The sequence below is a fragment of the Geofilum rubicundum JCM 15548 genome (assembly GCF_000974365.1).
In the GTDB taxonomy this organism is placed as follows: domain Bacteria; phylum Bacteroidota; class Bacteroidia; order Bacteroidales; family Marinilabiliaceae; genus Geofilum; species Geofilum rubicundum.
On sequence record NZ_BAZW01000022.1, the window covers coordinates 1 to 57,671 of the forward strand.

General features: G+C 44.6%; 60 protein-coding genes, 1 tRNA gene and 1 pseudogene (1 of these 62 running past the window's edge). 18 read left to right on the forward strand and 44 right to left on the reverse strand.

What is annotated here, in order from left to right; translation table 11 throughout:
- Both JCM15548_RS21125 and JCM15548_RS10920 read right to left on the reverse strand, forming a co-directional pair.
- Nucleotides 1–204, reverse strand: a 204-nt coding sequence (locus JCM15548_RS21125) for a transposase zinc-binding domain-containing protein (RefSeq protein WP_173427658.1), incomplete at its 3' end; no start/stop codon positions are given.
- Nucleotides 176–1,090: a tyrosine-type recombinase/integrase gene (locus tag JCM15548_RS10920; protein WP_062125245.1), complete on the reverse strand. Its 915-nt coding sequence runs from the start codon at nt 1,088–1,090 to the stop codon at nt 176–178. The genes JCM15548_RS10920 and JCM15548_RS21125, both read right to left, overlap by 29 nt.
- Nucleotides 1,091–1,418: 328 nt before the next feature.
- Here JCM15548_RS10920 and JCM15548_RS10925 point away from each other — a divergent pair, with 328 nt between their 5' ends.
- The 4 genes from JCM15548_RS10925 (at nt 1,419) to rfbB (ending at nt 6,139) form a co-directional block, all read left to right on the forward strand.
- Nucleotides 1,419–1,973 (forward strand): T9SS type A sorting domain-containing protein, encoded by a 555-nt coding sequence (locus JCM15548_RS10925; RefSeq protein WP_062125248.1) that lies wholly within the window; start codon nt 1,419–1,421, stop codon nt 1,971–1,973.
- Between the two features lie 144 nt (nt 1,974–2,117).
- Nucleotides 2,118–3,629, forward strand: a complete 1,512-nt coding sequence (locus JCM15548_RS10930; protein WP_162198222.1) for an FISUMP domain-containing protein — start codon at nt 2,118–2,120, stop codon at nt 3,627–3,629.
- Nucleotides 3,630–3,941: 312 nt separating this feature from the next.
- Complete coding sequence (gene galE / locus JCM15548_RS10935; protein ID WP_062125252.1) at nt 3,942–4,967, forward strand: UDP-glucose 4-epimerase GalE; 1,026 nt, start codon at nt 3,942–3,944, stop codon at nt 4,965–4,967.
- A 119-nt stretch (nt 4,968–5,086) separates the two neighbouring features.
- Nucleotides 5,087–6,139 carry a dTDP-glucose 4,6-dehydratase gene (gene rfbB, locus JCM15548_RS10940; protein ID WP_062125254.1) on the forward strand — a complete coding sequence of 351 codons (1,053 nt, stop codon included), beginning with the start codon at nt 5,087–5,089 and terminating at the stop codon, nt 6,137–6,139.
- An 85-nt stretch (nt 6,140–6,224) separates the two neighbouring features.
- Here the strand turns inward: rfbB and glmS are convergent, their stop codons facing one another.
- The 3 genes from glmS to JCM15548_RS10955 all read right to left on the reverse strand — a co-directional run bounded on the left by glmS (nt 6,225) and on the right by JCM15548_RS10955 (nt 10,634).
- Nucleotides 6,225–8,060, reverse strand: coding sequence for a glutamine--fructose-6-phosphate transaminase (isomerizing) (glmS, locus tag JCM15548_RS10945; protein ID WP_062125256.1), 1,836 nt, complete (start codon nt 8,058–8,060; stop codon nt 6,225–6,227).
- Nucleotides 8,061–8,149: 89 nt separating this feature from the next.
- Nucleotides 8,150–10,141: a DUF4954 family protein gene (locus JCM15548_RS10950; RefSeq protein ID WP_062125257.1), complete on the reverse strand. Its 1,992-nt coding sequence runs from the start codon at nt 10,139–10,141 to the stop codon at nt 8,150–8,152.
- A 211-nt stretch (nt 10,142–10,352) separates the two neighbouring features.
- Nucleotides 10,353–10,634, reverse strand: coding sequence for a GNAT family N-acetyltransferase (locus JCM15548_RS10955; RefSeq protein WP_062125259.1), 282 nt, complete (start codon nt 10,632–10,634; stop codon nt 10,353–10,355).
- A gap of 221 nt (nt 10,635–10,855) precedes the next feature.
- Between JCM15548_RS10955 and JCM15548_RS10960 the strand changes: the two genes are divergently transcribed.
- Nucleotides 10,856–11,203 (forward strand): DUF5684 domain-containing protein, encoded by a 348-nt coding sequence (locus JCM15548_RS10960; protein WP_062125261.1) that lies wholly within the window; start codon nt 10,856–10,858, stop codon nt 11,201–11,203.
- A 10-nt stretch (nt 11,204–11,213) separates the two neighbouring features.
- Here the strand turns inward: JCM15548_RS10960 and JCM15548_RS10965 are convergent, their stop codons facing one another.
- Nucleotides 11,214–13,190 (reverse strand): monovalent cation:proton antiporter family protein, encoded by a 1,977-nt coding sequence (locus tag JCM15548_RS10965; RefSeq protein WP_062125263.1) that lies wholly within the window; start codon nt 13,188–13,190, stop codon nt 11,214–11,216.
- A gap of 396 nt (nt 13,191–13,586) precedes the next feature.
- Between JCM15548_RS10965 and JCM15548_RS10970 the strand changes: the two genes are divergently transcribed.
- On the forward strand, nt 13,587–14,981 hold the full coding sequence (locus JCM15548_RS10970) for a glycoside hydrolase family 28 protein (protein WP_062125266.1): 1,395 nt from the start codon (nt 13,587–13,589) through the stop codon (nt 14,979–14,981).
- A gap of 179 nt (nt 14,982–15,160) precedes the next feature.
- A tRNA-Met gene (locus JCM15548_RS10975) sits at nt 15,161–15,237 on the forward strand.
- A 107-nt stretch (nt 15,238–15,344) separates the two neighbouring features.
- On the opposite strand, the gene JCM15548_RS10980 is transcribed toward JCM15548_RS10975, so the two are convergent.
- Nucleotides 15,345–16,289 (reverse strand): ISAon1 family transposase, encoded by a 945-nt coding sequence (locus JCM15548_RS10980; RefSeq protein ID WP_062125268.1) that lies wholly within the window; start codon nt 16,287–16,289, stop codon nt 15,345–15,347.
- A gap of 31 nt (nt 16,290–16,320) precedes the next feature.
- A complete protein-coding gene (locus JCM15548_RS10985) occupies nt 16,321–16,707 on the reverse strand; it encodes an ISAon1 family transposase N-terminal region protein (protein WP_227625716.1) in 387 nt (128 codons plus the stop codon).
- A gap of 270 nt (nt 16,708–16,977) precedes the next feature.
- Between JCM15548_RS10985 and JCM15548_RS25965 the strand changes: the two genes are divergently transcribed.
- The 5 genes from JCM15548_RS25965 (at nt 16,978) to cdd (ending at nt 20,536) form a co-directional block, all read left to right on the forward strand.
- Nucleotides 16,978–17,121 (forward strand): ferritin family protein, encoded by a 144-nt coding sequence (locus tag JCM15548_RS25965; RefSeq protein ID WP_305047385.1) that lies wholly within the window; start codon nt 16,978–16,980, stop codon nt 17,119–17,121.
- A complete protein-coding gene (gene rbr, locus JCM15548_RS10990) occupies nt 17,112–17,555 on the forward strand; it encodes a rubrerythrin (protein ID WP_305047388.1) in 444 nt (147 codons plus the stop codon). The genes JCM15548_RS25965 and rbr overlap by 10 nt, the downstream gene beginning before the upstream one ends.
- A 378-nt stretch (nt 17,556–17,933) precedes the next feature.
- Nucleotides 17,934–18,893, forward strand: coding sequence for a methionyl-tRNA formyltransferase (fmt, locus tag JCM15548_RS10995; protein WP_062125272.1), 960 nt, complete (start codon nt 17,934–17,936; stop codon nt 18,891–18,893).
- Between the two features lie 195 nt (nt 18,894–19,088).
- Nucleotides 19,089–20,045, forward strand: a complete 957-nt coding sequence (locus JCM15548_RS11000) for a glucosaminidase domain-containing protein (protein WP_062125368.1) — start codon at nt 19,089–19,091, stop codon at nt 20,043–20,045.
- An 11-nt stretch (nt 20,046–20,056) separates the two neighbouring features.
- A complete protein-coding gene (gene cdd, locus JCM15548_RS11005; RefSeq protein WP_062125275.1) occupies nt 20,057–20,536 on the forward strand; it encodes a cytidine deaminase in 480 nt (159 codons plus the stop codon).
- Here cdd and xseB read toward each other — a convergent pair.
- The 15 genes and pseudogenes from xseB to bcp all read right to left on the reverse strand — a co-directional run bounded on the left by xseB (nt 20,533) and on the right by bcp (nt 36,722).
- On the reverse strand, nt 20,533–20,733 hold the full coding sequence (xseB, locus tag JCM15548_RS11010) for an exodeoxyribonuclease VII small subunit (RefSeq protein WP_062125277.1): 201 nt from the start codon (nt 20,731–20,733) through the stop codon (nt 20,533–20,535). The genes cdd and xseB overlap by 4 nt on opposite strands.
- 8 nt (nt 20,734–20,741) lie before the next feature.
- Complete coding sequence (locus JCM15548_RS11015; RefSeq protein ID WP_062125280.1) at nt 20,742–21,665, reverse strand: sensor histidine kinase; 924 nt, start codon at nt 21,663–21,665, stop codon at nt 20,742–20,744.
- A 97-nt stretch (nt 21,666–21,762) separates the two neighbouring features.
- Nucleotides 21,763–23,112 carry an exodeoxyribonuclease VII large subunit gene (xseA, locus tag JCM15548_RS11020; RefSeq protein ID WP_062125281.1) on the reverse strand — a complete coding sequence of 450 codons (1,350 nt, stop codon included), beginning with the start codon at nt 23,110–23,112 and terminating at the stop codon, nt 21,763–21,765.
- Between the two features lie 24 nt (nt 23,113–23,136).
- Nucleotides 23,137–23,961 (reverse strand): toxin-antitoxin system YwqK family antitoxin, encoded by an 825-nt coding sequence (locus JCM15548_RS11025; protein WP_062125283.1) that lies wholly within the window; start codon nt 23,959–23,961, stop codon nt 23,137–23,139.
- Between the two features lie 193 nt (nt 23,962–24,154).
- On the reverse strand, nt 24,155–25,975 hold the full coding sequence (locus JCM15548_RS11030) for a YncE family protein (protein ID WP_062125286.1): 1,821 nt from the start codon (nt 25,973–25,975) through the stop codon (nt 24,155–24,157).
- Nucleotides 25,976–26,161: 186 nt separating this feature from the next.
- Complete coding sequence (locus tag JCM15548_RS11035; protein ID WP_062125288.1) at nt 26,162–27,145, reverse strand: hypothetical protein; 984 nt, start codon at nt 27,143–27,145, stop codon at nt 26,162–26,164.
- Between the two features lie 196 nt (nt 27,146–27,341).
- Complete coding sequence (gene dnaK / locus JCM15548_RS11040) at nt 27,342–29,261, reverse strand: molecular chaperone DnaK (protein WP_062125290.1); 1,920 nt, start codon at nt 29,259–29,261, stop codon at nt 27,342–27,344.
- Nucleotides 29,262–29,618: 357 nt separating this feature from the next.
- A complete protein-coding gene (locus tag JCM15548_RS11045; RefSeq protein WP_157482673.1) occupies nt 29,619–29,927 on the reverse strand; it encodes a beta/alpha barrel domain-containing protein in 309 nt (102 codons plus the stop codon).
- A gap of 2 nt (nt 29,928–29,929) precedes the next feature.
- Nucleotides 29,930–30,604, reverse strand: coding sequence for a beta/alpha barrel domain-containing protein (locus tag JCM15548_RS11050; protein WP_157482675.1), 675 nt, complete (start codon nt 30,602–30,604; stop codon nt 29,930–29,932).
- Nucleotides 30,605–30,750: 146 nt separating this feature from the next.
- On the reverse strand, nt 30,751–31,989 hold the full coding sequence (locus tag JCM15548_RS11055; RefSeq protein ID WP_062125297.1) for a bifunctional 3,4-dihydroxy-2-butanone-4-phosphate synthase/GTP cyclohydrolase II: 1,239 nt from the start codon (nt 31,987–31,989) through the stop codon (nt 30,751–30,753).
- A gap of 14 nt (nt 31,990–32,003) precedes the next feature.
- Nucleotides 32,004–33,479 carry an LptF/LptG family permease gene (locus JCM15548_RS11060; RefSeq protein WP_062125299.1) on the reverse strand — a complete coding sequence of 492 codons (1,476 nt, stop codon included), beginning with the start codon at nt 33,477–33,479 and terminating at the stop codon, nt 32,004–32,006.
- A gap of 142 nt (nt 33,480–33,621) precedes the next feature.
- Complete coding sequence (locus tag JCM15548_RS11065; protein ID WP_062125302.1) at nt 33,622–34,011, reverse strand: START-like domain-containing protein; 390 nt, start codon at nt 34,009–34,011, stop codon at nt 33,622–33,624.
- Nucleotides 34,012–34,150: 139 nt separating this feature from the next.
- Nucleotides 34,151–35,002 (reverse strand): CvfB family protein, encoded by an 852-nt coding sequence (locus JCM15548_RS11070; protein ID WP_062125378.1) that lies wholly within the window; start codon nt 35,000–35,002, stop codon nt 34,151–34,153.
- A 154-nt stretch (nt 35,003–35,156) separates the two neighbouring features.
- A pseudogene (gene recA, locus JCM15548_RS26325) lies at nt 35,157–36,190 on the reverse strand (recombinase RecA).
- Nucleotides 36,191–36,266: 76 nt separating this feature from the next.
- Nucleotides 36,267–36,722 carry a thioredoxin-dependent thiol peroxidase gene (bcp, locus tag JCM15548_RS11080; RefSeq protein ID WP_062125305.1) on the reverse strand — a complete coding sequence of 152 codons (456 nt, stop codon included), beginning with the start codon at nt 36,720–36,722 and terminating at the stop codon, nt 36,267–36,269.
- Between the two features lie 341 nt (nt 36,723–37,063).
- Between bcp and JCM15548_RS11085 the strand changes: the two genes are divergently transcribed.
- The 4 genes from JCM15548_RS11085 to floA all read left to right on the forward strand — a co-directional run bounded on the left by JCM15548_RS11085 (nt 37,064) and on the right by floA (nt 41,415).
- On the forward strand, nt 37,064–39,499 hold the full coding sequence (locus tag JCM15548_RS11085; protein ID WP_062125308.1) for a PD40 domain-containing protein: 2,436 nt from the start codon (nt 37,064–37,066) through the stop codon (nt 39,497–39,499).
- 155 nt (nt 39,500–39,654) lie between these two features.
- Nucleotides 39,655–39,930: an ATP-dependent Clp protease adaptor ClpS gene (locus JCM15548_RS11090; RefSeq protein WP_062125380.1), complete on the forward strand. Its 276-nt coding sequence runs from the start codon at nt 39,655–39,657 to the stop codon at nt 39,928–39,930.
- A gap of 4 nt (nt 39,931–39,934) precedes the next feature.
- A complete protein-coding gene (locus tag JCM15548_RS11095) occupies nt 39,935–40,396 on the forward strand; it encodes an NfeD family protein (RefSeq protein WP_062125311.1) in 462 nt (153 codons plus the stop codon).
- Between the two features lie 5 nt (nt 40,397–40,401).
- Complete coding sequence (floA, locus tag JCM15548_RS11100) at nt 40,402–41,415, forward strand: flotillin-like protein FloA (protein ID WP_062125314.1); 1,014 nt, start codon at nt 40,402–40,404, stop codon at nt 41,413–41,415.
- A gap of 94 nt (nt 41,416–41,509) precedes the next feature.
- Here the strand turns inward: floA and JCM15548_RS11105 are convergent, their stop codons facing one another.
- From JCM15548_RS11105 to JCM15548_RS11175, 19 genes are all read right to left on the reverse strand, one after another.
- Nucleotides 41,510–41,884 (reverse strand): heavy-metal-associated domain-containing protein, encoded by a 375-nt coding sequence (locus tag JCM15548_RS11105; RefSeq protein ID WP_062125316.1) that lies wholly within the window; start codon nt 41,882–41,884, stop codon nt 41,510–41,512.
- Nucleotides 41,885–41,938: 54 nt separating this feature from the next.
- Nucleotides 41,939–43,717, reverse strand: a complete 1,779-nt coding sequence (locus tag JCM15548_RS11110; protein ID WP_083985096.1) for an efflux RND transporter periplasmic adaptor subunit — start codon at nt 43,715–43,717, stop codon at nt 41,939–41,941.
- Between the two features lies 1 nt (nt 43,718).
- The gene (locus JCM15548_RS23860) at nt 43,719–44,168 is read right to left on the reverse strand and encodes a TolC family protein (RefSeq protein ID WP_227625717.1); all 450 of its coding nucleotides are present in this window, start codon (nt 44,166–44,168) and stop codon (nt 43,719–43,721) included.
- Entirely contained in the window at nt 44,120–44,953 is an 834-nt protein-coding gene (locus tag JCM15548_RS11115) for a TolC family protein (protein ID WP_227625718.1), read from the reverse strand. The genes JCM15548_RS23860 and JCM15548_RS11115 overlap by 49 nt, the downstream gene beginning before the upstream one ends.
- Nucleotides 44,940–45,725 (reverse strand): efflux RND transporter permease subunit, encoded by a 786-nt coding sequence (locus tag JCM15548_RS25470; RefSeq protein WP_262487006.1) that lies wholly within the window; start codon nt 45,723–45,725, stop codon nt 44,940–44,942. Before JCM15548_RS25470 ends, JCM15548_RS11115 begins: the two co-directional genes overlap by 14 nt.
- On the reverse strand, nt 45,722–47,263 hold the full coding sequence (locus JCM15548_RS25475) for an efflux RND transporter permease subunit (RefSeq protein ID WP_262487007.1): 1,542 nt from the start codon (nt 47,261–47,263) through the stop codon (nt 45,722–45,724). Before JCM15548_RS25475 ends, JCM15548_RS25470 begins: the two co-directional genes overlap by 4 nt.
- Nucleotides 47,194–48,771: an efflux RND transporter permease subunit gene (locus tag JCM15548_RS23870; protein ID WP_227625719.1), complete on the reverse strand. Its 1,578-nt coding sequence runs from the start codon at nt 48,769–48,771 to the stop codon at nt 47,194–47,196. Before JCM15548_RS23870 ends, JCM15548_RS25475 begins: the two co-directional genes overlap by 70 nt.
- A 79-nt stretch (nt 48,772–48,850) precedes the next feature.
- Complete coding sequence (locus JCM15548_RS11125) at nt 48,851–49,351, reverse strand: HYC_CC_PP family protein (RefSeq protein ID WP_062125318.1); 501 nt, start codon at nt 49,349–49,351, stop codon at nt 48,851–48,853.
- Nucleotides 49,352–49,365: 14 nt separating this feature from the next.
- On the reverse strand, nt 49,366–49,563 hold the full coding sequence (locus tag JCM15548_RS25980) for a GDCCVxC domain-containing (seleno)protein (RefSeq protein WP_083985097.1): 198 nt from the start codon (nt 49,561–49,563) through the stop codon (nt 49,366–49,368).
- 35 nt (nt 49,564–49,598) lie between these two features.
- Nucleotides 49,599–49,820: an SHOCT domain-containing protein gene (locus JCM15548_RS11130; RefSeq protein ID WP_062125382.1), complete on the reverse strand. Its 222-nt coding sequence runs from the start codon at nt 49,818–49,820 to the stop codon at nt 49,599–49,601.
- Between the two features lie 145 nt (nt 49,821–49,965).
- Nucleotides 49,966–50,196, reverse strand: coding sequence for a class I SAM-dependent methyltransferase (locus JCM15548_RS23875; protein WP_227625720.1), 231 nt, complete (start codon nt 50,194–50,196; stop codon nt 49,966–49,968).
- 80 nt (nt 50,197–50,276) lie between these two features.
- Nucleotides 50,277–52,265, reverse strand: coding sequence for a copper-translocating P-type ATPase (locus tag JCM15548_RS11140; RefSeq protein WP_062125323.1), 1,989 nt, complete (start codon nt 52,263–52,265; stop codon nt 50,277–50,279).
- Nucleotides 52,265–52,711 carry a heavy metal-binding domain-containing protein gene (locus JCM15548_RS23880; RefSeq protein ID WP_227625721.1) on the reverse strand — a complete coding sequence of 149 codons (447 nt, stop codon included), beginning with the start codon at nt 52,709–52,711 and terminating at the stop codon, nt 52,265–52,267. Before JCM15548_RS23880 ends, JCM15548_RS11140 begins: the two co-directional genes overlap by 1 nt.
- Nucleotides 52,712–52,780: 69 nt before the next feature.
- Nucleotides 52,781–53,167: a DUF302 domain-containing protein gene (locus tag JCM15548_RS11150; RefSeq protein WP_062125329.1), complete on the reverse strand. Its 387-nt coding sequence runs from the start codon at nt 53,165–53,167 to the stop codon at nt 52,781–52,783.
- Between the two features lie 221 nt (nt 53,168–53,388).
- Nucleotides 53,389–53,730 carry a P-II family nitrogen regulator gene (locus tag JCM15548_RS11155; RefSeq protein ID WP_062125333.1) on the reverse strand — a complete coding sequence of 114 codons (342 nt, stop codon included), beginning with the start codon at nt 53,728–53,730 and terminating at the stop codon, nt 53,389–53,391.
- A 45-nt stretch (nt 53,731–53,775) separates the two neighbouring features.
- A complete protein-coding gene (locus JCM15548_RS11160; RefSeq protein ID WP_062125335.1) occupies nt 53,776–54,018 on the reverse strand; it encodes a hypothetical protein in 243 nt (80 codons plus the stop codon).
- 105 nt (nt 54,019–54,123) lie between these two features.
- Nucleotides 54,124–54,513 carry a helix-turn-helix domain-containing protein gene (locus JCM15548_RS11165; RefSeq protein WP_162198223.1) on the reverse strand — a complete coding sequence of 130 codons (390 nt, stop codon included), beginning with the start codon at nt 54,511–54,513 and terminating at the stop codon, nt 54,124–54,126.
- 148 nt (nt 54,514–54,661) lie between these two features.
- Nucleotides 54,662–54,997, reverse strand: a complete 336-nt coding sequence (locus JCM15548_RS11170; protein WP_062125341.1) for a heavy-metal-associated domain-containing protein — start codon at nt 54,995–54,997, stop codon at nt 54,662–54,664.
- Nucleotides 54,998–55,194: 197 nt separating this feature from the next.
- Complete coding sequence (locus tag JCM15548_RS11175) at nt 55,195–55,623, reverse strand: HYC_CC_PP family protein (protein WP_062125344.1); 429 nt, start codon at nt 55,621–55,623, stop codon at nt 55,195–55,197.
- 131 nt (nt 55,624–55,754) lie between these two features.
- On the opposite strand from JCM15548_RS11175, the gene JCM15548_RS11180 reads away from it, so the two are divergent.
- Entirely contained in the window at nt 55,755–56,237 is a 483-nt protein-coding gene (locus tag JCM15548_RS11180) for a glutathione peroxidase (RefSeq protein ID WP_062125347.1), read from the forward strand.
- Nucleotides 56,238–56,364: 127 nt separating this feature from the next.
- Nucleotides 56,365–56,814 (forward strand): MarR family winged helix-turn-helix transcriptional regulator, encoded by a 450-nt coding sequence (locus JCM15548_RS11185; RefSeq protein WP_062125350.1) that lies wholly within the window; start codon nt 56,365–56,367, stop codon nt 56,812–56,814.
- Here JCM15548_RS11185 and JCM15548_RS23885 read toward each other — a convergent pair.
- Both JCM15548_RS23885 and JCM15548_RS23890 read right to left on the reverse strand, forming a co-directional pair.
- On the reverse strand, nt 56,811–57,266 hold the full coding sequence (locus tag JCM15548_RS23885; protein ID WP_227625722.1) for a sodium:calcium antiporter: 456 nt from the start codon (nt 57,264–57,266) through the stop codon (nt 56,811–56,813). The genes JCM15548_RS11185 and JCM15548_RS23885 overlap by 4 nt on opposite strands.
- Nucleotides 57,263–57,671, reverse strand: partial view of a sodium:calcium antiporter gene (locus tag JCM15548_RS23890; RefSeq protein WP_227625723.1) — the 3' portion only. The gene runs 95 nt beyond the window's last position; 409 of the gene's 504 nt are visible here — the last part of the coding sequence; the start codon falls outside the window, past its right edge; the stop codon is at nt 57,263–57,265. The genes JCM15548_RS23885 and JCM15548_RS23890 overlap by 4 nt, the downstream gene beginning before the upstream one ends.

Sequence of the window (57,671 nt, forward strand, 5' to 3'; positions counted from 1 at the left end):
ACGACAGCTGTTGTAACTGTAGTTGATGACACCGCAATCATTACACACCTGCTCATGACCACCCAAAGTGGCCGTTCGACACTGAACAATATTGTACAAAACCTTGATTTGTTTGGGCGATAGCTCACCGCTCTGCAACAAGGATTTCCCAAATTGACGGACAATGTGAGCCAACTCATGCTTGCTTATGCAGTGCTTTTCCATAAAGTGTGTCTAAAGGGCTGTGAGGAGTAATGTGCTGGCACTGGGCTACGTGAAGATATATCATGGTTGTTGAGATGTCGGCATGGCCCAGAAGATCCCTTAGGGTTACGATGTTTAATCCTTGCTCCAATAAATGTGTAGCATAGGAGTGACGCAAGGAATGAAGATTGATACTTTTGGCGATAGAGGTTTTTTTAAGGTTCTCCCGCATTACCCAGGATAGTCCTTTAACGCTGTAGCGTCCATCAGGCTCTTTACCGTTGAAAAGCCAAACAAGAGAATTTTCTGCACTGAGGTATTTTTTGAGTCCTATGACCATTGCAGATGACAATGGAACAATCCGGTCTTTCTTGTATTTGCTCTGGCGAATATGGATGACCATGCGCTCAAAGTCAATATCTGATATCTTAAGATTGATGACCTCTTGCCCACGTAATCCGGCCGAATAGATGAGCGTAAGAATAATTCGGTGTTTAAGCAGCGTAGGAGCTGAAAACAGCATTTTTAGCTCCTGGCGATTCAATACAACCGGTAATTTGGTGTCTTGCTTTAATGAAGGCAGTGCAATGGCCTTTTTGTTCATGCCCAACAAACGGTAGTAATACCTAAGGCCGTAAACCATGTGTTTGAAACTGCTGCGCGAAGGCGCATTAGGGTCGCGTGCCAGGGCTACCAGATACTCGTTAATTTCATCTTCGATGACGTGTTCTGGCAATTTTTCAAAATGAATGACAAACAGAGCAATGCACCTGATGTAATTATTCAGGGTACTGGCGCTCTGGCCACGAAGAACCACCTGATGTTCCAGCTTCAAGGCTCTGTCCTTAAATTCAGGAACCAGAACCATGGCGCGCTCAACAATAGTTAAGCTTGTTTTCTTTCTCATAACTGTATTATTTTAAAGTGAATAATACAGTTATAACGACTTGTGACTAAAAAGATTTATGCTATTTTTGAAAGGAGCTATCCCGGAGGATTTAGTTCAACATCATGTGTAAAACAATAGGGGTTAGATAGTTATGTGACATTTTCTGCCCCGCATCAAATTTTGTAACGGCAGACAACAACGACGCCCGCAAGCCCCCATCGTATGCTAAGGATAAACCAAGTTTTTGACCAGCATTTTATGCTGCAAATTTATATAAATCCACAGATGGAGTTTACCGGTTCACAACTGCTAAAAAAATCGATATACTAAATTCTAATAAAAAGAAATGAATAATGTTTCCAGAAAGAAAGAGGATGTAAGTATGAAGTGGAATATAAATCGTTTAGTCGTGGCCATCCTATTGGCATTTCCTTTATTGCTTTCAGCACTATCGGCCCAAACCTTGAAGGTAAAACAACGCAGCGGCAACCAAACCGCCTACATCTTGAGCAACATACAAAAGATGACTTTTCAAGACGGAAATGTCAACATTCAGGAAAAAGATAATACCACGGTAGTTCATGCCCTCGACGGATTAAGGCATCTCAACTTTTTTGAATCTACTACTACCATTGATAGGGTATTAAAGCAGGAGAATAATGCCAATATGGTTATTTATCCGAACCCTTTCACTGACATACTTAATGTTGATTTAAGAGGCTCAAATGACACAGAAGGCAGTATCACTATCTTCTGTTTGAACGGCAGAGTATTATTAACTCAAAAAAACAATGGTTCGGGGCCGGTCGCATTAAACTTAAGTCATTTACCCAATGGCGTTTTTTTCTGTCGATATACCTCATCTACAGTCAATAAAAGCATTAAAATAATTAAGAAATAAGATAAAAAAATAATGAGAAAGTATTTAACCTTAGCCATAACATTACTTATAAATTGCTGCATTCAACTTTCAACTGTATCAGCTCAAAACGATACCATTTATTTTATGAAAGATGGATTGGTTATTCATAAGCAATCTATTAAAATGGCAGATCTTGACAGTGTAATATTTTATCAGCCTGTTATAGATGCGCCTACAGCCGGGACTTTTATTGACACACGGGATGGGACTGGATACAATTGGGTGAAAATAGGCGACCAGATTTGGATGGCAGAAAACCTGAGATATTTACCAAGTGTTGTTGGCCCTGGAGCAGGATCGCAAACAATTCCATATTATTATGTTTATGATTATGACGGCACTGATGTAACTGATGCAAAAGCATCAGTTAATTATGAGACATACGGCGTTTTATACAACTGGTCTTCCGCTATGGACGGAGCTGCGAGCAGCACAGAAAGCCCTAGTGGTGTGCAAGGCGTATGCCCCTCCGGTTGGCATTTACCAAGTGATGCAGATTGGACAAAATTAACCGATTATCTTGGAGGTGAAAGCGTTTCGGGAGGTAAACTTAAAGAAACCGGAAGAACCCATTGGAACACTCCAAATACCGGAGCAACTAACGAAACCGGTTTTACAGCCCTTCCGGGCGGCGACTGCAACGACATTAGTGCATTCAACTACATTGGCAATTACGGTTACTGGTGGAGTGCTACGGAGGGCAGTAGCAGTAACGCCTGGCAACGAAAAATGCACTACGTTTACAGCAACGTTTTCAGGTCCGAACTCAGGAAGGAGTTAGGTTTATCTGTCCGTTGTCTGAAAGACACTCTTCCCCAACTCACCACCTACACGCTCACCCTCACCACCAATCCTCTTGAAGCAGGCACAACATTTGGTACTGGTCAATATGAAGCAGGTCAAGAAATTAACCTTTCTGCTACAACCAATGCTGGATGGAGATTTTCAGAATGGACCCAAAGCGGAGAAACGATAAGCGAAATAGTGGATTTTACATACACGATGCCTGCAGAAAATATAACACTTACGGCGCGATTTAAGGACAACAGTAAAACAGACATAGTAGAAGTTCTTAACCCTGTAACCGGCCAGATATGGATGGACAGAAACCTGGGTGCTAGTCGGGCAGCAATTAGCAGAACGGATACGGCAGCCTATGGCAGTTTGTATCAATGGGGCAGAGGAGGGGATGGACATGAAAAAAGAACATCCGGAACAACCACAAATTTAAGTAGTGGTGACATACCCGGACATGGCTACTTTATAATTAATGAACAAAGCCCATTGAATTGGCGCAGCACACATAATGCCAATTTGTGGCAAGGTGTTAGTGGCATTAATAATCCTTGCCCGGACGGCTACCGGCTGCCAACTGAGGCAGAGTTAGAAGCCGAACGGATAAGTTGGGAAAGTATTGATTCAGAAGAAGAATTTCTCTCACCTCTAAAGATGCCGGCTGGAGGTGTTCGAAGAAGTGATGATGGCTCAAACCTGAATGTGGGATTCTACGGTGTTTATTGGTCGAGTTCACTGTTTGACATCTATTCGAAGGCACTATACATAAGTGGTACTGGTGGTTTTATCAGCAATAATAGCCGTGCAAGTGGCGCCTCTGTGCGTTGTATTAAGGAATAATTATAGGGTAAGATAATATGAGGAGTGCTATAGCCAGCGGATGCATAGATTTTATCCTCTCACCTGAAAATATAGCCCAGGAAATTATACGGATTATGAAGGCAAGTAAATAAATGAAGCCCGACGTGCAGTTGCCAAAACTGAAAGGAAAAAACCTAAAAAGTTTCCTAAACCTTTACTCTATTATCACTATTTTTACGACGTAAAGGAGGCTGTTCCCAAACGCGCGGTACTTGTGCTGAAAATACGCTTTAACAACAAACCCAACGGTTTTTCCTGCTGAATAAACAATTACAATAAATAATTAGATACATGAGCAAAAAAATTCTTGTCACAGGTGGCACCGGGTATATTGGGTCACATACAGTGGTTGAACTGCAAAATGCCGGGTTTGAGGTGGTCATTGCAGACAATCTGTCCAATTCGAAAATTGAAGTGGTGGACGCCATAGAGAAAATAACCGGTCAACGACCCGCTTTTGAAAAGACCGATTTGTCGAATGCCATCGAGACCAGGGATTTATTTGACAAGCACACGGATATCGTGGCCATTATTCATTTTGCGGCTTTTAAGGCGGTTGGTGAATCGGTACAAAAACCTTTGGAATACTACCAGAACAACCTGAATTCCCTGATCAACATCCTCGATAACATGCGCCGCCTGCAAATTGCCAGTCTGGTCTTCAGCTCAAGCTGCACGGTTTATGGTCAGCCCGACCACCTTCCGGTGACCGAGCAAACGCCCCGAAAGCCGGCCGAGTCACCTTATGGAAACACCAAGGCCATTAGTGAGGACGTGATGCGCGACTTCTGTCAGGTTAACCCTGAAATCAACTGCATCGCCTTACGCTATTTTAATCCTATTGGTGCGCATCCGACAGCCCTGATAGGTGAGCTGCCCCTGGGCGTGCCTAACAACCTGGTTCCCTTTATTACACAAACGGCGGCCGGTCTGCGAAAAGAACTGAGCATTTTTGGTGATGACTATGACACCCCTGACGGTACGGCCATTCGGGATTATATTAACGTGGTAGACTTGTCAGAAGCGCACGTGGTGGCCATTAACCGCCTCATCAAAAAAAATCAAAAGGCCAACTACGAATTTTTCAACGTGGGCACCGGCCAGGGCGTATCGGTGATGCAACTGGTCAAAACCTTCATGGAAGTCACCGGCGTAAACCTTCCCTACACCATTGCACCTCGACGTGCCGGGGATATTGAAAAGATATGGGCGGACACCACTTTCTCAAATAAAGAGCTGGGCTGGGAAGCTAAAAAAACGGTTGAAGAAACCCTGCAATCGGCCTGGGCGTGGGAAAAAAATGTCAGAGGCATTTAAACCAGATCTGAACCCTTTCGTCAAATCATTATTGGTTGGATGGGGATTATTAAGTAATTTGAAACCCATTAAGAAGGAATAGGCTTTTATTACCAATCATTTTAAATGCGCAACAAAGAATGAAAAAAATATTAATAACAGGGGGAGCAGGTTTTATTGGGTCTCATGTCGTTCGCCTAATGGTCAACAAGTATCCAGATTACAAAATCATTAATCTGGATGCTTTAACCTATGCCGGGAATCTTGAAAACCTCAAGGACATTGAGCACAAAAACAACTATGAATTTGTCAAGGGTGATATCACGGACCCCAAGGTTGTTGGCCGTCTTTTCGGCACCAATCAGTTCGACGGCATCATCCATTTGGCGGCCGAATCGCATGTGGACAGAAGCATCAGTAACCCGATGGAGTTCATCAACAGCAACATTGTGGGGACGGTAACCTTATTGAATGCGGCCAGAGAACAGTGGAAGGACAAAATGGAGAGCAAGCGCTTTTACCACATTTCTACAGACGAAGTCTATGGTTCATTGGGAGAAACCGGGCTGTTTACAGAAACAACGGCCTACGATCCCCGCAGTCCCTACTCTGCCTCAAAAGCCAGCTCTGACCACCTGGTCAGGGCTTATTACCACACTTTTGGGTTGCCCATCGTGATCAGCAACTGCTCCAACAACTATGGGCCCAACCAGTTTCCTGAGAAACTATTGCCCCTGGCCATCAATAACATTCTGAACAAAAAACCCATTCCCGTTTATGGAAAGGGAGACAATATCCGCGACTGGTTGTATGTCGAAGATCATGCAGCGGCCATTGATGTGATATATCATGGGGGAAGAAATGGCGAAACCTATAATATTGGCGGCATCAATGAGTGGAAAAACATTGACCTGATTAAGCTATTGTGCCAGGTCATGGACGAGCAGCTGAATCGCCCCAAAGGCGATGCCGAGCAACTGATTACCTTTGTAAAGGACAGATCCGGACACGATCAGCGCTATGCCATTGATTCATCCAAACTGATGAAAGAACTGGGCTGGAAGCCATCCCTGCAATTTGAAGAAGGTCTGGTCAAAACCGTCAAATGGTACCTGGACAACCTCGATTGGATGAAGCGGGTGATGTCGGGCGAATACGAATCGTATTACAATGATCAATACGGCGACCGTTAATAAAACGATCGTGAACTAACCACCAATAAAAAATGCGGCCCGGAGCCGCATTTTTTATACCCATCTTTTGAAAAGTTCCCTGCCCCTACTCCACCGTTACCGATTTAGCCAGGTTACGGGGCTGATCCACATTGCATCCACGCATCAAAGCGATGTGATAAGACAGAATCTGAAGCGGAATTACCGCCAATAGCGGAGAAACAGCCTCGTGGCAATCCGGTATTTCAATGATATGGTCGGCCATCTTGCGAATGATTTTATCGCCTTTGGTGACCACCGCAATCACTTTTCCCTTGCGGGCCTTCACCTCCTGAATGTTGCTCACCATTTTTTCGTAGGACTCGTCATTGGCAGCCAATGCCAACACCGGCATATTCTCATCAATCAGTGCAATAGGTCCGTGTTTCATCTCTGCTGCCGGATAACCTTCGGCGTGGATGTAAGAAATCTCTTTCAGTTTCAGGGCACCTTCGAGTGCCACTGGAAAAAGTAATCCGCGTCCCATGTACAGCGCATTGCTCACATCCTTATAAACAGCGGCAATTTCAGCAATCTTATGCTCCTCCTTCAATATCTCCTCTATCTTTTTGGGCACCTGAATAAGTTCTTTAATGAGATGCTTGTATTCTGAAGCAGACAAGGCCTGACGCTTGCTGCCGAGCAGCAAAGCCATCATCGTTAACACCGTAATTTGTGAGGTAAACGCCTTGGTGGAAGCCACACCTATTTCTATGCCTGCATGGGTATAAACCCCGGCATCCGTTTCGCGCGAAATGGATGATCCTGCGACATTACAGATACCCAGAATGGTGGCATCGGTCTCCCGCACTTTGCGTATCGCGGCCAGGGTATCGGCCGTTTCACCGCTTTGAGAGATGGCAATCACCAAATCATCTTTCTCCAGAATGGGATCCCTGTACCGGAATTCAGAGGCATACTCCACCTCCACCGGAATACGGGCATACTGTTCAAACAGGTATTCACCCACCAAACCTGCATGCCAGGAGGTTCCACAAGCCACAATGATAATTCGGCGTGCTTTGATTAGTTGGGGCATCACATCCAGAATGCCACCCAAAAAAATCTTACTTTCATCCATGGAAATCCGGCCACGAAAAGTATCCTGAATGGTCACCGGTTGCTCATGAATTTCCTTGAGCATGAAATGTTCATAGTCGCCCTTATCAATATGATCGATGGAAAGACTGATTTTTTTAATATCGGGTGTTTTGCTATCATTACCCAAATTTTTTAACTCCAGACTATCCTGACGAATAACCGCCACCTCTTCATCGTTCAGGTAGATGACCTGATCGGTGTACTCAACAATGGGCGTTGCATCGGAAGCCAAAAAATACTCATTATCGCCCACGCCAACAACCAGCGGACTACCCTTGCGGGCTGCAATCAATTGTCCCGGTTCATCTTCGCAGGTAATTACCAATCCGTAAGCTCCCACAACCCGTGTCAAGGCCAGTCGAACCGCCAGCTCAGCAGTGACTTTTTGCTCCAGATAGATGTTCTCTATTAAATTCGCCAACACTTCGGTATCCGTCTCACTTTTAAATTGATACCCTCTGCTCTTCAATTCCTTGCGCAGGTGGGAATAGTTTTCAATTATGCCATTGTGAACCACAAAAAACTTCCCATTCATGGATTGGTGGGGATGGGCATTGACATCGTTGGGCTCGCCGTGTGTCGCCCATCGGGTATGTCCCATTCCAATCGTCCCGGAGATGTCCTGATCCTTGGACAACATCTCCAAATCCTTAACTTTTCCTTTGCATTTATACACATGCGTCTCTCCGTTCAGCAAAGCAATTCCTGCTGAATCATACCCTCTGTATTCGAGTCTCTGCAGCCCCTTAATAAGTATCGGATAAGCGGTTCGCCCGCCAACATAAGCAACTATTCCGCACATAATTATATTCTTTTAGTTTCTGTTATTATTTGGTCCTGGCAAGGCACCCATTTACCGCTGTCTTGCTGACCTCTATTCATAATATTTGACTACTCCACAATGAGCGCAGCCAGCTTCTTTCGGACTTTATCGGCCAATTTGCTTTTCTTATCAATGTGCTCAAGAATATCCTTCACAGCAGGATGAGACGTAAACTCGCCCCGAACATTCTCAAAATCGGTAGCCCGTGTGTCTGCAGAACCATCAATGCCGAATCCGGTTTGCGACTTTAGTGTAAATTCTTTACGGGCATCCTTATACATCATCTCATCCAACAGGACGACGGCATTTTTCCATTCTTCCACAAATCCATCTATTTCATCCCGGCCAGCCACAGCCACATCCAACCCAATTTCCTCCTTCAGCCTGGGAACAATCCAGTTCCAGGCCCAGAAAAAATAGTTCTCTTTCCATTCGCGGTAATAGCCATTAAGGTCAACAATGGACTCAATTTTTCCTTGCTCAAGGTCATTGACAAACTTTAAAACAATTTCTTTAGGCACCAACAAACCAGCCATATCCACCCATTCACCGGAACCCTCCAATCCATCGGATGTCAAGGCCTTACGCATCTCAACATCTGTTTTATACCGTTTCAGCTCCAGCTTTTTAACCAGGCCGTTACCCAGAAATTTTACCAGTCCCAAACGATACAATTGAATGCCCCGTTCAAGCGCTGTGTCAGAAATCTTCACGCTGTTGTACATGTAATATTCAGAGGTCGGCCCCGAAGTCTCCTTCAAATCTTTCAACACCTTAATACCCTGTATCATTTTTTGAATGGAATAGGGACTGAGCAGGTTGAAGACGATCGAGTCGAGCAACTCGGAACTTTTGCGCCGGTCGCGTTTGGGCCATTTACGGGCATCGCGAATGGTACCTATACTTCTTAGATTGACGGCAGGCGCCAGGTGACTTTCATCCCGGTTTTCAATCAAATAGGAGAAGGGCAAATCAGACGTGTCGGGATTGCGATAGTGCCGCCCCATCACCAGAGAAAAAGCACCAATTTTAGCCGGCCATAACAAATAGGAATCGCTGGTGGTCTTTCCGCCACGCTCCACAATTCCCTGATGAATAGGTCCCAGTTTATACATGTGATTACTCTGGTTGGAACCGCTGCCAGCATTCAAAAAGGAATAATACCCTGCAATAAGTAAGGTGGATTTATGATGAGAAACCGTATAAGGTCCGGCAAATATGGAGCAGGCCTCTCCATGAAACCCCTGGCAATTGGCAAAGAAAACCGAATTCTCCGCACTGTATTGTTTTCCCAATACCGTGCCCTGTCCCACAAAGCACTTGGAAATCATGGTAGACTCCGTAACGATGCTGCCACAGGATGTAATGAATTCCTCGGCGATCACTCCGGGACCAATATAAGCCGGATCTTCCTCACAACTATTCACCGATCCGTTGGTCAGGCGGTAAATGCCTTCAATTTCGGCATAAGGTCCGATATTCACGTTTAAAATAGTGCGGCAATTGAGCAAATGCGCTCCTGTTCCAATCTTACCGCGATCCGATCGTGTCTTTTCCACATAGGCATCCACCATATGCATTAAGCGACTAATAAGTTCGGGACGATGGCGATAAAAGGCCATGAGGTAGGCCGATTGCGCAGACAATTCATTGTACATGGCTATTTCCCGCCCCCCTGTTTCATTCAAAACGGCCACCCTGACGCCATTTCCGAAAGCGGAGGGCTCGGTTACCGACAGGGAATCCACATTTTCGATAATCACATCATCACCAATATCGTAGTTAGCGAGATGATTTTTTATCTGACTGATATAAACATTATCACCGATTTGACAATTATGAATGGTCGCATGATACAATCCTGCCATTTTTGGAACACCACCCGGCGAAGTAAAAGACTTCTCAAGCAGACCAATTGAAACACGGCCAGAAAACTGGACATTTCGAATGTTAGAGGCAGAAAAGTCGCTTTTTACCGTGATAAGCGACCAGTCGCGACAAACACAACCATTCCTTTCAAGCTGAGCAATTTCTTCTGTTGATAGATTTCGAAACTTCATTTCCGAATGATTTAATGAAAACAATTCGAAAGTAAGAATATTTAAGAAAAGGGACACCATGCACAGCAAAACGAAACCTTCACACAACAAAACAATGTGCCAGTGTGCCCAATAACAAGGTTATGAAAGACCTATATATTACTCAATCCATTCAAAACCTCACTAAAGCAAAAAACAACTAAAAACGAACTATTCAAAAGGAAATGAAAGATCACCCTTCGTGTATGAGGTCATTCCATTCAGGATGTCTTTTAACGAAAGTCACAATAAAAGGACAAACCGGAATTATCTGAACGCCGTGGTCCCTGCACCACTCAAAAGCGCCTTTGGTCAGTTGAGAAGCCACCCCTTTACCTTTGTGAGCATCAGGAACCAGCGTGTGGACAAAGGCAAAAACATCGGGCTTTTTCACTTTATATTCGATAAAGGCTACAGCACCTTCTACTTCCAATTCAAAACGATGAAGATCTTCTTTATGAACTACCTGTGGCATAATCATTAATTTTAAACGTAAAACGACAAAAAAATGGCCTTACAGGGAAAGATAAACAACAGCCGGCAACAAAGCAATTTTCGGGGCAAAAAACAACAGATCAGATACAGATCCGGCTCCCCAACGGGCTGCCCGACCTCTTACCGTTCCACCGAAGCCTTCCATTGCAAACCTTAAAAAAAAATAGTAAGTTAGTTGCTTAAACCAAACAATCATCTGTCATGGATAACTATTTACTAATTAGTCTTGTTAGCGTTGCGCTATCGCTTTTTTTGCTGATATCTGTCTGGAATATTTTCGAAAAAGCCGGAAAACCGGGATGGACGGCCATCATCCCCATATACAACTTAATCATTCTGCTTCAAATCATTGGTAAGCCCTGGTGGTGGATTTTCCTGATCCTCATTGCACCAATCAACCTCGTCTTCGGCGTTTGGGCAGTCAATTTGCTTTCAAAAAGTTTTGGAAAAGGTGTATGGTACACCGTGGGTATCATTTTTCTACCCTATATTTTCATACCCGTATTAGGATTTGGCGATGCCCAATACCAGGGGGCAGCAGGAAAATAAAACGATTTTTCTACTTGGCCATAAACATTTTTACCGTGTGGGCGATTTGGTCCTGTTTTCCCAAAACATAGACGATATCGCCCTTTTTAAACCTCGTTTCAGCCATCGGATTTTCGACAATCAAATCTGATCGCTTGATGGCAACAACGGTTACTCCGGCGTTTTTTCTAAAATCCAGCTCTGCCAGATTTTTACCGACTACCGGAGAGTGTTCATGGACTTTTAAGGCAGATATTTCTATGTTGGGAAGGTCCTTCATTATTGAAAAGCGCGAAGATTTGACGGATTGTCGCACCACCCCATAATTATCCTTTCTGATGCGGCCAATAATCTGACTAATATCACTCTGCGGAATCAAATATTTGTTCAGCACCCGCTCGAAGACTTCAATGGCCGTTTCAAACTCCTCCGGAATAACCTGGGTAGCTCCTACTCTGTGTAACTCTTCAACGTCTTCGACATATCTGGTGCGGACAAAGATGGAAGCATGCTTGTTTAAATGTCTGACGCGTTCAATAATCGACAGGGCAGTAATCATATCACCTATCGATACCACGATCACCTCGGCGGTTTCCACATGCGCCCTTCGCAGAATGGGCTCATTGGCGGCATCCCCATAAATGATGGTCTCTCCTTCCTCCTGTCTCTTTTTTACTTCTGCCGGATCAAAAGCTATAGCAATATAAGGCAAATGAATATATCCCGCCATGGCCGCAATATTACGGGAACGGGAGTCCTTTCCAATTAACACCAGATGATTCTCCAGAACCGGAATGTCAATTTGCTTAAGGGGAAACATCCCTTCAATCAGCACTTTGGGCAATGGAAAAGAAACCAACCAGGAAGACAGCGGTCGCGACAGCATAATCTGAAAGGGAGTGAGCGACATGGTAGTAACGGCAGTAGCTAAAAACAATTGGTAATAGAAATCTGACACGATGCCGTATCCCAGGCCCAATTGCACCAATATAAAGGAGAATTCACCGACTTGCGCCAGAGCCAGTCCGACCAGTATGAAACCTCTGAAAGTATGCCCGAGCACAAATCCGGTCATGCCCGCCACAAAGGCCTTGATGCCAATCACAACCAACACGGTTATAAAAACAAGCGAAAGATTGTCCACCACAAATTCCAAATCCAGCATCATTCCAATGGAAACAAAAAAGAAGCTGGTAAAAATGTCTTTAAAGGGAATGATATGTCCGTAAATATGGTGACTATGCTCGGATTCAGAAATCATTAAGCCCGCCAAAAAGGCGCCAAAAGCCAGTGACATGCCCAGCTCGTTGGTAAGAAAGGCGATGCCCAGACAAATAAGCAGGACGCTCATAAAATAAAGCTCCTGATTCTTCGTCATCGCAATAATATGTAAAACCCAGGGCATCACCCATTTATGTCCGACATAAACCATAACAATAATGAGAACGGACTTAATGCCCAGATAAAAAATCATGCTGCCTACCCCCTCCGTCTCCCCGCCTAAAAGGGGTGTAAACAGCAACAATGGAACCAGCAGAATGTCCTGAAAAATCAGTATCCCCAAAACCGTCCTGCCATAATTGGAAGTTAGTTCAGATCGATCCTGCAAGACTTTCAAAACCACGGCGGTACTGCTCAGAGCCGTAATAAAACCAATAAACACTGCTCCCAAAAGATCCATCTCATAGCTTCTGGCGACCAGTAAAATGAGAGCGGCAGTAACAAACACCTGCATAAATCCGCCCACAAAAACAACGCGGCGAATTTTTATCAGGTGCTTCAATGAGAACTCCAGGCCTATTGTAAACAAGAGCAAAACAACGCCAATTTCAGCCAGAGTATGGATACTTTCCGAGGAGGAAACAATTCCGGTAAGATGCGGCCCAGCCAAAACTCCGGTCAGTAAATAGCCCACAATGGTAGGCACTTTTATCCGGTTAAAAGCATAATTCACCAGAGTCGACAAGGCAAATATGATAAGAATATCTTTAAGTATCGGGAATTCCATGGGATGCCTGTATGGATATATTGATTAATAGCAATAGCCCCAAAGATAGCCATTATAGAGGAGCAATAGGGAAAAAACATCCAACCTTAACAAATAAAATGTACCGACTTTAAGCAGGCCAACAATCAATTACTTTTTTCTTTACCTCGTCCAGTCATCTTTTTTGTGAGACAAATTGACGATTTTGCATTCACAAATTACTCTGACGCATGCAGACAATCACCGCCAAACGACTCTAGAACAAACCCTTAACAAGCAATCCCCCAAAATAAGCCAAAACCAGACAGCTTTCATAATCCTATTCTGAAACCTATATTTGTTTAAAAGAAAACAATGGGAAACAGAATAATTTGAACCATTTCCTGTTGACGAATTAATTCATTAACATGAACCATTATGAGAAAGAGTTTGATATTGTTGGTATTTGTGCTGTTTGCTCTCCCCAAAATTGCTTTGGCAGATAATGACCCCTGGGAAAAAGCCAAAGAGATACTGGAACAAATTAAAGATCCTGTTTTTCCCGACAGAGATTATGTGATTACTAAAAACGGCGGAAAGCCAGGTGCGAAGCATGACAACACCAAAGTAATCAACCGTTTGATTGAGAAATGTAGCAAAGCCGGTGGCGGTAGGGTCATTATTCCTCCCGGGGAATTTTACACGGGTCCCATTACGCTCAAAAGCAATGTCAACCTTCACCTGCAAGAAGGCGCTACACTCATGTTTTCAAATAACCCATCTGATTATACACCTTTTGTAAGAACGCGCTGGGAAGGGCTTGACGTTATCAATTATCGCCCGCTTATCTATGCCAGTGATGAAACCAACATTGCAGTCACCGGAAAAGGCAAACTGGATGGCAGAGCCGACAACGAAAGTTGGTGGTGGATGAAAGAAAAAAAGGAGTATGGCTGGAAAGAAGGCATGAGCAGCCAATACCAGACCGGTCGCCCCAAACTCATGAAAATGGCGGAAGACAATGTGCCGGTAGAAGAGCGTCTGATGACGGAGGAAGATTTATTGCGCCCCCAGTTCATCAGTCCCATCAATTGCACCAACGTATTGATTGAAGGCGTCACCATAGTAAGAGCTCCCTTTTGGGTCATTCATCCCATTTTCTGCGAAAATGTGACCGTAAGAGGCGTGACCATCTCCAGCCACGGCCCCAACAACGACGGCTGCGACCCCGAATCAAGCAGGAATGTATTGATTGAAGATTGTTTGTTCGATACCGGGGACGACTGTATAGCCATCAAATCAGGACGCAACAACGACGGTCGCAACACGCCCATCCCCAGCGAAAACATCATCGTGCGCAACTGTCACATGAAAGATGGTCACGGTGGCGTAGTGATGGGAAGCGAAATTTCGGCTGGCGTGAGCAACGTTTTTGTAGAAAATTGCACCATGGACAGTCCCGAACTCGACCGGGTCATCCGCATCAAAACCAACACCGTCCGGGGCGGGTATGTGCGCGATGTCTATGTGCGCAACGTTGAGGTAGGCCAGTGCCGGGAAGCCGTTTTTCGCATTGAACTGATGTATGAGCGCCGCGACGGGGATGGTCCGTATATGCCGGACATCAGAAACATCGTTCTGGAAAATGTCAACAGTCAAAAAAGCCGCTACGGGGTATTGATTGAGGGACGCGAGGAAGCCATTGTTGTATCGGATATCCAATTCATCAATTGTGATTTCCACAACGTTGAAATACCCACCAAAATCACAGGTTCAAAAAATATCGAATTCAAAAATGTCAGTTTTACGGTAGATGAAGTAACCACCTACTAAATAAACCGACGATTTTTCCACCAAAACCCCGGGCATATGGTCCGGGGTTTATTTTTTTATAATTGATAGCAAGTGGTTTGCATCTCAAGCATCGTTTTTTAAATATTTTTTTAATCCCGAAGGTTGGATGGAATCAAAGAATACGCTACATTTGCAACCGCAAAAACAAAGTTACAGATGCCGAGGTAGCTCAGCTGGTTAGAGCGCATGATTCATAATCATGAGGTCGGCGGTTCAAGCCCGCCTCTCGGTACCAAATCTACAAAGGGTTGCAGTCTATCAGACTCGCAACCCTTTGTTTTTTTTGCATCAAACGTGCATCAACCAGACCATCATTTAGCGGATCATATCCAAAAGTTGGGTCTAGGCATAAATCTTACACAATCTAAAGAGGAAGAATTTGACATCAACAACGCCTCGGAACTGTCTTCTAAAGTCTTTTATTTTTGCATTGAATGATTCAGCAGCGGCATTCGTACTTCTGCTGTAGAAGTAGTTTGTGATTGTTTGATGATGCGTTTCAAAGGTTCTTCTAATGGTCATAAAAGCGTTAAATCCTGCTTTCTCAATGTCATTAAACCAATGTGCCAGTTTTGTTCTCGCAATATCTGGCTGAATTTTCCAGTTATAGATTTCACAAAGGTTATTGGCAAGTTTATAGGCTTTTCCAATGTCAGGATATAATTCAAATAGTATTTGGGCTCTATTCCATTGAGCGAGTGTCCAGCGTTCTTCAGGTTTAAATAGAAGATATCTGCTTCTTGCCAGCAGTTGTTTTCGGGTATCATCATTGGATAGAACTTCAGGGTGGTATTCAATTCCTTTTGTTTTGGCTTCTTTGTAGGCTTTATTTTCAGCATCTAATGTTTCCCATCTGTGCTTAATGCGGATGTCTTGAACGGCCTCGTAGGCCAGTTTCTGCACGTGAAACCGGTCTGTAACGCGCATGGCACCGGGAAAGCATTTTTTGACAATAAGGTTCATATTTCCAGCCATATCCAGTGTAACCTCTCGAACAATTTTGCGCTTATGAGCCGGGTAATGCTCAAGTATTATTTTGATTATATCACTTGATTGAGTCCCTTTGAACATCCCAACAATAGCTCCTTTCTTTCCTTTCCTGGCCTTGTTGGTAATAATGGTATAGAGCTCACCATTGGACAAAGCCGTCTCATCAATTGTCAGGTAAGGACCGAGATTTTTGGGGTAAATAATGTACTGCTCTGCATGTGCCAGCTGCTTCCAACTGTAGAAATCACTCAGTTTCTCTTTATATTGACGTTGAAAGTTGCGCCCATTAACGCCCAAATAGGTTTCTAGACTCTGACAGCTTATTGCATTAGTATCGACTAATTTCTTTTAAAAAAGCAGCATACTCTGCGCTCATGCGAGTACCCTGTGCTACTAAATTCCAATCTCTTGTAACCTTCTTTGTTTGATTGTCAATCTCCACATCCCATCGACGCCTTTTAACATTTAAGGTTACTAACATATTGCGAATGGGATAATCATTGATCAGGCGAGGCTGCATAAAACCACTTGCCTTGTATTTATGCGTTTTATATTCTTCAGGAATTTTGTTTTTTTCTTCCAGATAAATGGTCAGTGTTTTATCATAGACATATTTTCCGCTTTCGCCTTTTTCCAGACTAACAATACTAAAGTACTCTAGGATCCCTTCTGGAAGTATGAGTTCTAACAACGATTGGTTGATATCTTCTTTCATCTGCATTTAATTATTGAAATGCAAATATGAGATATTTTGAATTTAGACCCAACTTTTGGGCGTGATCCCATTTAGCTGCAACCATCGCCCCTCCCCACCCAATCCACCCAATCCACCCCATCTACCCTTCCCACCCTTCCTACCTAACATCCCGCTTCGCGGGACTGCGCTTCGCTTGCCTCCCAACCTCCCCTCCCCTAATTTATTTTCATTCTCAACATTCCTTATACTATTTTCGGGCTTTGATAAAAAACAATCAAACAATTCAGAATGGAAAAATCATTGAAAGGAAGCGAAACGGAAAAAAACCTATTAAAGGCCTTTGCCGGTGAATCTCAGGCACGCAGTCGCTATACCATGTTTGCCAAACAGGCACGCAAAGAAGCTATCGCCAAATTGAAGCCATCTTTTTAGAAACCGCTGATCAGGAACTCGAACATGCCAAACGATTTTTTGGATTTTTAGAAGGCGGCATGGTGGAAGTGACCGCGACATTCCCTGCCGGGAAAGTAGGAACCACGGCTGAAAACCTGAAAGCGGCCGCAGAGGGTGAAAACGAAGAGTGGGCCGACTTGTATCCCCAATTTGCAGAAGTGGCCGCAGCCGAAGGATTTCAAAAAGTTGCCAATGTGTTCAAAAACATTGCAAAAGTTGAAAAAGAACACGAAGCCCGCTACCTGGCACTAATGGCCAATGTATTGGAAGGCAAAGTATATGAGCGTGAAGAAAAGGTGCGTTGGAGATGTCGCAACTGCGGTTTCGTTCATGAAAGCACCAAGGCACCAAAAGTTTGTCCGGCCTGTGATCACGACAAGGAGCACTTTGAAATTGAAGTTAAGAACTACTAGTCGGCTCAACCAGGCAGATTAAAACAAAGAGCCTGGACTTAAAGGGCAGCCTGAATGCCTCCCCGGCTCTCTGTGCATCCTCTGTGGCTCTCTGCGTAACTTATAATTATTTGTTACATGGAGGCTCACAGAGGCCCCACGGCAACCACCCCATCCAACCCCATCTACCCCATCAACCCCATTTACCCAATCAACCCTATTTACCCAATCAACCCTATCGACCCCTATCTACCCCCATTTACCCCATCTACCCTTCCCACCCTCTAGACCTCTTGACCTAATTGCCTCTCAACCTCTTGACCTACCCCCCCTCTTTTCCCCCCTCATCTATAGGCAAATTGCTGTAAAACCCGTAATTTCGCTAAAAAGAAATCGAGCATGAACCATCTTCGCATCCTATTTATGGGCACGCCGGAATTTGCGGCCCATCATCTTAAAGTACTTCACGAGCGGGGCGCCCACATTGTTGCCGTCATTACCGCGCCCGACAAGCCAGCAGGAAGGGGACAAAAACTAAAACCTTCAGCAGTCAAAGAAATGGCGTTGGAGTTGAGCATCCCCGTTATGCAACCAGAAAAGCTGAAAAACCCGGACTTTTTAGAGGAGCTCAAAAGTTACCGGCCCGACCTGCAAATTGTGGTGGCCTTCAGAATGCTGCCTGAAGTCGTATGGAATCTGCCCCCAAAGGGCACCTTCAACCTCCATGCATCGCTATTGCCCCAATACAGGGGGGCTGCCCCCATCAACTGGGCCGTCATCAACGGTGAAAAAGAAACCGGCGTCACCACCTTTTTTCTGAACCATGACATTGATACCGGAAACATCATCATGCAGGAAAAAGTCGCCATTGCGCCCAATGACAATGCCGGCGATGTTCACGACCGACTCATGGAAGCGGGTGCCGTTCTGGTTGTAAAAACAGTAGAGGCCATTGCAGCCAATACGGTTCAGGAAATACCTCAAAACACCAACGAAAGCACCCTTTTAAAACCGGCCCCTAAAATCTTCAAAGAAGATGGCCGGTTGGATTGGAACCAATCCGCCGCATCCATACACAACAAGATAAGGGGATTAAGTCCCTTCCCCGGTGCATGGACCGAGCTGATTGAGCCCGGCAAAGAAGCGATTGCCCTCAAGATATTCAGCACAAGCCTGCTGGATGAAATAGAAACCCTGCAACCAGGGGCTGTATATTGCGACCATAAATCGGTCCTTAAGGTAGGCACCAAGGATCGGCCCCTTCTGATACATGAACTTCAACTGGCAGGAAAAAAACGAATGAAGACAGAAGACTTCCTCCGTGGCTACAAGTGGCAGCCGGAAGCCTATTTTAAATAATTTTGGTTCTTGCCCGACAAAACGAAATATTCTTTAAGTCTGACAGACAAAGCCAAGGGTATTTTCTTAAAAGCGGCCCCTTCTGTGAAGAAACTGACTGGATTATATCCCCCAAATATTTATATTTGTCTCCAGATGCTTTTCACAGGCACTGAAATAAGAATAATTGCGTTTGAACCATACAAGCTAATTCGAATGACTAAGATAAAAATTGCTACATCACTGTTATTGCTTATACACCTCGCCTTTTTGGCGGACAGCATTCACGCACAAAATAGAATTACCCGCCAACAGTACATTGACACCTATAAGGATTGGGCCATTTCAAGTATGAATGTGACAGGCATTCCGGCTTCTATAACCCTGGCTCAGGGCATTCTTGAGTCTGCCTCAGGAAACAGCACGCTGGCCAAAAGAGACAACAACCATTTTGGAATAAAATGCCACAGCGACTGGACCGGCAAGCGGGTGTATCACCACGATGACGCCAGAAATGAATGCTTCAGGAAGTACAACAGTGCCCTTGAATCCTTCCAGGACCATTCAGAATTTCTCACCACCCGTTCCAGATATGCCGCCCTGTTTGAATTGGCCACCACCGATTACAAAGGATGGGCACACGGTTTGCGCAAGGCCGGATATGCCACGAATCCGCAATATGCCCAGCTCCTCATCAGAATTATTGAAGAGGAAGAACTGTATCAATACGATCAGAACATCAGTCCCCGGGCCCGTAAATCTAACCGGGAACTGGAGCGAAGAAAAGATGCCGGAGGACTGGTCATTAACCCATACGAAACACGGCCGGTCAAGTACAACAATGGGGTCAAATACGTTGAATTACAAGAGGGGGACACTTTTGAAAGTCTGGCCCGAATGTTCAATCTAAAAGCGTGGGAATTGCCTCACTACAATGATTTACCTCCGAATACGCGACTCGACAAATACCGCCTGTTGTATGTAGAGTCGAAAAGGCGCAACGCCCACCCCGACCATCCACACCATACCGTACGTAGCGGTGAAAGCATGCATGAAATAAGCCAGATATACGGCATTCGCCTCAATCGCCTCTATTATCTTAACCGCATGGAAGAAGGAACAGAGCCTCAAAACGGGGACCGACTGAATCTGCGCAAACGCGTTAAATATTAAAACGGGACACCATGCGTAAAACCCATATTGGCATTGAACTGACCAATTACGATGCCATTAAAGACTTAAAGGAAGAGGAACAGCAACTGGTAGAATCAGCCTTATCAGCTGCCCATAAGGCCTATGCGCCCTATTCTCAGTTCAAAGTAGGAGCTGCCGTTTTGCTGGAAAATGGAGAAATCATCACCGGCAGCAATCAGGAGAATGCCGCCTATCCGTCAGGTTTGTGTGCGGAACGTGTGGCTTTGTTCTGGGCGGGATCCCAGTTTCCCGAAGTAGCTGTAAAAACGATGGTTATTGTTTCGGTTAAAGGGACTGAAATGGTTTCACGCATTGTGGCTCCATGCGGGGCTTGCCGACAAGTTATCAATGAAACATCTCATCGCTGTAAAAAGAATTTTCCACTATTATTGGTGGGCAAAGATGGCATTATCAAAGTGGATAATGCCAACGACTTACTGCCTTTATCCTTCGGCCCGAATGAACTTTAATCTTCAATTTCTTTAAGAACCTTTTCAACCTCCTCTTCGGTTTGAAGCAGCTTTTTTCGACACAGACGAATGAGTTCTGAAACCCTTTTCACCTTGGCGGAAAGTTCGTCCACATCCAACTCCTCATTTTCCATCAGCCCCAAAATTTCTTCGATCTCGATGATGGCATCACCGTAACTTATCTTTTTATCTGTCATAACACTATCTAATTTTTTCTATCATCCATTGAAGGAATGGTAAACTTAACAGTGGTTCCCACGCCTGACTGGCTGTCCACTTCAATTTCACCATTGTTTATTTCCACAAACTCTTTGCATAGAATCAAACCCAATCCGGTACCTGGCTCATTGTGGGTTCCGGAGGTGGACTGATTGCCATCTATTTTAAAAACATTTTCCAATTGCGTACTGTCCATTCCAATCCCCCTATCGGCCACCGTCATTTCGATAACACCATCGGCTCTTTTCAGACCATTGACCTGGATGGTGCTCCCCACCCTTGAAAACTTAATCGCATTGCTGATTAAATTTCTAATAACCGTGGAATAAATATTGGCATCGGCCAGAGCCTCCAATTGCCCTTCCATCTTTAAGGCAATCACAATATCCTTTTCCTGCGCACTGATGCGCAACAAGTTAACAATATTGGTTGTTAAGATATTTAAATCCAGTTTTTCAGGATGGCAGGCCGTATTTCCTGTCTGTGTGCGCGACCATTGCAACAAGTCCTCCACCAAAGTGTATAGTTTGCTGGTGGAATTATGGACCAATTTGCTGTAATACTGCACTTGATCGTGGTTCAAACTTTCTGACTGCAGCACCAGCATTTCAGACAAGCCCATTAACGAGCTAAAAGGACTTCTAAGATCGTGGGCCACAATAGAGAATAGCTTATCCTTGGATTGATTGGCTTGTTCTGCTTCAAAAAGTTTTTCTCCACATAGCGCTAACTCTTTCTTAAGACGCTTTTGACGCAAAAATAACAGCGCAACAAGTATCCCTAAAGCCAAAAAACTCATGGCCATTCCCACCAGAAAATAACCATTACTAAACACCAGACTACCGACGCCAAAAGCCAACATGGAATTTTCAAGGGCGAAACTAAGAGGAAACAGCAGAAAAGCAGGCATACATTAACAGCTTTAGTTACAGTGTAAAATTAAAATTTATCCTTAAAATTAAAAGCCAATTTAGAAATTTATTTGACCTGTATCTGGACTTCACTGCTCACTTTTCCATCCTAAACCGGGTTTCAATAAGATCTCCCTGATTTAAAAGTTGAACATCTTTTATCACCTCACCATTGCGCAGCGTAACTGTAAATCCCCGCTTCAATACCTCTGAAGGGTCATTCAAACGGTTATTCTTATCCAGCATCTCCAAATGCAATTTAGAATGTTTTAAAAGAGAAATACTCTGGCCCTTTAACTGGCCAATATACCTCCCCAGTTTTTGATGCTCACCGGTCAAAGCCCTCGAAGGCATTTGCCTGATCTGTCCACCAAACTGTTTCAGCAATTGCGCTTGCCCCTGTAAATACCCTTGAGTAAGGGCCGGCACGCGTCGACCCAAATTCAAAAGCTGATGTCGTTTTTCGGCCATCAACTGCTGAGCCCTTGGAACCAGCTGGTACGACTGCCGATCCAGACGATTCTGGTGCTGCAAGAGCTTTTCCCGTGTAATTTGCTTTAAATTCCTGCTATAACTGTTCACCTGTTCCAATACCCGGGAAGCGCCAGATATCAGGAACTCAGCCACAGCCGTTGGGGTTTTGGCAGAGGTATGAGCGACCATATCGGCCACTGACACATCCCGGTCGTGACCGATTCCCGTAATTACAGGAAGTGGGAACTGGGTGATATGATAGGCCAGCCAATAATCATCAAAACAAAGCAAATCGAGACTGGCCCCTCCTCCCCGTATTAAAACCACTAAATCAAAAAAACCGGCGTACGCAAATATCCTGTCAAATGCCTCTGCAATAGACTGTGCAGCTTTTTCGCCCTGCATCACAGCGGGGAATAAACGATGGTAGAAGGTGATTCCAAAAGCGTTGTTTTCCAACTGGTGAATAAAATCGCCATACCCGGCGGCTCCGGCAGATGAAATAATGGCGATTTTCTGAGGCACCAAAGGTAAAGAAAGACCTTTGTTCATCTCAAGCACCCCTTCTGTTTTCAATCGCTTGAGCACCTCCTGACGTCGTTGCTCCAAATCACCCAAGGTATAAGTCGGGTCAATGTCCTTAATGGCGAAGCTAAGACCATAGACTTCCTGAAATTCAAGGGAACCTTTCACAAGAACCTTGATACCATTGGTAAGGGGACGTCCCGTGGAAGTCTCAAAGTAGGGTTTGAGCATGCGATAAGTATAGCTCCAAATCATGGCCCGCATACGGGCCACTACCTGATCAGAGCGTTCATCCTTCTCTACCAGATCAAGATAACAATGGCCGTTTCTGTTCTCACGCAACTCTGCAATTTCTGCCCGCACCCAAAGCGCCGACGAAAAAGAGCTTTGTACAACACCCTTTAACTGGCGATTGAGTTCCAGCAAAGAAATAGCGGGGTGTGACATAGGTTAAAGTTTTAGTTGTATAAATTATTGTCCCATCATGTAGCTATCCGGGTCATTGGTATAATCTTCCGGATCTTTGAGTCGCCCCCGGTTCCGTTCAAACTCCCGAAAGCGCTCCTCCTGTTGCTTATCTAAAAACCCCTGCTCTTCGGCTACACCATTTTTATAATTCAGACGATAATCTTCATGCCCCAAGGCATTAAAGAAAAACCAGGAGCCATCCATTCTGCCTTCATTGTACATGCCGTAAATTTCCTTTCGCCCATTTTCAAAATAGATGGTATAAGCCCCGTGCAATTTCCCCTCCTTATAATTGGCTGTCAAACGCTCCCCGCCTCCGGGATAGTAGGTCGTCTCCAAACCGTGCATTTTACCTTTCTCCCAATGGGAGATGGAAGCCACACGGCCATTGGAATAGTAGGTTACCGACTGGCCATCTTTCAGATTGTTCACATAGTGCTCCTCTGCAATCAATCGGCCTTTGGGATTATAGAACTGCCATTCACCGGTTTTATGGGTGCCTTCAAATGTCCCCTCAGCCATCTTAATCCCATTCTCATCAAACAACACCCCAAGCCCTATCTGGCCCTCATCATCATATACGATGCGCGCCATTTGGCGCCCATTGGGATGAAAGCGCAGCATTTCTCCCACGGGTTTTCCATCCACAAAAGTAGCTTTATACATGGTATGGCCATTAGGATAGGTCCGCTCCCATACCCCTTGCCTTAAACCATCCCCATCCGTCTGATTAATACCCCCGTCCGTTGCAAACGCCTCTTGCGCCAGAATGGCAGAATAAGAAAAAAGACCCAACATCCAAATAAGCACCCAATACTTCCTCTCCATAACTCACTTATTAATTTGCTCAAAAATAAAAAAAGTCTCCCACTTGGGGAGACTTTTTTATAACCTATAATGAGAATAGTTCATTACCGCTTTGTAAATAACTGTTTTTGAATAATTTGCATCCAATAATGGCAAAACAACAACTCCTCAACGCTACAAGTAAATCGCCGCAATAAAAATCGAAACGATCCCTTTATTCCTGTATGGGGACAAACTCAATCGACCAAAAATTATTGTCACTCCCTTTGCGCAAAACCGACAATTCTGTCCCCAAACTATTGGAAAACAGATAATGCGCCTGCACCTCATAAGGAGCTGCCTGGGCATCAGGTTGATAAAGATTGTCATAGCTGTAGGTTTGCGTTAAGGTAAAATCATTGTCTTCAAACTGATAAATTTCAGGTGAAATAGATTGGTAATTTTGATATTTGAGCGCAAAAACCGAATGACTACTTCTACAATAATCCATCCAGGGAATGGTGTAGTAATAGCTATCTCCCGAAAAAGCAAGACTTGCAATAGAAGAAAGTCCGTCTGTAACATAACCATCTTTGGAAATGGCATCAGATAAGCGGTAAACGCGACCTTTTGAACTGATGATATAATTGCCCACAAACCAAAAATCATCGAATGATTCAAAAATGTCTGCCTTTTCACTTCTGTCCATTATATCGTACACATAAACACCTGAAGACACTTCTGTTTCAGACCCAATAATGTAGTTTTGACCAGGTACCTTTTTAATCAGACAGTCCTCATACACACGACTTCCCTCCATGGCATATCCGTTACTAAGATTGACCCAATAAACAGATGTATGCTGAACATCAAAATCACCGCTCTCTGTGTAGGCACACCAATTATATGCAGCCCACTCTATGTCGGCCAAAATACCCGAGACCTCGATTGTTTTTGTAACGGAATGACTGGTCATATCTACCACACTAATTCTACCACCATGTCCTACCAAAGCCTTTGAGTAATCTTCTGAAAGCGCCAAACAAGTGGGGGCTTTGCTCAATGGTACTTCGTACAAAATTTCTCTGGCGTTAACGTCATAAGCGACCAGTTTATTGGGTTGCCCCGTAACATAATACAAGGTATTAGAGCCTTTGTCGAAGGAGGCATCCGTAATGTGACCTTCCAGGGCCTGGATGTTTACATTATTACCTACTGCACGGGCTGTTACGGAAATGGGGTAGGAAGGATTATTGGAATCGTTGGATTTCAGATAAATGGTGGCAGAATTCAGGCCCGGCTCAAGTTGGGTGCGGTCGCAGATAAAAGAAATCTCAATACCAGAATAAGCGGGACAAACGCCGGACATTGCAGAAACGCTGAGCCAATCGGGAAGTTCTTCTAAGTGCCAAGCCAGAATACCATTTCCGTTATTATTAATATTCAATAATTTGCTGGTTTCCGTTGTCCCAAACTCTATTGGTAAATAGTAAGAATAAATTTGCAACTGAGGCGTTCCCAAATCAGCTGAAACGGCGACTTCAACCTGTTGATTGTTCGGGTCGTTGGTCACCAGCCAAATGGAGCCATTTAAACCATTCCAACCGCTTTCTACGGCCCTTTCGACATTCAACTTAAAGGGGATATTCGTAATCCCACCTTGCCCAAGAAGCAGGGACATCGGGTTGAACCGGTCGATGTCTACCGAAAGCCAGTCGGGCATGCTCACAATATCCCAGAGCAAAACACCATCTCCAAAATTGGCAATTTCCAATTGGTTACTTCCGTTGTCGTAACTAATTCTAAGCGACCCCGCCACTTGTACAGCAGGCTCACCTTCTGTAATGTAATATACGGGGACGGCGTATTTTTTACCGTTGGCACTTACCAGCATCTGGTCGATGTAAACACCCGCTTCACTAAAATCCGCTTGCGCGTGCGCCTGCCCGTGAATGATCGCCGTGTCCTTACTAAATTTACCTGAAAAGGCGTCGAGAATCAGCCAGTCGGGTTTACGCTCAATCCGGAATTCGGTTTCTCCCGCCCCTTCACACACAAAATGGTAATCATCGGCTTCCCATGTTGGGAGATAAAAATGGAAGACTCGCCCACATCAGTAATGTCGGAATGCTCATTAACGAAGTCATTACTGCAAGAAAACGAAAGCACTGTGGCAGTAACTATAAGAAAACTTTTAAAAACCCACTTCATAAATATGAAATTAAAGATGTTCGACACGCATTTAGAAACTGTACCTCACAGTCAAACCATAGTCGAGGTGAGAGACATCGATGGCCGTTTCCAGCTCCTGATCATTGATTTCATTATCGGCATCCTTGTAGGAGGCTTTTTGGAGTTTCGCCCAGATGAAATTCCCTGCCAAACCGGCCGAAAACCCGGGCGAAATTTGATATTCAACAGAAAGCCCGCCTTTGATGCCGACTGTTGCTCCCGTAGTTACCGCATTGGCCTGGTCATAGTATTGTTGATATCCTATGTTATAACCAGCACCCTCATTCCAATAAGTTTGATATTCAGAACTTCTGACTTCATTGCGAAACAGAAAAAGCCCGGAAGACAAAGTTTCTGATATTTTCAATTTTCCTGCACTGCCCGGAAACTGTTGAAATAAAAGCGAAAGGCCCGAAAAATGGGCATAAAGCTTTTCATCCAAGGATAAATGGACAAACACCGGAAGGCTCATTTGATTGTATCCTGGGATTAAAAAATTCTTTTCGGAGGCAGAATAAAAAAGCGAATAATCAACGCCAATACCCACATTTTTGGACAGCAAATAATGAAAAGCTGCATGAATGTGTAATCCGTTTTTCAGTTGTCCAATGTAATCATCTGCTTCCGAAGTCGGCACCCCCATTTCCACCAACGTATTTTTATAGGAGCCAAAATCGGTAAACAACCGGGCCATACCACCTTGTATCGTAAGGAGGTAGGGGCGTTCGGGCCTGTCCAGACTAAATGGTGCCCGATAAGGGTCCCTGTCAACACCTGGTTGATTTAAACGTAAATAATGTAATACATTCGAAGTGGCTATCGACTTTCCAACCACCTGGAATTCGGAAGTCTCTTGTTCATAGATGATGCGCTCATCACCCACCGATATGATTCGACAGTCGATGGTATCTTTTTGAACTGTAATGATTCTATCTTGCGCTTTGGTAGCTGTCAACGCAATAAAAAACAACCAGATGGGCAGTAGTCTTTTCATGGATAATATCAGAATTAAGGTATTTGATGCACTGCATACAGCGCTCGCAAATTAAGTTATTATCTCTTTTATTTGCAAGACCCGATTCAACAATTGTATCAAACATCCGAAATTTCGATTTCGATCCCAAAAAAACGCAGCAAGTCAAAAACTTGCTGCGTATATTCAATAATGGATGGTCGTATAAAACCGTACCTTATTTCACTTCTTCAAAATCAACATCGGTCACTTCGTCATCGCCACCTTTGTTGTTTCCTGAAGATTGCTGTTTTCCGGCATCACCCTGAGCTTGACCGCCTTCAGCGCCTTGTGCCTGACTGGCGTTGTACATGTCCTGAGAAGCCGCCTGGAATACCGTGTTCAACTCAGTGGTGGCCGCATCAATGGCAGCGATATCCTGAGATTTATGGGCTTCCTTAAGCTTTTCTAAAGCAGCTTCGATGGGCGCTTTCTTTTCAGCAGGAATCTTATCGCCAAACTCCTTCAGTTGTTTTTCAGTCTGGAAAATCAAACTGTCGGCTGTATTCAATTTTTCGATACGCTCTTTGGCCTGCTTATCTGAATCCGCATTGGCCTCAGCCTCCTCTTTCATGCGCTTGATTTCATCCTCTGACAATCCGGAAGAAGCCTCGATACGAATGCTTTGTTCTTTACCGGTACCCTTGTCCTTGGCTTTCACATGCAGAATACCATTGGCATCAATGTCAAAAGTCACTTCAATTTGTGGAACACCGCGTGGGGCGGGTGGCAAACTGTCGAGGTGGAAACGACCAATGGTTTTGTTGTCTTTGGCCATGGGACGTTCACCCTGCAGGACATGAATTTCAACAGATGGCTGGTTATCGGCAGCTGTTGTGAAGGTTTCCGACTTTTTAGACGGAATGGTGGTATTCGACTCAATCAGTTTGGTCATTACACCACCCATGGTCTCAATACCCAATGACAGAGGGGTAACATCCAGCAACAATACATCTTTCACTTCGCCGGTCAATACACCTCCCTGAATGGCAGCTCCTAAAGCCACAACTTCGTCGGGATTCACGCCTTTTGAAGGTTTCTTTCCAAAGAAATCTTCTACCAATTTCTGAATAGCTGGGATACGGGTAGAACCACCTACTAAAATCACCTCATCCACATCAGAAGCGGTCATGCCGGCATCTTTCAAAGCCAGTTTACAAGGTGCAATAGCCCGTTGAATCAAACCATCTGCCAACTGTTCAAACTGTGAACGGCTCAATGTTTTGACCAAGTGTTTGGGAATACCATCCACGGGCATAATATAGGGCAGATTGATTTCAGTGCTGGTGCCACTTGACAACTCAATTTTGGCTTTTTCAGCCGCATCTTTCAAACGTTGAAGGGCCATGGGATCTTTGCGCAAATCAATGCCTTCATCATTCAGAAAACTTTCGGCCAACCAGTTGATAATAACGTCATCAAAATCATCACCACCCAGGTGGGTATCACCATTGGTTGATTTTACTTCAAAAACACCATCACCCAACTCAAGAATACTGATATCAAAAGTACCACCTCCTAAGTCGAACACAGCCACTTTCATGTCCTTGTCCTGCTTGTCAAGACCATAAGCCAATGAGGCCGCCGTTGGCTCGTTGATGATACGACGCACTTTTAATCCGGCAATTTCTCCTGCTTCCTTGGTCGCCTGACGCTGCGCATCGTTAAAGTAAGCCGGTACGGTGATAACCGCTTCTGTCACCTCTTGTCCCAGATAGTCCTCAGCTGTTTTTTTCATTTTCTGAAGTACCATCGCAGAAATCTCCTGTGCGGAATATTGACGGTCATCAATTTGCACACGTGGAGTATTGTTATCGCCTTTTACCACCTTATAAGGCACGCGGGTAACCTCATGAGGAATGTCTTCATACATGGTACCCATGAAGCGCTTGATCGAATATATGGTCTTTGTGGGATTTGTAATGGCCTGACGCTTGGCAGGATCTCCTACTTTACGCTCTCCATTTTCCACAAACGCCACAATTGAAGGGGTTGTTCTTTTACCTTCGCTATTGGGGATGACAACCGCCTCGTTACCTTCCATTACTGAAACGCAAGAATTAGTAGTTCCCAGATCAATTCCAATTATTTTTGCCATTTTGTAAATTGTTTATACTGTTTTCAATTATTTTATTTCGGTCTCTATCAACTTTTGATGGCCCGATAAAAGCGCTGAAAAAATCAGGAGCGGTTTTAACCGGACAGTCATAAACAATCAAAGGCTGTGCCATTTAAAAAAAGGAGAAGTTTTATGTAATAATGGCACTTGAGACATCTGCAAAATGCCGGATCTGTAGGATCAAAACCCTTGGCCATCAAAAAAAGCCACCAAGCAAAAGTGGGGCGCAGGCCCCACTTAATCAACTATTAACAACCATTTACCGGCCCTTTAAAAGTGCGTCATTTTAGGTCGAATGGCCGACTGACAGTCATAAATGACAAATCGTCAGAACAATCACTTACCGGCAAAATATTTCATAAACTGAACCCTTAGTAAGCCGGCAGGATTATCGATGTTATTCTGGCTCAACTGACCTCGAAAATCCTCAATTCCTTCAAAACTTTTACCTTCCATCCAACCCGCCAGCTCCTGGTTCATTTGTCTTAAATGCGGGATCCCGCTTTTATATAAAGAAGAGGCTACCTGAACACCTTGCGCACCGGCCAAAATCATTTTAGCCGCCGTTAATCCACTATGTACACCGGTAGTAGCATACAAGTCACATTTCACCTTTCCTGCTGTAAGGGCTATCCAGCGCAACACATTTAAATAGTCGTCCGAACCGCTATAAACCGGCCCGGGAACAATTTCCAGTGCTCCATATCAAAGTCCGGGTCAAAAAACCGATTGAAAAGCGTAATCCCCTGAAGTCCCGATTCTGATAACTGCCTCAACATATTGCCCAGCCCTGAAAAATAGGGACTGATCTTCACATTTACCGGAATGGTGACTTCCTTCATCACATTACGGACAATATCCAATGCAGCAGACTCATAATCTTGTCCGGGTACAGACAAATCCGACGGTAATAAGAAAACGTTTAACTCCAGACCATCGGCTCCTGCCTCTTGAAAATATTTAGCAAATGAAGGCCAGTTTTGAGAAGTGACACAATTAATGCTGGCAATAACAGGAATATCCACTGCTTTTTTGGCATCAAAAATCAACTTCAAATAGTTCGTCAGCGTGTCCTCTACATCATCATTTTCATAAAACCCGATGGTCTCCGGATAAAGATAATTTTCTGAATGCAGTTTATTCAGGCGACGGTCCAGCTCCACAACAATTTCCTCCTCAAACAAAGATTTAAGCACAATAGCACCTGCTCCGTACATCTCCAGTTCCCTGATTTGGGCCAAATTTCCTGTAAGGCCGCTACTGGCTGCCACAATAGGCGAGGGCACTGGCAGCCCCATATAAAAAGTAGAAAGATCAGTCATAAAACAATCAAGGGTTAATATGAAATATGACAGCAAAGTACTTGAAAAATCTGAAAAAAGTAAATACCCGAACAAAAAAAAACAGGTATTCGTTTGCATGAATACCTGCTTTTTTATGAATATCGATCCAATGGACGCGTCAAAATCTACTTTTTCTGGTACTTGAAGTATTGCAAATTGTGGCCCATTCTTGTCTTCTTGGTATGCATATAAAACTCATTGAAAGGATTGGTTTCCACTTCAATGGGCACATTGTCAACAATCTGAAGACCATAGCCCTCTAATCCTATCCGCTTAATGGGATTATTGGTCATCAAGCGCATTTTGCAAACGCCCAATTCTCTCAGAATTTGTGCACCCACACCATAATCCCGCTCATCAGCATCGAAGCCCAGTTCAACATTGGCATCCACTGTATCCATGCCGTCTTCCTGAAGCTTATAAGCGGCTATCTTGCTCATCAGACCAATACCTCTACCTTCCTGGTTCATATAAACAATCACCCCTTTCCCTTCTTTCTCTATGGTTTTCATGGCCTTATGCAACTGCTCGCCACACTCACAGCGCAGGGAACCAAAGATGTCACCGGTAGCACAACTGGAATGAACGCGCACCAATATGGGTTCTTCACTGTCCCACTCCCCTTTTATCAGGGCCATGTGCTCAAGGCCGTTCGACTTCTGCTTAAAAGGAATAAAGCGGAAATCGCCGTAGGAAGTGGGTAGATGGACTTCAACGCCTTTTTCTATCAGACTGTCCTGCTTTAAACGGTAAGCGATCAAATCTTTGATGGTCACAATCTTTAATTGGAACTTCCTCGCCATTTCCATGAGTTCCGGCATGCGGGCCATGGTACCATCGTCATTCATAATTTCTACCAGCACGCCCACCGGACTAAGACCGGCCAAACGGGCCAAATCAACGGCAGCTTCGGTATGGCCCGAACGGCGAAGCACGCCCTTCTCCTTGGCTTTCAAGGGAAATATATGTCCGGGACGCCCCAATTCTTCAGCCTTGGTATCCGGGTTGGCCAGCGCCAAAAGCGTCTCAGCCCGATCAGATGCAGATATGCCCGTCGTACAACCACGACCAATTAAATCGACCGAAACGGTAAAGGGCGTGGCATGTAGAGAGGTATTTTTTCCGACCATCAAATCAAGATCCAATTCTTCGCAGCGCTTCTCCGTTATAGGTGCACAAATAAGCCCCCTTCCGTATTTGGCCATAAAATTGACCTTCTCAGGCGTTATCAACTCGGCAGCAGCAATAAAATCGCCTTCGTTCTCCCGGTCTTCATCATCCACTACAATTACAAGCTCGCCCTCACGAATGGCATTAATGGCTTCCTCAATAGTGTTAAGTTCAAATTCGTTTGGTAATGACATTGGTATGATATTGATTAAATATGGTCTTTTTTCCTTTTAAAAATAAATTCTTTCAATTTTTGCATATTGGAATAATAAGCATCTGCATTTAAGAGGGCTGAGTCGGTGGCCGACTTATAAGTTAGAAATGCCCCAATGGGCAATAACACAGCCGATGACAACCACATGCCCTGATAAACAAACCAGACGCCATCACGGGCAAATTTGGTTCCCATGGTATCGATAATGTAATACACAACAAAAAAGAAGATAGATATGACAACAGGCATTCCTAATCCGCCTTTACGGATGATGGCCCCCAGGGGTGCACCAATAAAGAAGAAAATCAGACAGGCAAAGGAAAGGGTGAATTTCCGATGGTACTCCATCTGATGTTTTCTGATCCGGTCATCCTCCCTTTCAATGAAGCGCATCTGGTCATCAATGGTTTGTTTATGATCTCTGGCCGACCGGATGGCATTCTGAATAACCATTAACTGCCTGCCCCCATCCAGGGTGTTAAAGGCAGAGTCCGCGTTGGTCACTACCGCTGAATCAATCACCGACAAGCGCTCGCCTCGCGGCTCCCGCATCCGGTTGAAATGCAAATGAGAAGAGCGATCTTCCACCGATGCGATGTAAACCTGGCGCTCCTGACGAAGGGAGTCCAAATCATGAGAAATCTGTTTGAGATTTTTCATACGATCACCGCCCCGAAAAAGGTTTTCATCTGTTTTGGAAAAATCGAAGCCCTGCAACTGTATAATGCCAATCTGTTCCTTGAACACATCTGTACGGTACATCCAGGAGTCCTTCTTCTGCTGCTGCCTTTTATTGCCAGCTTCAAGAGCCACCCGTTCATCGTAGCGCACCCCGTCATAGAGGGTCAGCAACAGGTGTTTTTTATCTTCAGAAACCTGCAATTTACCCGAATCCGCTAAAGTCACATTACTGTTAGCTGCCTGCCGATCGCGGTGGTCATAAATCATCACTTCCCGAAGCATATTGGTTTCCCTGTCCTTTTTCTCGACTTTAATACTAAAATCATCCACCCCCTGATAAAAAACCCGTTCTTTAATATCTAATTCCAGGCGGGTTTCCCTGATTCCATGCAGAATAGACACCAATTTAAGATTGGCGACCGGTAATACATTGTTGGAAAAGGCATAAGCCATGCCGGAAATGGCCATGGTAAGAACGATAAGCGGCATCATTATTCTGGGCAAAGAAACCCCGGCTGATTTAAGTGCTGTCAGTTCATAATTCTCCCCCAGGTTACCAAAAGTCATCAATGAAGCCAGCAAAATGGCCAGGGGCAAAGCCATGGGCACCACCTGCAGAGAAGCATAAAACAGCAATTCCATCAAAACAGTCCACTCCAGCCCTTTTCCAACCAGATCATCCACATACCGCCACATAAACTGCATGACAAGAATGAACATGGCAATAAAAAAAGTCATGATTAATGGCCCTGTGTAGCTTCTGAATATAAATAGATGCAGTTTCTTCATGGTGATTCAAACACAGTCAAAAAATACGCTACAATGGACAATAATTATTCCAAAATGCAAGCAGCAAATAAAAAAACCCGGCTTATGCGTTAACATATCCGGGTGCAAATTTAGTGATTAGAAATCAAAAAACAGGATAAATCTAAGCAGAACCCAAACCGTGCTTCAGAATTTCAACCTGACGGTTCCAGAGTTCTATGATATCATCCTTGTCATCGGCCTCTGTATGGTCAATAACAACCAAGGCTACATCACCGGTCAACTCATCCACATTAATAAGGAATTCAAACCAAACACCCTCCAGATCTTCATCTATCCAAGTGTATCTGACCAGCTTGTTCTCCTTTCGCAAAGTTTGTTCCGCCTTTTGCTCACTTCCCTCCCACTTAAAAGTAAAAACCTTGCCATGAACCGACACATCATCGGCAAACCATTCACTAAGTCCACTCGCCGTACTCAATCGGTTAAAAAGTATTCCGGGAGAAGTGTTAAGAAGATATTCCAACTCAATAGTCTCTCTTTGTTCTGTCATATCAATGAGTTGTTAATTGTTTATATTTCGACAATATAGTGGTTTTATCCAATAAAAAAAAATCTATCTGAGAAAAAAGCCTCAAACAGTCTCTTACGAAGCACTAAATCACTCACTAACAAACTTCTAAACAAACACATCACTCAACAACTCCCCCATCCGCCAATTTTATTCGCCCGGCTTCAAGAATGATCAGACGCTTTTTATATAAAGCCCCAAGTGCCTTCTTAAAATTCTTTTTACTCATCTTAAAAAGCATCTCAATATCTCTGGGCGAACTTTTATCAGACACCTGCATGAGGCCACCCTTTTCTCGTAAAACAGCCAGAACTTGTTCCGAGAGATCATCCATCTTCTCATAGCCGGGACGTTCGAGCAACAAATCAATCTTCTCATCCTCCCGAATCTTGGCAATATACCCCTTTAGCTTTTGCCCCATTACCAGCGGCTTAAACACCTGATTATAGTAGAGAACCCCTGAATGTAAGCCATTAATAATGGCCTTATAGCCCAATTCGGTTCTGGAAGCAATCATCAGGTCCACCTCCTCGCCCGGTTGGTAGGATGGGGAAACATTGTCCAAAAAGCGATCAATTTTTGCAGATGCAGCAATACGGCCGGTTTCATCATCAAAATAAACATACACCACATAGGAGCGGTCCTTCTCCATCTTCTCTTTTTGTTCCCGAAAAGGAACCAAAAGATCCTTCATTAAACCCCAATCCAAAAAAGCACCAAAATTGCTGACCGAAACCACCTTTAAAAAGGCGAAATCACCTACCACGGCCAGAGGTGTTTCCGTGGTAGCAATCAAACGATCCTCCGAATCAAGGTAAACGAATACATCCAACTCATCCCCTTCTTTGGTGCCGTAGGGCACATATCTCCTGGGCATAAGTACATCTCCAATGGTATCTCCATCCAGATATACACCAATGGTGACCACCCGCAAAACCTTTAACTTGTTTACTTTTCCTATTTCAACTGCCATCTCAGCGATAATTTTTATTGAGGCCAAAGATACCCATAAAGTAATTGGGACCTTGACAAAGTAATGAATTTTAAAAAAAATGCCAATAAAAAGAGGCTGCCATGACCGGCAACCTCTTTTATACTCAGTTATAAAACCAAAGTCCAATCAGTAACTATTTGACTTTATCCTTATTATTTAACGCAGCCACAATTTTGGCTTCTATTTCTTCGGCCAACTCCGGATTGTCTTTAATCAAATCCTTAACCGCTTCACGCCCCTGTCCCAGCTTGGTCTCACCATAACTGAACCAGCTGCCACTTTTCTTAACAATGTTATGCTCCACCCCCAGATCAACAATTTCGCCGACCTTAGAGATACCCTGACCATACATAATGTCAAATTCTGCTTTACGGAAGGGGGAAGCCACTTTGTTTTTTACCACTTTAACCCTTGTCTGGTTACCAACCACTTCATCCCCGTTTTTCAATTGGGATATACGACGAATATCCAATCGGATGGAAGAATAAAACTTGAGCGCATTACCACCGGTGGTGGTTTCGGGATTGCCGAACATCACGCCAATTTTCTCACGCAGCTGGTTGATAAAAATACAACAGGTGTTGGTTTTACTAATATTGGAAGTCAGCTTCCGCAAGGCCTGGGACATTAATCGGGCCTGCAAACCCACCTTGTTTTCACCCATTTCTCCTTCAATTTCAGCCTTGGGCGTTAAGGCCGCTACGGAGTCAATCACCACCAAATCCACAGCAGAAGAACGAATCAACTGATCCGCAATTTCCAGTGCCTGTTCCCCATTGTCGGTTGGGAAATCAGGAGCTCTTCAATATTAACCCCTAACTTTTCGGCATAAAAACGGTCAAAAGCATGCTCCGCATCAATAATGGCAGCAATACCTCCCATTTTCTGGACTTCTGCAATGGCATGAATGGCCAGGGTGGTTTTACCGGAAGATTCAGGACCAAATATTTCCACAACCCGTCCACGTGGATATCCACCCACACCCAATGCCAGGTTCAGAGAAATGGAACCTGATGGAATAACGGGCACATCAATATAAACCGTATCCCCCATGCGCATAATGGCACCCTTGCCATATGACTTTTCAATTTTATCCATGGTTAACTGAAGGGCTTTCAGTTTTTCCTGATTCACTTTATTCTCTTTTGCTTCTTTTTGTTCAGCCATCTTTTGGTATATTATATTCAATTATTTTAGCATGGTGAAGATAAGAAAAAAATTAAAAACCCATTCAATCAAAGCCTTATTCTGATAAAATCTGCTGGCTATGATTTTTCGTATTCACCTTCTCAATCACCTTCTCAATCAGCCCCTTCTCATCAATAATAAAAGTTGTCCGCATCACTCCCATATAGGTTTTTCCATACATTTTTTTCTCGCCCCAAACACCATAAGCCTGAAGAATTTCCTTTTCCGTATCCGCCATTAAGTTAAATTGGAGCTTATATTTATCGATGAATTTTTGGTGAGATGCTTCACTGTCGGGACTCACACCGATCACCTCATAACCTTTGCTCAGAAAAGTCTCATAATTATCATTTAAATCACAGGCTTCTGAGGTACAACCCGGCGTATTGTCCTTCGGATAAAAATAGAGAACGACCTTTTTACCTTTGAAGTCTTTCAGTGAAATAAGTTCTCCGGCCTGATTTTTTCCGGAAAAATCCGGTGCTGGCATTCCTTCTTTTAAATGTGTCATTTGCGTATGTTTTAATTAGCGTATCTGGCCCATTTCAGCCGTTGCCGACCTCCCTGATCAATCAGGAAATGGGGCCATCGCTTCTGAAACAAGGGGTGACTATCTTTTGTTGCGAAATATGTGACAATGTCAAAGGAAATTCCCCAGCTTTGATTAAATTTGAAGCCCTTAATCATAAATACATATCAATTGATAATCAGACATAAAGCAAGTATCATGCGGAGGAAAATAGTTTTTTACCTAATACTCTCATTTTCGTTTTTAACGGGCATAAGGTCTCAGGGACAGGCCACACCGTCTGAAGCTCTGTCGCTCTTCAAGGCCGGAAAATATGCGGAGCTTTGCCAATTTACGAAAAGCTTTTAGAAAGAAAAAACAGAGATGCTGACTATAATTACTATTACGGTGTTTCGCTGTTCAAGCTCAATCAAAGCTATGATGAAGCCATTCAACGCTTGAAAATAGCGGCTTCACGACCGCCGGAAGCGGATGTCCATTTTTATTTGGGACAATTGTACCAACGCGTTTATGAAACCCAACTGGCAGAAGAACAATACCAGCTCTTCCTTAAAAAGCAAAAGGGCAACAACGAAATGACCGACCGGGCCAAGCGGGCCATTGAGGACTGTCAGGCTGCCGAAAGACTGATTAACAAACACTTTAACATTGAAGTCATTCAAAAGGACACCATCGATAAAGCAGACCTTCTAACCTATTACCATCTATCTAAGGATGCAGGGAAATTATTGACAGCGGGTGAATTTTTCAGTGTAGGGGTCCATCCCGATCAAATTGTTTTTCGTACCGAAAGAAGCAATGAAGTGTTTTTCCCCCTGTTGGGAAGCAGCGGAAAGTACGATCTGTATAAAATTGTCCGCTTGCTGGATGCATGGACGGAGGCGGAGTTCCTGGAAGGTTCTATCAACAGTGATTACAACGATCTCTATCCCTTTATGCTAACGGATGGAACCACCATCTATTTTAGCTCAGACCGACCGGGCGGAATGGGTGGCCTGGATATATACCAGTCCTTCTTTGATCCACAATCGGGCACCTTCTCAGAACCTGCCAACCTAGGCCCCCCGTTTAACTCGCCGGATGATGACTATTTACTGGTCCCCGACATATACGCAGGAAGGGCCTGGTTCGCCACCAACCGTGGTGTTGGAAGCGAGCGCCTGGTCATTGCGGAAATTGTGTGGGACGACCAGGTCATTCGTAATTTAACCCAAAACGTGCATCAGATAAAAACGTTGGCAGCACTGCCTGTTTCAGAAAATGCCCTGCCGCGTGCCAGCTCCACACTCTCCTCCCGTAACGCCCCCAAAAAAGAGCGAAAAACAGAGCTGTTCCGATTTCAGGTCAGTGACACCCTCGTCTACACACAGTTTGAGCACTTCCAAAGCAAAGAAGCCCTGTCGGCCTTCCGTGACGGTTTTACCATCAGCCAAAAGCGGGACAGCCTGACCCTACTTATGGGAAATAAGCGTAAAGCCTACAGTCAAAGCTATAATCAGCAAGAATTAAAACAGCTCATCGAACAAATTGTGGCCTTGGAAAAACAAACCTACGGATTGGAAGAATCTATTAACAGCCACTACCAAAAAGCCCGAAGGATGGAATTGGACCATATCCGACAGCAAATCAGAGAAGGCCGTTACGCCCCGAAGACTTCCACTCAAAAAATGCCAGATCAACCAACGGAGTTGCAGACCATTTTAGCCAACCTGAAAAAGGGGGAATTATCCTTCTACACAGATGCCGAGTTTCAAAGAAAAATGGAGGAGCGGGCACCCATGTACCGCACCCTTTTCAATCCCTCTCAAATCGCTGAACTTCAGCGGGCCGACTCGCTCTCTGTCTGGGCCAACATCCTCTCCCTTGAATCGGCTCGATTGCTGGAGGAATCGCGCAACATTACCACACAGCCGGTTAATTTAAAGGACAGAATCACCAATGGCAGCGACATTGAGGAGGAGATGAGTCAGCAAATGGAGGACCTGATCCATCAATCCAGAGAATACAAGCGCAACTCCCTGATACTCTACGAGCAGGCATTGGATCATAAATACCGTCTTTATTATGAGAGGGCCCTCGCATTGGGTGCAAGCTCCAACCAGGCTGGAAGCGAAGAGCTGGCCAGTCATGCCAGAACCCGCTACAATGAAGCGGATGAGAGCATCAAACGTTTACAAACCTACCATCCGGAGCAACTGGAACGATTGCTGGCCCTAAAAAGACAAAGCAATGAAATGTTGGAAGAATCGCTCAATATACAAATGGCCGGAACCGCACAAGCAATGGTAACAAGTCCTGCCAGTCAGACCGGCACACGTTTCACGGACATTTCAGGCAGTGTAGCGCCCTCCTATCCAGCCATTCACAAAAACGAAGCAGGCGTCGCCACCGGTCAGCCGGCACGAAGGGACGAAACCCCATCGGATATAGTGGCCGGCGCTTTTGCGACCGCCCAACCCGGAACCGGCCAAACGGAACCGGCAACCACTCAAACCCCGATGCCGCTCGAGTACCGCATACAAATTGGGGTATTCAGAAATGAACCCAACGCAGCAGCCTTGGCCAACATTCCGCAAATATCCAGTGAAGCCTTGCCCGACAAGCCTTTAAGAAAGTATTTCAGCGGCTCCTGGCCGGCCTACGAAACAGCCAAATCACAGGTGGAAAACATCAGAGAAGCAGGTTTTCCGGGCGCATTTGTAGTGGCCTTTTTCAATGGCCAGCAAATATCACTGGAAGAGGCCCGTAAAAAAGAATAATTCAGAAATCACGCACTGAAAAACAGTCACTTGAATCCAATTTAAACCCTATAAAAACGTTTCAGGATAAAAAAAATCCCTTTTGAAAAGATTTGCCGCACCGGTTCATTATCCTTTCGTTTTTTTTTGTTACTTTGAGGTCAAATATTTCAGATATGGTACCTTTAGATAAGAAGAGTGAGCGGGATAAATCGAGGAGGCAGCACTTGGAAGAGCGCTTGCTTATTTTGCACAATGACGAAATCAACACCTTTGACCATGTCATCCATTCCTTACAGGAAGTCTGTTTGCACGACAAGGTTCAGGCCGAACAGTGCGCCATACTAACCCACCTGAAAGGCTACTGCGAAATCAAACGGGGTGTGTTAACCGAACTGGAAGAACTACAAGAACAACTGACAACGAAAGCACTTAACGTCACCATAGACTAGGACAATGACCATCATCGTATTATTGATTTTAACCGGAATATTACTGCTTGTTCTGGAATTTTTTGTTTTCCCCGGTGTTACCATAGCCGCGCTTGGGGGCCTGCTCATGATTGGCGGCGGTGTTTATATGGCTTATAGCACCTATGATCCAACCACCGGCCATCTGGTCCTGTTCTTTACCATTGTGGCCATTTTGGTGGTATTGGTGATGGCCCTTAGGGGAAACACATGGAACAGTCTGATGCTCAACACCGAGATAAAGGACAATGTGCAGACCGTGGCCGATGACGTTATACACCCGGGCGACAAGGGCGTGACCACAACCCGTTTAAACCCCATAGGCAAAGCACTCATAAACGATCTGGAGGTGGAGGCCAAATGTCCCGGCCAATTTGTCGATCAGGAAACAGATATTGAAGTGGTCAAAGTATTTAAAACTTATGTAATTGTTAAAACTATAAACTAAATTGTATGGAAAACTTTGGAGCATTAGGACTTATTGCAGTCATTATAGTCCTATTCTTTTTATTCTTATACTACGTACCGATATTGCTGTGGTTTTCCGCACGCGTGTCGGGCGTTCGTATATCCTTGCTGCAGCTGATACTGATGCGTATTCGTAAGGTGCCGCCTACAGCCATCGTAAGAGCACTGATAGAAGCGCATAAAGCCGGATTAAAGGATGTTAAACGGGATGAGCTGGAAGCTCACTTTCTGGCTGGCGGTCACATTGAAAAAGTGGTTCACGCCCTTGTTTCAGCCTCTAAGGCCAACATCGACCTGACCTTTCAAATGGCTACCGCCATTGACCTGGCAGGAAGGGATGTATTTGAAGCCGTTCAAATGTCGGTCAACCCCAAGGTGATTGACACCCCGCCGGTAGCTGCTGTGGCCAAAGATGGTATTCAGCTGATTACCAAGGCACGGGTAACCGTTCGTGCCAACATCAAGCAATTGGTGGGTGGCGCCGGTGAAGAAACCGTCCTGGCCCGTGTGGGCGAAGGAATTGTGTCCTCTATCGGTTCGTCCAGTTCGCACAAAGCCGTTCTGGAAAATCCGGATTCCATCTCCAAAGTGGTGCTGGGCAAAGGTCTGGATGCAGGAACAGCCTTTGAAATTCTCTCCATTGACATTGCCGATATTGACATCGGTAAAAACATTGGGGCTGAGCTGCAAATTGATCAGGCCGACGCCGATAAGAACATTGCCCAGGCGAAAGCTGAAGAGCGCCGTGCCATGGCCGTAGCTGAAGAGCAGGAAATGAAAGCCAAAGCACAACAGGCCCGGGCCAATGTGATTCAGGCTGAAGCAGAAATTCCAAAAGCGATTGCAGATGCCTTCAGAAACGGAAATTTGGGCGTGATGGACTATGTGAAATACCGCAATGTAGAAGCCGATACGGCCATGCGTGATTCCATTTCCAAACCACCACAAACAGCCTATCGTCCGCCAAAAGGTAAGGACAAGGATAAAGATGATAAGTAATAGCATCTAAAGTGTCAAAAAGGGGCTGTCGAAATTCGACAGCCCCTTTATTTTTAATAGTTCGTTATCTATTATACGAACGATCTATTGTTTATTAATGGTTATGACCTTCGTGCCCCTTCTCCTCTTTTTTGGTTTCTGTGCGGTCATACTTACAGCATCCGGGCAATTTCTCATAAACCTCATCCTTGGCCTTATGTTTTTTGGTATCGTGACCCGCTTTCGCAATGGCCTTGTGAACGGCATCCAATTGGGTGACTTCATCATCGAAAACCACTTCAATTTTTTGGGTTTCCCTATCCCAGTCGGCTTTAGAAACACCCTCCACCGAGAGGGCTGCCTTTTCAATTCTGTTTTCACACATGCCGCACAAACCTTTGACGGCAAATTTTTCTGTCTTATTGGCGGCAAAAACAACAGTGGTTGCCATCAATAACATAACGAATAAACTTAAAACTTTTGTCTTCATAATTTCCATTTTTAAATGATTCAACTTAAATAAACAGAGCCAGGGTTATTTTTATCAATGATTGTGACCTCCGGTTGCGGGAGGGGCGTTGGTCTTATCTTTTGCAGCAACAGAGATGCCCTTTCGGTAGGTTTCCTGTACTTCTCCGCAACGCAACATCATGTCCCCAAAGTAAGGATTAATAATATCCTCTGACTCACTCAACCAATGCGCCCCTTCATCATCAAAAGCCATGGGGCAGAATTGCTTATATACCTTATCAATTTCCAGACCAAAGTATTCGGTCATCTCTAAAACCGCCTCAGAAAGCACCTGGAAATGTTCACGTTGCACCTCAATATCTTCGGATTGGCGGAGGTGAACACCCGCTTCGGACAAGGGGCCACTGAGCGCCATCCACTGATCATGTGCCGGCCCATCCAACAATCCCATATCCACGTTTTCAAGTGTGCCTTCTATTTTTGTTGCGGCTGAAGCGGCCCCTGCCCCATCATCCTCAACCAGGGCATTTTTCACCTCAAAGTAAACATGGGCCAAGGCCGTTATTTGCTCTCTGAAAGCCAGCGGCGCATCCAGTGTTTTAGCGGCGGGTCTGTTCATCATACTGGGCTTGCCGGCCAATTGGGCAGCAGCATCTACACTAAAGGTCCCGTTGGTGACAATTTCCTCACCGGCATCCAGACCTGATACGATGGCAAAAGCATCCCCCAAATCAAGCCCTAAAACCACCTCACGCATGACAAAACTCACGCCTTGGTCGGATTCACTTTTGACATAGACAACCGATTTTTCACCCGTCCACATAACGGCACTTTTGGGCACAACCAAAGAGGATGGGTTGTTTGACAGTCGGGATGCAACCCTACCGGAAGCAAACATTTCGGGCTTCAACTTTTGATCAGAGTTATTGACTTCAATACGCGCTTTGGCAATGCGCGACCTGGAATCAATGACGGGATCAATGTAGTCCACTGTCCCCGTGAAGGTTTCTCCGGGCAAGGATGAAATGGTGTAATCGACGGTTGCCCCACGCTTGACCCAGGGCAGGTCCGACTCGTAAACATCGAAAAGCACCCAGACTTTGGACAGGTCCGTTAGCTCATACACCGCTTGTCCCCGTTGAATATAGTCACCTGAACTGACCATCATGCGGGTCACGTAACCAGAGGTATTGGCCAGTATCGGAAAAGTACTCTCCGTTTTACCCGAGGCCAGAATCTCATCTATTTGTCCCTCACTCAGCTTCCAGTTTCTCAACTTTTCTTTGGCCGAATGAAACAGGGCCGGTTGAGACTCTTTCATTTTCTGTGCTTCAAACAATTCTTGCTGGGCAGTCACCAACTCAGGGGAATACACATGCGCCAACACCTGCCCTTTGGAGACATAATCACCGGTAAAATTCACCATCAATCTTTCAATTCTGCCCGGGAAATGGGCCGGCTGCGTATATACCAGCCGTTCATCGGCCTGCACTTTACCGGAAAGGCGCAAGGACTTCACCGACTGGCCAGTGGTAATCACACTCGTCTGAACACCTGCCAGCTGCATAGCAGTCGGGGACATGCGTAGCGCGTTGGCATCTGACTCTTCGGCCCCATCCTCCTCTACCGGAATCAGATCCATGCCACAAATGGGGCAATCACCCGGCTCACCCTGCCGGATTTGCGGGTGCATCGAGCAGGTATAAGTGGTTTCACCTTCGGCCTCGTGGGCATGCTCCTCTTGCTCACTCTCTGATTGAGCAGATCCACCGATGACCAGCCATCCCAATAGGAGCCCGACGACAAAAACGGCCACCATAATGAAAATATTTTTCTTATTTATTGCGTTCATTTTAACGTGTTTTAGCGGTGATGTAATTAACTTCTTCAAGGGCGATATAATACTGACTGAGTGCCGCCACCTTCCGTTTCTCATAACTGAGCAGTTGCTGCTGGATGCGAAGCACCTCTTCAAAGGCCTTACCAGAATTGCCATAGTCGGACAGCAACAGATTCAGTGCTTGTCTGCTTCGCTCAATCTGACGCTCATACAAGTCTACCAAATCAGCCTGTTGTTGCACCTGAAACCAGGCCCGGTGATAAGCCCCCGTCAGTTCATTGGCCACCTCTTCCTTTTGCAAGGTTGCGCCCTGTTGCACAAATTGGGCTTCCTGACGTGCTGCCCGGTACTTTTTTCTAAAAAGAGGAATCGTTACCGACACCATGGGCATCAATACGTCCTTCCCGTTATCAGCTAAAGCCATATCGCTGCGCTCATCCACCAACACATAATCGAGTCCCAACCAATTTTTGGCAGGCCTTGTTTAAGGGCGACTCTTTCAGCGGCTTCTCCGGACTTCACTTTCAAATCAAGTGCTGCCATACGGGGATGATTCACCAATAAAGAGTCTTTGCGATAGTCCGGAAGCAGATCCATATCTGTCAAAGAATCAACGACTTCCACCGGAGCGTTGTATGCCCGGTTCAACAGGGCATTGAACCGGCTGAGCAGACTGGCTTCTTTTTGATTCAGTATTTCCAGCTCTATCTGCGCCTCATTCAGCAACAAATCCACGCGGATAACATCCACCATGGCCCCCATGCCATTTTCGTATTTCTGGGTGGTCGTGGTTTTAAAGGATTCGAGCAAGCGGATATTCTCCTGCTCCAGACGCTGCATCTGTTGTAATTCGTACAGAGGATACCAGGCTTGGGCCACACGAAAAAACAACGCATTGCGGGCATCCAGGAACTCCTGAAATTGCACCTCAGCATTTAGAGCAGCCACATCCCCTTGCGCTTTGAGCGTACCGAACCAGGGGAACATCTGCGTCAGGGAAAATCTGGCCCTTTGCGGTCCCACCCGCGTTTCCACCGGGGAAACAAAGTACCCGAACGAAAAAGTGGGGTCCGCCAGCGTCCTTGCTTGCGGAATTTTCTGCAAAGCCGCTTCATAGGCCGCATACTTCGCCTTCAGTCCCGGATTATTCTCCGCCGCTATTTGGTAATAGTCGTCCGGACTTTGGGCATAAACGCCCAGTCCGGCCAACATAAATACCAGTAAGAGATATATGTTATTTCTGTTCATTATCTTTCAGTTTAAGCTTACGTTCCTCGCGCATACTATAAAGTACCGGAACAATAAAATAGGTAATAGAAGCCACCAACATACCACCAAAGGCCGGAATGGCCATGGGCACCATGATGTCGGAACCCCGTCCGGTAGATGTCAATACTGGCAGCAGGGCAATTATGGTCGTCGCCGAAGTCATGATGGCCGGTTTAATCCTGCGCTGACCTGCTTCTACCACGGCGGCCCGGACTTCCTTCAGGTTGGTCGTCGCATTGCGCTTAAAGCTCTGATCGAGGTAAGTCCCCATAACCACACCATCATCGGTGGCCAGACCAAAGAGGGCTATAAAACCGACCCATACCGCCACACTCAGATTCACTGTACCCATTTGAAACAAGTCGCGCATATGGGTACCAAAGAGGGAGAAATCGACAAACCAGGTCTGACCATACAACCACAGCATAATAAATCCGCCACTAAAGGCCATGGCCACACCGGTAAAAATCATCAAGGCGGTGGTCACCGACCGGAACTGGAAATAGAGAATAAGGAAGATGATCATCAGCACCAGTGGGACAATGATCGACAAGCGCTTTTCGGCACGTACCTGATTCTCATAACTCCCTGAAAATTTATAGCTCACACCGGCAGGAACGATGAGGTCACCTGAGCTGATACGATCCTGGATGGCCTGTTGCGCATCGTTGACCACGTCCACTTCAGCGTAACCATCCCTTTTATCGAACAGCACATAACTCACCAGAAAAGTCTCCTCACTTTTAATCATTTGCGGTCCTTGCAGGTATTCAAAATCGACCAGCTGGGCCAGAGGTATCTGGGCGCCACAGGTGTGGGCACCAAAATCTTACCCAGCGATTCAGGATCCTCCCGCAATTCACGCGGATAGCGCACCCGCACAGGAAAGCGCTCCCTTCCTTCAACCGTGGAAGTAATGGCCATACCACCGATGGCTGTCTCGATGGTTTGTTGCACATCCTCCACATTCAATCCATAACGTGAGATGGCATCCCTATTAATATTCAGATGCAGATAGGGCTTACCGATGACCCGATCGGCAAAGGCCGCTTCGGCCTTAACCGAGGGCACCTCTTTTAGAATACCCTCCAGCTGCATACCAAAACCTTCGATCGTCTTCAAATCAGGTCCGTAAACCTTAATCCCCATGGGTGCCCGCATGCCCGTCTGCAGCATGACCAAACGTGTTTCAATGGGCTGCAATTTAGGCGCCGAAGTCACACCTGGAATTTTCACGACCTTCACAATTTCGTCCCAAATATCGTCGGGCGACTGGATGTGCGATCGCCAGTTTCGAAAATAAAGGCCACGGCTATCGGGGATCAAATCACTACGCCCAACACCGTTGCCTAAAGCCGTCTCATGATCCAGTGTATCCCCATCTACTGTGATAAAACGATCCTCATCATCCGTTTTAAAACGCATCCGGTGTCCCCGGTCGTTCAGGATATATTCCGGTTTGTAGTTGATCACATTCTCGAACATTGAAACCGGCGCGGGGTCCAGAGCTGATTCTACCCGACCGACCTTACCGACCGTCAGCGCCACCTCCGGAATATTGGTCAGCAACATGTCCAGTTGTCCCACCACCTTGCGGTTGTATTCCACACCTGAATGGGGCATGGAAGTCGGCATCAACAGAAAACTCCCCTCATCGAGCGAGGGCATGAACTCTTTGCCAATGCCCGGAAGCCCGTGCGCCATTGTCGACCAAACCTTAGAAGTTCGGACATTCCATCCTACCTGATCAAAGCCCTTGGCCACAAAGCCAAAGACAGTGTTAAATCCCAGCCAGATGGTCATTCCAAACATAATCAACACCAGCGGAATCAGCATAAACTTGGCTTTATGCGCTAAAGTCCAGCGCAAAATGGGGCGGTAGAAACGCTCCAAAACGGTAAAAAAGCCAAGTATAAGGCCCACCAAAACAGCTACAAAAATAATATTCAAAAGCGTGCTTTTTCCCGGACCCAGCGGCAACCAGTATGTGGCCAGCAGCCAGACCACAGCCAGCACAGCAATAATCAATTCCGCATGTTTCAATAAGCGGTTGTACCAGATGGTTGATTCTTGTTCATCCACCGTGTAAAAAAGTTTGACCAGTCCAACCGCCCCAAAAAGGAACAAGACCACACCACCCCATATATGACCAAAAATCAAGGCCGCTAAACCAATGACCATCAACAGACCGTTGCCCCATTTCAGAAAACGCTTGTCCTTTATTTTAAAACCAAAGAAAATGTGCGCCAGTGTGGGCAATATGAACAAGGCCACCAGTAATGCCGCCACCAGTGCAAAGGTCTTGGTAAAAGCCAAAGGCGTAAATAATTTCCCCTCGGCAGCTCCATGGTAAAGACCGGAATAAAACTCACAATGGTGGTAGAAACGGCGGTAAGTATGGCTGAGGAGACCTCAGAGGCTCCATTATACACTGTGGTGATCATTTTTTGTCCGGGAGGTGCCTCATCCACATGTTTGATCACATTCTCGGACAGAATAATACCCAAGTCGACCATGGTACCAATGGCAATGGCAATACCCGACAAGGCCACAATGTTCGCATCCACCCCAAAATAGCGCATGGCAATAAATACCATGAGCACGGCAATGGGGAGCAGACTGGAAATTAAAACCGAAGCCCTCAGATTATAGATCATAACAATAATCACCAGAATGGTGATCAGGATCTGGAGCGAAAGCGCTTCCTCCAGGGTTCCCAGTGTCTCATAAATCAACTCTGTACGATCGTAAAAGGGCACAATGGTCAGCTGACTCTCCACCCCATTGTCCAGCGTTTTAGACGGTAAACCCGGTGCAATTTCAGCCATCTTATCCTTCACATTGTTGATCACCTGCAAAGGGTTGGATCCGTAGCGCGCCACCACAACGCCCCCCACCACTTCGGCCCCATCCTTATCGAGAAGCCCTCTGCGAGAGGCGGGTCCCAAAGCCACCACCGCCACATCCTTTATTCGGATGGGCACATTGTCCTGCACCGCCACAACGGCCCGTTCAATGTCCTCAATGTTTTTGATGTAGCCGAGACCCCTTACCAGGTATTCCGCCTGATTGATTTCAATGGTCTTGGCCCCCACCTCTTTATTGGATTTTTGGACCGCCTGCATCACCCGGTGCAGTGGAATATTGTAAGCCTGCAGGGCGTCAGGGTTCACATCTATCTGATACTCCTGGACAAAGCCGCCAATGGATGCCACTTCGGAGACCCCTTCTGCGGAATTAAGGCCATATTTTACATAAAAATCCTGAACCGTTCTTATTTCGTGCAAGTCCCACCCCCCGGTAGGATTTCCTTCCTTGTCGCGCCCCTCCAGCGTGTACCAGAACACCTGTCCCAGCGCCGTGGCATCCGGCCCCAAAGCCGGCTGCACACCGTCGGGCAGCAAGCCCGATGGCAGTGAATTCAGCTTCTCCAGAATACGCGAGCGCGACCAGTAAAACTCCACATCTTCGTCGAAAATGATATAAATGCTCGAAAAGCCGAAAATGGAAGAGCTCCGGATGGATTTCACCCCCGGAATGCCCAACAACGAAGTCGTCAGGGGATAAGAAATCTGGTCTTCAATATCTTGTGGCGACCGGCCCGCCCATGGGGTAAATACTATTTGCTGATTCTCCCCAATATCGGGAATGGCATCCACCGGCACCGGGTCGCGCGGCAGCGCACCCGTATCCCAGGCAAAGGGAGCAGTCATTATCCCCCAGCTGACCAGTAGCGTCAACAGCAGAAAAGTGACCAACTTATTCTCCAAAAAGAATTTGATGATATGATTAAGCATGGAAAATTGATTTTAAATGTACAATACACCAACAACCACACCTTTAATAAAGTGCGGGATCAATTATTGATTTTTAAAATCAAATCAGGAAAGTCTGAAAAAGTACTTGAACGTCCTTTTCAAGTGGCGGTGATGGATATTCTGTGTAAATGTAGTTGGTTGAATTTGGCCTAACATCCAACTTCAAACCGGAATAAAAATAGACTACTGCAAAATCAACATTTAATGCGGTTTGAACAGCTTTTTTTACAAACTCATGGTCTAAATGAACCATTTGATATTCGTTTCCACAGCAGGGAACTTCATCAAAACCAACTCCCTTGGTACTATTCTTTTCAGAATCATCGCAAGGTTCTTCATCAAGAGGCATTTCACAGCCCAAATGCGTCTCACCCCAAATGATCTTCGACTCCACGGATTCTCCACCGCAAAAGTGCGTACCAATGGCCAGATAAAGATGACTGGCCAAAAGAACCAAAGATAATAATATGGAAAAATGCTTCTTCATTAATAACTGTAACGTGAAATTATCAAAAATGTTCGAGAAAAGAACCAATATAAAAGAAATTAATCCTACCACTCAAGGTGGATTTTTCAGTCTCTTTGCTTGGGCGGACACATAACCGAACCATATGAACAAAACACACAACAATCGCCATCTTTTGGCTTAATTATATGCCTACAGTTGGGGCACTCGTAAAAAAAACTACAAGCGCTTTCCGGCATGGTTTCTTCCTTCTGGAATGCACAAACGGGACAAGTAATTATTGAACGGAGTTGAGTTGTTGTCATAATTAGTAACTAAAAGTCCATTTTTGAACCGCCTATTACATTAAATCTCTTTTGCGCTCTTCAAACTCGTGCTGGTCGATTTCGCCTTTTGCATAGCGTTCCTTCAATAATTCGAGCGCTGATTTTCCGGCACTTTGAGTAGATGCAGCATCCCGATTCATAGATTTTATTACAAGCAGGACAATTGCAATCAGGACAACCAGACCGATGATCCACCACCAGCCCATTCCCCAGCCGTGTCCGTATTCTTCCATCATAATTTTCTCCTTTTTTTTATTGTTTATAATTGTTAATCCGAATGAGTTTGACAATATCGAGCCATACATTCTCAACCCTAATGTTTTCAAGGGCAAAACCAGCTTTCAATAAATTATCAACCGTTTCGCGGTTGATGTTTGCCCCTTAGAGATGTAGGGGTACAAAGTTTAATGAATCCATTAATGGCCCCATGATTTTATTATGGCTTCTCACGTGTTCGAGCATTACTATTTCTCCACCGTCTCTACAAACACGTTTTATCTCTTTAAGTCCCTGCACCGGGTCGGGCATGTTTTTACCCGTACCAATTCCCACCTCCAGCACATGACCCTTTACTCCCGACAACAACTTTTCCCGCCATTTGGATGCAGTCAATTCCATGGGTTTATCGAGGATGTCGTAAAACCTAGCAATTCGGTTGTAACATTTTTTTATTTTGTTGGTCACGGTATATTCTAAACAAATTTAACCCTTCTTAATCGTAAGGCATTAGAAATAACCGAAACTGAACTAAAGCTCATGGCGGCAGCTGCAATCATAGGACTGAGTAAAATACCGAAAAATGGAAATAATACTCCTGCTGCAACAGGAACGCCCAGAGAATTGTATACAAAAGCAAAAAACAAATTCTGCTTTATATTGCGCATGACTTTGTGACTTAATGCACGTGCCCTTACAATACCGTCCAAATCCCCCTTAACCAGCGTTACTGCAGCGCTTTGCATGGCAATGTCGGTTCCTGTTCCCATTGCAATGCCTATGTCAGCTTGTTCAAGTGCCGGAGCGTCATTGATTCCATCACCTGCCATGGCCACTTTCAAACCCTGAGATTGTAGCTCCTTCACTTTTTTGTATTTGTCCTCCGGAAGACAGTCTGCTTCAAAATCATTCAGTTCTAACTCATCGGCCACTGCTTTAGCAGTATACTTGTTATCACCGGTAAGCATATATACTTTCACACCCATGTTCTGCAAATCCTGAATGGCCTTGGCCGAAGATTTTTTAATGGTATCAGCCACACTAATAATCCCTTCAACCTTGTTTTCAATCAAAAGGTACATAACTGTTTGTCCGGTTAATTGCCATTCCTTAACCATTTCCTGTTGTTCTTTTGGAAGCGTTGCTCCAAAATCATCAGACAATCGGCTGTTTCCGAGTCCAATACTTTTGCCGTCCAGAACTCCTTTAACACCTTTACCGGTGACCGCTTTAAATTGTTCAACCTTTTGAAGTTCAATCCCCTTTTCTTTTGCACCATTTACTATAGCATTCGCAACCGGATGTTCACTGTTGGCATCTACAGATGCAGCTATTCTAAGTATATCCTCTTCGGACAATTCGCCAAACGAATGAAAAGACTTCAAAGCAGGTTTTCCTTCGGTAATGGTCCCGGTTTTGTCGATAATCAAGATGTCTATTTTATTCATTTCTTCTATAGCACTCGCATCTTTTACCAATACGCCAGCCTGGGCCATGCGACCGGATCCAACCATTATTGACATGGGAGTTGCCAGTCCCAATGCACAGGGGCAGGCAATTATAAGCACAGCCACTGCATTCACAAAGGCATACACATAAGCCGGATCCGGCCCCCAAATTGCCCATATGGCAAAAGTCACTAAGGCAATACCTATGACAATCTGGACAAAATACTTAGCCACTACATCGGCCAATTTTTGAATGGGTGCGCGCGATCGACTGGCCTGATTGACCATTTCGATTATTTGAGCCAAAAGTGTGTCTCCGCCCACTTTTTCAGCTTTCATTTCGAACGAAGTATTATCGTTGATGGTTCCTCCGGTAAGTTGGTCGTTTTGAGACTTATCCACCGGAATGGGTTCTCCTGTAATCATGCTCTCATCAACCACAGCATTACCCGTTGTGAGGACACCATCAACCGGTATTTTTTCTCCAGGTCGTACCCTCAAAATATCGCCTTTCTTTACTTCCTCAAGTGGTATTTCTGCTTCTTCCCCGTTGCGAATAACCCTTGCCACGGGTGGCACCAAATTCAGTAATGCTTTAATGGCAGAATTGGTTTTGCTGTGTGCCCGGAGCTCAAGCACCTGTCCCAACAACACCAGTGTTAAAATAACTGCGGCAGCTTCAAAATAAAGGTGGACATTACCGATGGCATCTTTGAACTGCTCAGGAAAAGCCCCCGGAATGAGCAAAGCAAATACACTGAAAAGATAGGCGGCACCTACCCCTATGGATATTAAAGTCCACATATTAGGATTCCACCGGATGATAGAACTCCAGCCACGCTTAAAAAAGCCCCAACAAGAATAAAATACAACAGGCGTGGCCAATGCAAATTCAATCCAACCCCAAACTTTTCTAGAGGCAATTTTGTCCAATTCTAAAAATGGAATAAATTCCGACATGGCAATGATGAATACGGGAATGCTTAAAGCCAGAGCCACCCGGAATTTCCTTACCATTATTTTGTAGGTATTATCTTCCTCGCTGCTTGCATGCGCTTTTTCAGGAACGAGATCCATTCCGCATTTTGGGCAGCTGCAGGATGGTCCTGCTTCACTTCCGGGTGCATCGGGCAAGTATATATGGTCTGCTTGTTTCCCGGTACGGATTTGGTCTCCTCTTTTTTCAGATGCATTCCGCAAACCGGGCAATCACCAGGCTCATCGTAGGTTTTATCACCTTCGCAATGCATCGGACAAAAATACTTTGCAGGCCCTCCGGAATATGCCTCATGAGCGTGTTCATGAGCGTGTTCACTAGAATGATGTTGTTTGTGATCAGCCTCTTCATCGTCAACCGACACCAAGTCCATATTGCATACCGGGCAATTTCCAGACTCATCATAAACTTTGTCCCCCTCACATTTCATAGGGCAGTAAAATTGGTCCTTGTCTTTTCCCTCCATATCACTCAGATTTTCATTAACCGATCTTTCATTTTCATACGAATCGTTACTTAGCATACCACTTGCAACTTACAACGATGCAATAGCCTTTTCCAATTTTGTTTTGATCTCTTTGGCAATACCAATGAGCTGATCATTGTCAACAGACATCATTGAGGCGGCCGGGTCAACAGCTGCTACTTCCACTTGATTAACGCCGGTTTCCTGCACAATTACATTGCACGGAAGCATGGTGCCAATTTTATCTTCCAGCAACAGTGCTTGATGGGCATTTGGTGGATTGCAGGCACCTAAAATTTTATATTTTCTAAAATCAACATCCAACTTTTCTTTTAATTTTTGCTGAATATCAATTTCCGAAAGAACGCCAAAACCTTCTTTTTTAAGCGCTTCAGTTACAAGCTCAATGGCTTTATCAAATTCTGCATTGATTGTCTTATTGATGTAGTAGGTCATGACTAATAATTTTTTTTGATTATGAATAAAATGATTTGATGGCTCATTCAGGTGGATTGCTATTTTCGGACAGCATGATCCTTATGTTTGAGTCTTTGCAGTCGTATGAACACACCCTGAAATACAAGTTATTAATAATTAATTCTTTACACAACCAAAAACACTACTAATTATAAAACAATATAACACTCGAACTTTCTCATTCAAATCAAATTTGAGCTTTAAATCGCGAGAATGCCGACTTCATCTGTCCTTATTTTATAAACCTCATCAACTGGAGAAATGCTCACCATACCATCCCCTTGGTAACCTGTCCGACCGTTTTGTTTTATTGTGTCTATGATTTTCTTGACGTGCTCATCCGCAGCAAGTATTTCGAGTTTGATAACTCTATAAGCCTCAGCAAAAGGATATTTATCACTGATGTGGTCTTTTTCCTGATCTGAATATTGGCCCGTGCCTTCACAATCAACAAAGGTCATACAGCAATAGCCCTCCTGCTTCAGGGCATTATACACTTCCTCGGCTTTCCTGTGCCTAATATAGGCTTTCACTAACTTCATGGTATCATATTTTAGTTCAACAATGCATCTCGAAATATTTTTATTTTAATGATTTTGGGACTTCAATTTCTTTATCATTTCTTTATTATTCATATCTTCCGGGCAATTTGCCAGATCTTTTAGTTGGCATTTTAAGCAGCCACTGTTTTCATCCAACCCATTTTGAAAATCGAATGCACAAGCATACCCTCCAAACTCCGCTTTTGGCTTAAAGAATAATTTTACACCCAATGCCAGCAATACGATGGCAAGCAAAATGACGGATATGATTAACACTTTTAGAAACATAGTCTGCATCTTTAATGGTTAATCAAAATTATTGATAATCTGAGGATTAATCTTGCAAAATTATTGAACAGACTTACATAATTTTTGAATCTACGGAACCCTGTTTCATTCGCTTAAATTGATGGGGCGAGAAGCTGTATGCAACTTAAACTGATTCGAAAAATGAGAGGGACTGCTATACCCAAGCTCATATGAAATTTCTGCAAAATTTAGTTCATCGTAAAGGATCAGCATCTTTGCTCTTTCAATCCTTTGGTGAATCAGGAACTTTTCAATGGTAGTGCCTTCAAGCTCTGAAAAAACCATGCTGAGCAGACTGTAATCCCTACCTAACTTCAGAGCAAGGAAGGTGGATAAATTCAATTTCTCCTTCTCTGCAACTGAATTCTTTATCCAGTAAAATATCCAACCCTTAATTTGCTCAACTATTTGCCTTTGCCTTTCTTCCAGCATTTCAAAACCCAATTCCAGCAAGGCCATTTTAAGCTCTTGCATTTTTTTAATTTTGTCCTTGGGTAATGCAGTAACAATCTGGCCCATGCTCACCTTCTCATATCCAATCCCGAGTTTGTTCAATATTCCTCAACTGCCCATAAGCAGCGGGGACATACCATGTTTTTTATGTGAAGAATATTGGCTTCCATTATTTACTGTTTTTCTGTTTTAAATCACAACAATCTAATTTTTTATTGCCAAATGATTCCCTATTACTCCTGGCCAGGTCATCAATAAAGCGTCTAAAAAAACCTTTCCGTCTCTTTTTTAACTCCCTTAAGGGATAACCAGCATCTTTAATGATTTCTTTAACCATTTCCTCGGTAAGATGAAGAGAAACATATTCTATGCTGACTGATTGAGTAGCAATGTTTATTGACTCTATTCCCTTTACCTTTTCAAGATTTGATTTTAGTATAAAAATATCATCATCCTTCAGATGCTTTTTAAAACTTAAAACAATCTCCTTTTTATAATCGTCCATAATCAGTTTTATTTTACATTCAAGAAAGTGTAAATTCCAACAACTACAAATGTATTATGCTTACTTACAAAAACTTAGGCAAAGTTGAGATTTTACACATCAGATTTAATGCATAATAGGTAATTATTCGAAATTGTACAGTACACCAATAACCACACTAAAATTTATAGTATGGAACCAAGTGTTCAGTCAAAAAATCAAATCAGGAAAGTTTGAAAAAGCACCTGAACGTCTTTTTCAAGGGGGCGAGAAATATATTCTGTTAAAAATTGGTGATTTGATTTTGGAAATAACTCCAATTTAAAACCTTCAAAAATAAAAGCTACGGCCAACTCAACATTAAAATCCGTTTGAGCAGTAGTTTTCACAAATTCATTGGTTAAATGAACCAGTTGATATTCATTTTCACAGCATGGAAGTTCATCAAAACAAAATTCCTGAGAACTGTCTTTTTTTAATTCATCGTATGAATTATCAATATTGGGCATCTCACAACCCAAATGTATTTCACCCAAAAGAATCTTGGACTCTACGGAATCTCCACCGCAAAAGTGCGTCCCGATGGTCAAGTACAAATGACTTGCTAAAAGAACCAAAGACAACAGTATGGATAAATACTTCTTCATGTATTGTAAAGGTATAAAAAATGATTGAGGGAAGCCAATCGATAATAATTATTTCATATCGCTTGCGATATAAAATAAAACACCTATCTTTGTATCGCGAACGATATAAATAATTCTATAAACAAAAGAAGATGAGCACGGCATTCTATTCATTTACAGCAGAAGATATTAAGGGACAGGAAATCAGCATGGAAGCCTTTAAAGGCAAAACCGTATTGGTGGTCAACACCGCCAGCAAATGTGGCTTCACTAACCAGTTTGAGGGACTCGAAGCGCTTTACGAAAAATACAGGGACAAAGGACTGGTTGTTCTGGGTTTTCCCTGCAACCAGTTTGCCAATCAGGAACCCGGGGATGAGCAGTCCATTCAAAAGGGTTGTGTACTGGATTATGGCATCACCTTTCCCATGTTCCAGAAAGTGGAGGTCAACGGTGACAATGCCCATCCGCTTTACAAATACCTAAAAAGTGAACTCACTGGTTTATTTGGTGGTAAAGTCAAATGGAATTTCACCAAGTTCCTAATTGATGGCAATGGGCAGCCGGTCAAGCGTTTCTCACCTTATTACAAACCGGAGAACATTGAACAATACATCAAGAACCTCATCAACTAAAAAAACATAAGCGAGCTTCCAAAGAATAATCAGCCATGACTGTGGAACGCCACTGTACTGCCGAAAAATCAGAAAACGTTCGGCACACAGGGCGTTCTTTTATATTTTTGCCGCAAACTATGTATTTATGTCACACGAGCAACTCAAATTAAGTAACCAGCTGTGTTTTCCGGTGTATGCTGCTTCCCGACTCATTATCCGGGAGTATCAGCCCATGCTGGATAAGCTCAACATCACCTATCCGCAATATTTGGCTTTACTGGTACTCTGGGAAGAAGACGGGCAGACTGTGAATCAAATTGCCCACAAGCTCATTCTCAACACCAACACCATAACGCCACTACTAAAACGGATGGAGACGCAAGGACTCATCATCCGCTACCGATCGTCCGAAGACAGCCGTAAAGTGATGATCACCCTCACCCCAAAAGGTCGCGAAATGGAAAAAGAAGCCGCCTGCATTCCCGAACAGCTCATTAAGGGATTTCAAAACAGCACCATGTCGGTTGAAAAACTTCTCAACTTAAAAAAGCAATTGCATCAATTGATCGACTTGTTAACAAGACAAGACCGCTAATTGCGCAGGGCCACGTAAACAAGATAGGCCAGGTAAACGGTCAGCAGAATAAAAGCCTCCCAGCGATCGAGTCGCCGCTTACCTCCGGTAAACATCGCTACCAACAGCAACACCGTCCCTGCTAAAAGCAAAAGCAAATCATGGTTGAAAGCCGTTGAATACGCCATGGGGCGAATCATGGCTGAAGTTCCTAAAATCAAAAAGATATTAAAGATATTGGAACCAATCACATTACCAATGGCCATATCGGCACTCTTCTTACGAATGGCCACCAGAGAAGTCACCAATTCCGGGAGGGAAGTGCCCATGGCCACGATGGTCAGTCCAATCACCTTTTCGCTGACATGAAACAGGCGGGCCAAATCAACCGCCGAGTTGACCACCCAGCGTCCGCCAAGAATCAATACTACCAAACCACCCAATACAGCCAGGACCGCAAGACTCGTCTTCATGACGCTTCACCGCCTTCCTCCTCCCCTTCCGAACGCTTCATGCTTTTAAAAACGTAGAACAGAAAAAGAACGAAACAGACTAGAAAAGCAAGGGCATCCCATCTTCCAATGCGCAATTCCTGACCACTAATAAAAAACTCATTGGCCAATAAAAGTAACAGTACGGCAGCGCCCAATGATATTGGAATTTCTTTTCGGATGGTACTGACCTGCACGCTCAAAGGAGCAATAATGCCGGTAATACCTAATATAACGAAGAGGTTAAAATTGTTACTCCCTATAACGTTTCCCAGAGCAATTTCAGGATGTTGGTTGACGGCAGCTAAAACACTGACTACCAATTCAGGCGCAGAAGTCCCAAAAGCCACTACCGTTAGTCCGATAACCAATTCGGATATACCGTAT

Excerpts from the sequence above, each read along its gene's own strand:
- JCM15548_RS10920 (WP_062125245.1), bottom strand. The coding sequence starts at position 1,090 with ATGAGAAAGAAAACAAGCTTAACTATTGTTGAGCGCGCCATGGTTCTG.
- JCM15548_RS10925 (WP_062125248.1), top strand. The coding sequence starts at position 1,419 with ATGAATAATGTTTCCAGAAAGAAAGAGGATGTAAGTATGAAGTGGAAT.
- JCM15548_RS10930 (WP_162198222.1), top strand. The coding sequence starts at position 2,118 with ATGGCAGATCTTGACAGTGTAATATTTTATCAGCCTGTTATAGATGCG.
- galE (WP_062125252.1), top strand. The coding sequence starts at position 3,942 with ATGAGCAAAAAAATTCTTGTCACAGGTGGCACCGGGTATATTGGGTCA.
- rfbB (WP_062125254.1), top strand. The coding sequence starts at position 5,087 with ATGAAAAAAATATTAATAACAGGGGGAGCAGGTTTTATTGGGTCTCAT.
- glmS (WP_062125256.1), bottom strand. The coding sequence starts at position 8,060 with ATGTGCGGAATAGTTGCTTATGTTGGCGGGCGAACCGCTTATCCGATA.
- JCM15548_RS10950 (WP_062125257.1), bottom strand. The coding sequence starts at position 10,141 with ATGAAGTTTCGAAATCTATCAACAGAAGAAATTGCTCAGCTTGAAAGG.
- JCM15548_RS10955 (WP_062125259.1), bottom strand. The coding sequence starts at position 10,634 with ATGCCACAGGTAGTTCATAAAGAAGATCTTCATCGTTTTGAATTGGAA.
- JCM15548_RS10960 (WP_062125261.1), top strand. The coding sequence starts at position 10,856 with ATGGATAACTATTTACTAATTAGTCTTGTTAGCGTTGCGCTATCGCTT.
- JCM15548_RS10965 (WP_062125263.1), bottom strand. The coding sequence starts at position 13,190 with ATGGAATTCCCGATACTTAAAGATATTCTTATCATATTTGCCTTGTCG.
- JCM15548_RS10970 (WP_062125266.1), top strand. The coding sequence starts at position 13,587 with ATGAGAAAGAGTTTGATATTGTTGGTATTTGTGCTGTTTGCTCTCCCC.
- JCM15548_RS10985 (WP_227625716.1), bottom strand. The coding sequence starts at position 16,707 with ATGAAAGAAGATATCAACCAATCGTTGTTAGAACTCATACTTCCAGAA.
- JCM15548_RS25965 (WP_305047385.1), top strand. The coding sequence starts at position 16,978 with ATGGAAAAATCATTGAAAGGAAGCGAAACGGAAAAAAACCTATTAAAG.
- fmt (WP_062125272.1), top strand. The coding sequence starts at position 17,934 with ATGAACCATCTTCGCATCCTATTTATGGGCACGCCGGAATTTGCGGCC.
- JCM15548_RS11000 (WP_062125368.1), top strand. The coding sequence starts at position 19,089 with ATGACTAAGATAAAAATTGCTACATCACTGTTATTGCTTATACACCTC.
- cdd (WP_062125275.1), top strand. The coding sequence starts at position 20,057 with ATGCGTAAAACCCATATTGGCATTGAACTGACCAATTACGATGCCATT.
- xseB (WP_062125277.1), bottom strand. The coding sequence starts at position 20,733 with ATGACAGATAAAAAGATAAGTTACGGTGATGCCATCATCGAGATCGAA.
- JCM15548_RS11015 (WP_062125280.1), bottom strand. The coding sequence starts at position 21,665 with ATGCCTGCTTTTCTGCTGTTTCCTCTTAGTTTCGCCCTTGAAAATTCC.
- xseA (WP_062125281.1), bottom strand. The coding sequence starts at position 23,112 with ATGTCACACCCCGCTATTTCTTTGCTGGAACTCAATCGCCAGTTAAAG.
- JCM15548_RS11025 (WP_062125283.1), bottom strand. The coding sequence starts at position 23,961 with ATGGAGAGGAAGTATTGGGTGCTTATTTGGATGTTGGGTCTTTTTTCT.
- JCM15548_RS11035 (WP_062125288.1), bottom strand. The coding sequence starts at position 27,145 with ATGAAAAGACTACTGCCCATCTGGTTGTTTTTTATTGCGTTGACAGCT.
- dnaK (WP_062125290.1), bottom strand. The coding sequence starts at position 29,261 with ATGGCAAAAATAATTGGAATTGATCTGGGAACTACTAATTCTTGCGTT.
- JCM15548_RS11050 (WP_157482675.1), bottom strand. The coding sequence starts at position 30,604 with ATGACTGATCTTTCTACTTTTTATATGGGGCTGCCAGTGCCCTCGCCT.
- JCM15548_RS11055 (WP_062125297.1), bottom strand. The coding sequence starts at position 31,989 with ATGTCATTACCAAACGAATTTGAACTTAACACTATTGAGGAAGCCATT.
- JCM15548_RS11060 (WP_062125299.1), bottom strand. The coding sequence starts at position 33,479 with ATGAAGAAACTGCATCTATTTATATTCAGAAGCTACACAGGGCCATTA.
- JCM15548_RS11065 (WP_062125302.1), bottom strand. The coding sequence starts at position 34,011 with ATGACAGAACAAAGAGAGACTATTGAGTTGGAATATCTTCTTAACACT.
- JCM15548_RS11070 (WP_062125378.1), bottom strand. The coding sequence starts at position 35,002 with ATGGCAGTTGAAATAGGAAAAGTAAACAAGTTAAAGGTTTTGCGGGTG.
- bcp (WP_062125305.1), bottom strand. The coding sequence starts at position 36,722 with ATGACACATTTAAAAGAAGGAATGCCAGCACCGGATTTTTCCGGAAAA.
- JCM15548_RS11090 (WP_062125380.1), top strand. The coding sequence starts at position 39,655 with ATGGTACCTTTAGATAAGAAGAGTGAGCGGGATAAATCGAGGAGGCAG.
- JCM15548_RS11095 (WP_062125311.1), top strand. The coding sequence starts at position 39,935 with ATGACCATCATCGTATTATTGATTTTAACCGGAATATTACTGCTTGTT.
- floA (WP_062125314.1), top strand. The coding sequence starts at position 40,402 with ATGGAAAACTTTGGAGCATTAGGACTTATTGCAGTCATTATAGTCCTA.
- JCM15548_RS11105 (WP_062125316.1), bottom strand. The coding sequence starts at position 41,884 with ATGAAGACAAAAGTTTTAAGTTTATTCGTTATGTTATTGATGGCAACC.
- JCM15548_RS11110 (WP_083985096.1), bottom strand. The coding sequence starts at position 43,717 with ATGAACGCAATAAATAAGAAAAATATTTTCATTATGGTGGCCGTTTTT.
- JCM15548_RS11115 (WP_227625718.1), bottom strand. The coding sequence starts at position 44,953 with ATGAACAGAAATAACATATATCTCTTACTGGTATTTATGTTGGCCGGA.
- JCM15548_RS25470 (WP_262487006.1), bottom strand. The coding sequence starts at position 45,725 with ATGATTAAAAGTGAGGAGACTTTTCTGGTGAGTTATGTGCTGTTCGAT.
- JCM15548_RS23870 (WP_227625719.1), bottom strand. The coding sequence starts at position 48,771 with ATGCTTAATCATATCATCAAATTCTTTTTGGAGAATAAGTTGGTCACT.
- JCM15548_RS25980 (WP_083985097.1), bottom strand. The coding sequence starts at position 49,563 with ATGACAACAACTCAACTCCGTTCAATAATTACTTGTCCCGTTTGTGCA.
- JCM15548_RS11130 (WP_062125382.1), bottom strand. The coding sequence starts at position 49,820 with ATGATGGAAGAATACGGACACGGCTGGGGAATGGGCTGGTGGTGGATC.
- JCM15548_RS11140 (WP_062125323.1), bottom strand. The coding sequence starts at position 52,265 with ATGGTAAGGAAATTCCGGGTGGCTCTGGCTTTAAGCATTCCCGTATTC.
- JCM15548_RS23880 (WP_227625721.1), bottom strand. The coding sequence starts at position 52,711 with ATGGAGGGAAAAGACAAGGACCAATTTTACTGCCCTATGAAATGTGAG.
- JCM15548_RS11150 (WP_062125329.1), bottom strand. The coding sequence starts at position 53,167 with ATGACCTACTACATCAATAAGACAATCAATGCAGAATTTGATAAAGCC.
- JCM15548_RS11155 (WP_062125333.1), bottom strand. The coding sequence starts at position 53,730 with ATGAAGTTAGTGAAAGCCTATATTAGGCACAGGAAAGCCGAGGAAGTG.
- JCM15548_RS11160 (WP_062125335.1), bottom strand. The coding sequence starts at position 54,018 with ATGTTTCTAAAAGTGTTAATCATATCCGTCATTTTGCTTGCCATCGTA.
- JCM15548_RS11165 (WP_162198223.1), bottom strand. The coding sequence starts at position 54,513 with ATGCAAGAGCTTAAAATGGCCTTGCTGGAATTGGGTTTTGAAATGCTG.
- JCM15548_RS11170 (WP_062125341.1), bottom strand. The coding sequence starts at position 54,997 with ATGGACGATTATAAAAAGGAGATTGTTTTAAGTTTTAAAAAGCATCTG.
- JCM15548_RS11175 (WP_062125344.1), bottom strand. The coding sequence starts at position 55,623 with ATGAAGAAGTATTTATCCATACTGTTGTCTTTGGTTCTTTTAGCAAGT.
- JCM15548_RS11180 (WP_062125347.1), top strand. The coding sequence starts at position 55,755 with ATGAGCACGGCATTCTATTCATTTACAGCAGAAGATATTAAGGGACAG.
- JCM15548_RS11185 (WP_062125350.1), top strand. The coding sequence starts at position 56,365 with ATGTCACACGAGCAACTCAAATTAAGTAACCAGCTGTGTTTTCCGGTG.
- JCM15548_RS23885 (WP_227625722.1), bottom strand. The coding sequence starts at position 57,266 with ATGAAGACGAGTCTTGCGGTCCTGGCTGTATTGGGTGGTTTGGTAGTA.